We start from the raw sequence: 57,671 nt of genomic DNA on the forward strand, positions 1-57,671 counted from the left end.
TTTAGCGATGTCCTTCTCTCGTAGCACATTTTGTTTTCCAACTTTAATATAACTGCGAGAAGCATCAATGATTAAGACAGGTTCGCCGTTTTTTCGGTTCTTCTTCAGGATGATTATAACTACTGGAATACCTGTATTGGTAAATAAATTGTTTGGCAAGCCGATGATGGTATCAATGTAGTTTTTCTCAAGCAATCGTTCACGAATTTCTCCTTCAGATGAACCACGAAACAGAACTCCGTGAGGCAAGACAATCGCCATCGTGCCGTCTTGACCTAAGTGGAATAATCCATGTAAAAGGAAAGCAAAATCCCCTTTAGAGTCTGGTGGCAACACCCCAGCAACTTCAAACCGAGGGTCGCTGACTTTTAACCCTGCTTTGTTCCAATTCTTCGCAGAATAGGGTGGGTTCATAACCACCGCCTCAAATTGCACACCTTCATTTGGATGTTCTGGATCTTCTGGCCAGTCTTGAGAAAGTGTATCGCCGTTTTTAATGGTCATCTTTTCTGGACGAACACCATGAAGCAACAAATTCATACGAGTCAAGTTATAGGTTGCTGTATTCTTTTCTTGCCCATAATAGCTCAAATTCTTCTGAACATCTTCATTTAAATGCTTCTTAACCGTTAAAAGTAACGAACCAGAACCGACAGTCGGGTCATAGATTGACTTGATGCCTGGCGTTTTCGCTACAATTTGTGCCATGACTTCACTGACTTGTCGTGGTGTGTAGAACTCGCCTGCCTTCTTCCCTGACTCCATCGCAAACTGACCGATGAGGTACTCATACGCATCACCCAATACATCGCCTTTTTGCAATGCCACCATGTTCAAGTCTGCAAACAGCAAAATCAGCGCCTTAACACTTTTGCTACGTTCATTTAAGTTGCTACCTAAAGCAGTATCCGTTAAATCAAGCGTTGAACTTGAGAACAATCCCTTGAAGTCATCCGAATCACCAGACACGGCAATCGTTCGCTCGAAGTTATTTAAGCTATCCGTTACTTTTTCAACTGCAAAGTCTCCTGAATTGATGTCATTTAACCAAGTCTGATAGAGATACTCAGGCGAAACATAATAACCTAATGAAGCTTGAATCAATTTTTCAAGCTGTTCACCGTATTCTGCTTTTGCCTTTGTGTATTCCTCCACCAATTCGAATTCAGTTATTCTCCCTAAACCACTTGACACTTTGAATGCTTCCAGAGTCTTATCACTCAAAAACTTGTAGAACATCAGCCCAAGCATATAATCTTTGTAACGGCTGGCATCCATTGAACCACGCAATTCATTTGCCCCGTCCCATAATCTACGTTTAATTTCTTCTGATGTAATCACTTCGTACCCTCCATTGGTTTTTTTGTTTTTAAGCTCAGTAATACCACCTATATCAACATCGAGCACCAAACATTATCGCCAAATTAATTTGCCCTGAAAAATCGGCTCAAAACCGAAATTAGCGGTTGACGAATTCAAACGAGCATGAAATGAGAATGAAAATGGAAAAGCACCTGAAAATCCTGTATTGTTGTACGTTCTACCAAACAACAAGAGGATATGACAGATGCCACTTCAGTATATCAACGAAATGCTTGGATTACCAGAGCTACAACTTCATATTATCGTCTCTATATGGATGCCCGAGAAGTTTATCTAGAGGCATTGCCAGTAGCCTACAAACAACCTTGCCCTATCTGCCATTCCGAACAGGATGTGAAGGGTGACAGCCGCAACAAATGCGCAAAATTCAGCATCTGGGCATTTTTAGAAAAAGTAGCTATGTGCATGTTCCGGCCCTTCTTTTGGCGTGTACCCGTTGCGACATCTGCTTCGTTAGGACGGTATAACTTTGTAGGCCCCAAACAGCGGTACAGTCGGGTTTTGTGTGCCCAAACGGTAAAACAGCTCTGCACTTCCGCGCGGCACATAGCGCAAGAATACAAGAAGCACCTGCCACTACGGTGGAGTGGATGCATCAAGATTCCATTCCAGCAGAGGCCCATCGCTTTTCCAAGCAAGCTTGGAGCGAAGTGCAAGACACTTCTGGGGGATCGACGTTTTTTGCGATTAAAAAGCGACACACGTACAATACTGGCATCCATAATCTGCGGGGTGAACCCATGTTGGATCTACTGGTAGGCCGTAGGCTAGAAGACTTACGGATCGGTTCCATGTTCACGGCTATGTCATTAAAAGTGTGCGGGAGGTTCGCATGTCGGTTCAATCGACGCTCTCTCCCTGGGACAACATGCCTGAAAGGAGCAAAGCTCAGGTAGAAATCCTATTTGCCTTGTCTCCGTTGCTACGCAAAGTTTGAGGAATGGAAGGAAACTTTCTCTCAGTGTACGACTGTTCACTGAATGTCGATATCGTCGTCTGGGTTTTAGCTGGTTTCTAAAGCAAGGTGAGAACATCGGTCATGATGCCGTGCAAAGCACGTTAAAAACCATGAGTAATTGCCAGGAGGAGATCGTGAACTACCATCGTTGTGATGGAAGAACGCAAGCGTTGAAGGACGGCATAATTGCATCAATGCGTATCAACGCCTTCACTACTTCACACGTAATCGTCAGTGTTACAAAGCGGATATTTTGATTGAATGTAATCGACTACATTTACCCATTTAAAAATTCAAACGCTAATTTTTAGATTGAGCCATAAAATTCGCCCTACTTATGATACGGTTCCCCCCGATTAATCTTCACCGCCCGATAAATCTGTTCCACCAGCACCAATCGCATCAGCTGATGTGGCAAAGTCATCCTTCCGAAGCTCAGCTTTTGCTGGGCGCGGCGGAGGACTTCGTCAGAGAGGCCGTGGCTACCGCCAATGACGAAGACAACATGGCTTGTACCGTAGGTGCCTAGCTTATCCAATTCTTCTGCGAGTTCTTCCGAGCTCCACAGTTTGCCGTCGATGGCGAGTACAATCACATGTGCTTCACTTTTCACATGAGCAAGAATGCGCTCTCCCTCTCGCTCCTTGACCTGTCGAACCTCCGCCTCGCTCAGTGTATCAGGAGCCTTTTCATCGGCTACCTCAATCATTTGGAACTTGATGTATGGCCCTAGCCGTTTAGCGTATTCCTGAATGCCCATGACCAAATACTTCTCTTTTAACTTGCCAACACCTATAAGTTGAATAAACAAATTCCCTACCCCTATCTATGTCGAATGATAATGTAAAATCGCATTTAAGTGAAAAAATACCTTTAACATAGTTATTTTAGCACCTGAAACGTCTCTTACCTATCTATTTCCTCTCCGTTACGAGTCTATCCCCTGTTCAGGTTATAACGGATTATTCATTTACGCTCTGCACAATGAAATGCCTATCCGTTTCGTATTCATCAAGACACTGCATTAGCATCTGTCGATATTCGCTGATTTGTTCCGCTGTCGCTGACTCCCGTAATGATTCGAACAATGCTGTACATTTCTTAAATTGACCATCATTACCCGACTGATCTGCTAGTTGCATCGCCCGCACAGTAAGCCCCACTGCATCCTGTAATCTGCCACACTTCCGATAGTAGAAAGCCAAGTGATAGCAGTAGCTATAATAGTAAGATACGTTCTCTGCGTCTTCATAACTCCCAAATTCATCAATCTGCTCTGCAAACGTATGTAAAATATCTCCTACATCCAAATGATACATAAGCGCTGCCTGTAATATGGTATTCAGCCCCGGTAATATTTCCTCTAAATTATCCTGCAAAAAGGCTACGTAATCCTCGACAAGCTCTATATTTCCAGACAAAATATCTACTGCATATAAATTAGTTTTGGCTAAAAACCTGAACTCCTCGACAACCTGAATGTCTTCTTTCTTTAAATCCTCCATCCACCCCAGCTCAGCGTACTTATAGATGCACTCCCTTGCCTGCTCATATGCACCCTGGTTCTGGTGAGCCATTCCACACATCAGGTGACTGAACCCAAAATAATATACCAACGGACGTTCTAAATGGACATGCGGGATGGATAATTTCATCGCTTTATGATACTGCCGTTCTTCATAGATACGCTGTACACATTGGTACAAAATATCCGCCGTCTCCATCACCTTTTTCCAATTTTCAAAAGCCACAGCCATCTCTAACATTTCAACAATGATGTCCGGTTTGAGTGATTTCAGAATAGAAGTTCTCAAAACTAGTCCTCCTTATATTGCCATTTACAACCAATTGTATAGAAAGCAAAAAAGAAGGTCAATATAAAAAGTACTTAAAAGTACAGTTTTATGTGTGTTTATTTTGCATAAGATGGTCTGTAACGATATTCTCTCCTCTTCTAACCTTAAGTGGAGGTGATTACATGAGTTTACCAGAAAGCGTCGGAAACCGAATACGAGAACTAAGAAAAGCTAAAGGCTGGACACAGGAACAATTGGCAGAAGCAGCAGGACTCCATTACAGTTATATTGGCGGAGTAGAACGTGGAGATCGAAATATTTCTTTGGAGACGTTGGAAAAAATAATTCTAGCGTTAAAGGTTCCACCCTTTGAACTTTTTCAATTCGATGAAAATACGGATCGAAAACAAATCATAAATGAGCTTATGTTGCTCATAAATTCAAGAGAAACAACAGAACTCGAAATTCTTACTACTATAACTAAAAATATTGTTGGTTTAGTGGAGTTACAACAAAAAAAGAATTGAGCAATTCTCTCTACCTAACTTTTATACTGCATCTTCCATAAGCTTGTTATGAGGTGGTTATATGACAGAATTACGCAAGCAAATGGGTATAAGAATCCGGGCTATTCGAAATGCAAAGGGACTTACACAGCAAAAACTGGCTGACATCGCAAGCTTGGACTATAGATATATTGGTGCATTAGAGCGTGGCGAAAGAAACTTTTCGATTGATACCTTGGAGAAAGTGTTAACTGCCTTAAACGTGTCTATTAGTGAATTGATGTTTTCCAAAGAACATATGACTACAGACGAAACGATTCGGCAAGAGGCAATAGATGAATTTGTTGCGTTGACCAGCAGATTGAATGAGGAGCAAATCGGCATTCTCAGACGAGTTAGTAAAGAAGTTTCACGGGCGTTCAAGTAAGTCATTCCATTCTAAAAAGCCTTAAATAAAACCAAAAAAGAGCACCGCACAGGTGCCCTCCATAAATCTTCACAAACATACTCAAGCGTACAACATAAAAAAGCTCACTTCATGTCCCAGTTGCTTCAGATAATTATAAATCTGCGAACGATGATGGAACACATGGGTCACAGTCTCAATCTGCCATTGAACCTGCAAATGTCCATGCTCCATATAGAAAGCCTTCGTCGAACGGTTCAGATAATCGTCTTCGCTAAGCGAAAGAATGTAAGCCTTATAAGCCTCAAAATTCTGCCTGAAAGTCACAGCCAAGCGCTCGGGATCTTCCACCCCGGACAGGCTGCTTTCAATGCTTCCCACTTCACCCTCAGACTTCTCCTGCATGATCGCAAGATCCGAAGCTGGGATAAGTACAAAGTGATGTACTAACTCCAGCAGCGAGCGGAAATCTTCCTGTGGACGAAAGCTCCAATCCTCTGGACGTATTTTACGGATCAAGGCTTCCCCCGTCCGTACTCCCGTCTCCAGCTCATTCAGCAAATGATCTCGAACTTGCAGCGTTCCACTCATATTTTCATCTCTCCTTTGCCATTCTTGTTCATATTTTGAGTATAGCCGAAGCCTCTGGGCGTGTATTGTAAAAATCGGACAACCTCCGTAAATCCTTAGCTGCGGTAAGCGGGGAGTCTCCATAAAACCTGCGAAAATCGCGGATCAGATGCGCCTGATCGAAAAAGCTATGCTTCAATGCCATCTCCGTCCAATCCAGCCCCCCGCCGCTTTGGATACTGTGCAGAACGCTCTGGAAGCGGACGACTTCACTGAACTTTTTGGGGCTGATTCCGATCCATTGTCCAAACTTACGATTGATCTGCCTTTCACTGATCGCCTCACACTCCGCCAGCTCCTTAACCCCTACACTCCCGCCGCTTACGAAGATGCGATGCAGCAGGTTTTTCATCAGATCACAATCGTTCGTGCGTTGGCGCAGCAGAAGCTGGCTAAGATACTCATCCATGATGCGCACCCGTTCATTGAAATTCTGTGCTTCCATAATGCGCTCACCTATGATGGTGATGCTTTCGGGCCAGAGATCTTCCAAGCGATAATTACCGCCTGTAAACAAGTGAGTCGGCATCCCGTGAAAATAATGCGCACCACCCGGAAAAAACCGCACCGCAAAAATACGTGTCTCGGACCCTGCTTGTCTGGTAGACACGAACGGATTCGTAAACGTCCCGCAGTACGAGAGTTCCTGACGCTTATTCACCGGATCGTATTCTAATAGAATATCCGTACAGCCGTCAGGTAATACCCGCTCCATGGTTTCTTCCTGCGGCAGGCTTAACAAAGCGGTGTCTTCGTACGAAGCTGCTAGATTCCCCTCTACCACCCTATTAGCCGGACCGGACTCCCAATAACAGGCCACGTAAGCTTTCAGCGCGGCAGACGGCTTTTGTTCGATATAATACGTGGACAAATCACTTCCATTGACTTGAAGCGGACGAAATAACGAATGCAGTAAAGGGTCCATCCATCGTTCACTCCTGTCTCAGTACGTGGTAGGGATAAATATAGCTCTATGTATGGGTGTTTTTGCAATAAATCCTGGTATACAAAAAGGACGTTTCTGCCCGAAACGCCCGTGCTTGTTTTTTAGACGACCAAAAACTCGGCTTTGTTCTCACATTCCTTGCACTTCACTGGAGGGTCCCAATCCGAAAATTTCGTTTCCTTGAGATCGACGACATCCGGTGCATCCTCGTATTCATCGACGAACATATCAATTGCCAGTTCCACATGCTCTTTACATACCACGTACATTCCAGTTGCATCCCTTTCCGTTTGAAGCTCTTCCTGTTGTAAGTGTGTCAAAACTGCCTTCTTTTGTTCTACCACACTTGACGCGGAAAGGAAAGGGCTTGCCCACTATCCCTGACGTTTGGTCTTAAAAATGAGGAAATTACTGACGTTCAGGTCTTCACGGAAATGGGGATATTTCTCCAGCATGTCAGCAGACGGCTTCGGTTCGATCATCCCATCCAACAACAAGCCTGCCTCAACAATGGTCTGTACATAGCTGCCCAGCGTACGGTGAAAGTACAAAAGCTTTTCTTCCTGATCATAAGGAATCGCTTGCTCCAATGGGCCTTCATTGAAATATTGATCCACTTTCCAATACAGCTTTTTTCCTGTCTCATCCTTCACCCATCCACTCTGCGGCGTCAGAAAGCACGGATGCAGAATAGAAAAAATAAAGCTACCTCCTGGAACTAATAACCGCTGCATTTCGGCAATCGCCTGTTCATATTGAGCCAAGTCCTGTATGACCATATTGGACACGATCAGATCAAAACTCTGGTCCCCGAACATCTCCAGCTTTTCCAGATTGCCATGGTGATATGTAATTCCCAACGTTGACGGCGTTCGCTCTTTGGCTAGCCTCAGCATCTCTGTCGAGTAATCGACAGCCTCTACCAAAGCACCCGCCTTGGCCATTTTCCGGCTTAGATAACCTTCGCCACAGCCGGCATCCAGCACTTTTTTGCCCTCAAGGGGCCCCATACAGGCTTGCAATGCCGGATTCAGCAGGACTTCGCGAGATCGATCCCCTTCCTCAGTGTACTTGGCCGTAAAGTTTTCTGCATGCATATCCCAGCGTCGAATGGCCTCTTCCGTGTCCCACTTATTCATATTCATCTCCTTCTTTCTTTTGTATTTGAGGATTTTGTAGGGTCATAGATTCTACACTCATTTCTGTATTTTTTCAATAATAACGCTTACAAATTTAAAATATCTAATAAACACATGATTTTTACATGAATTATACAGGTATTCCATATTCAAATAGTATGGTAGTGTTTTATTAGAAAGCGCTTTCAAAAATAACTTTGTAAAGGGGCCTGTTATGTTAAAACGAAGACCCGTTTCATTACTGTCGTTGACGCTTGCCATCACCCTATTATTATCTACGTTCGCATCCGTTGCCGCTGCTGCCGAATCTGACGGACAAGCACCGCAAGCTGCGGCTGCGAGCAGCATGCAATCGTATGTGGAGGCCATGCAGCCTGGATGGAATTTGGGAAATTCCCTGGATGCTGTCGGGGCGGACGAGACCGCCTGGGGCAATCCGCGCATTACTCAGGCGTTGATTCAGCAAATTGCTGCCCAAGGGTACAAAAGTATTCGCATTCCCGTCACCTGGGATAAGCACATTGGAGCCGCACCAAACTATACGGTTGAGTCTGCCTACATGAACCGTGTGGAAGAGGTTGTTCGCTGGGCACTGGACGCCAATCTGTACGTCATGATCAATGTCCATCATGATTCATGGACGTGGGTAAGCAGTATGGAACCCAAACATGATGAGGTGCTGGCTCGCTATAACGCATTATGGACACAAATTGCCCCGCGCTTTAAAGACCAGCCTAACAAGCTGATGTTCGAAAGCATTAACGAACCCCGTTTCTCCGAAGGGGGGACTACGGATGAAGCGAAAATGAACCAGATGCTCCAGGAACTGAATATATCCTTCCACAAAATTGTCCGTGCTTCTGGCGGTAAAAATGCCACTCGTCCCCTTGTTCTGCCTGGTTTGGACACCGCACCTGCTCAGACCAAAATCAATGAGCTGTACAACACGATAACCAAGCTGAACGATCCCAACCTGATTGCCACCGTCCACTATTATGGTTATTGGCCTTTCAGTGTAAATATTGCAGGCCATACTACTTTTGATAAAGATACTAAAAACGATATCATCCAAACCTTTGATAACGTCTATAACACCTTTGTAGCCAAGGGGATTCCGGTCATTGTCGGTGAATATGGCCTGCTCGGCTTCGATAAACATACAGGCGTGATTGAACAGGGCGAAAAGCTAAAATTCTTCGAGTTCCTGACCTACTACATGAAGGAGAAGAAAATAACAGGCATACTCTGGGATAACGGCCAGCATTTTAATCGCACAACGTACAAATGGTCTGATCCCGAACTCTTTAATGTTATTAAAGCCAGCCTAAAAGGGCGTTCCTCCAATGCAGACCGTGACCTCATTCACTTGAAGAAAGGCACCTCTGCTCAGGACACCAAAGTCACCTTAAACCTGAACGGCAATCAGCTGAACACACTCAGTGCTAACAGCAAGCAACTGAAACAGGGCACCGACTATACGCTGAGCGGAGATACATTAACGTTCAAGGCCAGCTTGCTCACCAGCCTGACCACTTCCGGTAAATATGGGGAGAATGCCGCCATTACCGCTAAGTTTAACAAGGGGGCAGACTGGAATTTTAGAGTCGTCGTGTATGATACCCCAAAATTAAGTGCTGTCGAAGGGACTACTCAAGCCTTTACCATTCCAACAGACTTCCGTGGTAGCCAGCTTGCCACGATGGAAGCCGTGTATACGAATGGTGGTAATGCCGGTCCACAGGATTGGACACCTTATAAAGAATTTGGCAATACCTTTTCCCCTGCCTATGATGCCAATGGGATCAAGCTATTGCCTGAATTTTTTAATAGTGTAAAAGATGGTGAAGTCACGCTGAAGTTCCACTTCTGGAGCGGCGATGTGGTGACATACAAGATCACTAAGAGCGGAACCCGTGTAACGGGAACGACATCTTAATCTAAGGCGCAGCAGAAGATCGAAAAAGGCGTTCCCGGAACTAAGCCGGTGAACGCCCTTTTATAGTTAAGCCTATAAATTAAACCTTAGCCTTCCGGCTTATCTGTTAATTTTAACATCACCGATTCTTCCTTGCCTGCCCGGTAAAAAGTAACTTTCAGCTCATCGCCAATCTTCTTGTTATCGTACAAGTAGCGACGTAAATCCAGCGTAGAGTTAATCGGTTCGCTATCAAACGTTGTAATGACATCGTTCAGCTTCAAGCCAGCCTCTTTGGCAGGACCGTGGGCTTCCAGAACGACTGCTCCATTCTTCACGCTGTCCGGCAGCTTGAGCTCCTTGCGCTGAGTTTCATCCAGCGGCGCATATTCATTATTGAGGTCCACCGTGTATACCCCCAGATAAGGTCGGGTGATCTTGCCGTCCTCAACCAGTTCATTCACCGTTTTCATTACCTCATTGGCGGGAATGGCGAAACCAAGCCCCTCAACACCAGTATCAGCGATTTTCATCGTATTGATGCCAATCACACGTCCGTCCAGATCGACCAGCGCGCCGCCGCTGTTTCCCTCATTAATCGCCGCATCGGTCTGGATGACATGCTGCTCCCAGTCATATACCCCATCCTGATTAATGGAAATCGGAATGATGCGATTCGTATAGCTTACTATACCGGAGGTAAGCGTATCTCCCAAGCCAAGCGGGTTGCCAATAGCAATGACCGTTTCACCCAGACGAAGTTTGCTGGAGTCGCCGATATCCGCTACTGTGCTAATGCCTTTATCGTCAACTGCCAGTACCGCGATATCACTAATGCGATCCTTCCCGATCAGCTTTGCCTCTTTTCTGACACCGTCTACCGTTACAATATCCAGATCATCTGATCCTTCGACCACATGGTTATTCGTCATAATGAAGGCTTTGCCCGAACTCACTCGGAAAATGACACCCGATCCAAGCGCGGATTGTTCCGTACTTTTACCCTCTTCATCTTTCAGATTCACGATGCTAACGACGGCTGGGCGCACTTTGGCTGCCGCCTGCACAATCCGGTCATACGGGTCACCCGCTGCTTGCCGCAAGGGATAGTGACTGGCTCCGGTTACCGCTGTAGTGGAGGGCAGACCTGTAATAAAGCTGAACAGAAGCACGGCAATCACTGCACTGACTGCACCGCTAATGACAGCAGCTTGCACCGGACTTACTCCACGCTTCCTGTGTGGCCAACGTCCCCGTCCTCCACGGCGCGCCTTAAATGCCATTTTTTTAGCCGCACGTGTGGATACCTTCGTTGAATAAAAATCGTCCTCAAACAAGCCCATGCTAATCCTCTCCCCTTCGTTGTCATGCACCGACACTCACTAAAAAATTAGGGCTATTCGGGCTTGCGCCAACCTATGCTACAGAGAACCTGCTCCGTTGAACATCTCAAATGGATTGAATATCCCTTATCATCGGAATCCAGCAACCAATCGTTCCGGCCTACTTATTAATCACCACAAATGGTGCCTTCCTAAGCAACCGAATCTCATAAATTAGCATACACGCCGAATCTGACTCCGAATAGAGGAAAAAAGAGGAATGATTTCCAAACCAATGGACTACAATAGTAACAAGTCTTCTATTCTATTACAAAATGATCGTCTCATAGAGACGTTCTGGCCTGTTCCCGTCCGCTTAAAGCTGCCTATACTTTCGATGAGAGCCTTCCTTCAGAAAGCTTTCCGTTGTTAGCTTTATTGTATCACAGCACCCAGCAAAACCACAGGCAGAACCAAGCTCATTGCACGCCATTTCTAAAATATTTTTTAGGAGGAATATATGATGAATTCACATCGATCGGCTATGGATGAAGTTCGCATGGCTGCCAAGCTGGCGGATTTGAAAGACGAGCATTACCGCAATACACTGGCGCTAAGCACATTGATTGAACTACTGGTGGACAAAGGCGTAGTGACCCGTGAAGAGGTAGAACGCAAAGCCGCCGAGCTGGACAGCTTTATGGCTCACTTACCTTATCCCAAGGTGTAGGACGATCATAGTACGTATCGCACAATCGAAATTCACTGTCCTTGTAAAAACAGCCGCGGTCTTCCATTGCTCCACGTACAGTCAACTTCGCAAGTTCCATCATATTGTGGTCGCGGCTCAAATGTGCCAAATACGTTCGCTTCGTACGGCCTGTCAGCAGCTCGCTAAGAATCGCGCCCGCCATCTCATTGGATAAATGACCGATATCGCTGAGAATACGGCGCTTGATGTTCCACGGATAACGACCCATACGTAGCATTTCCACATCATGATTAGACTCCAGCACCAATACATCCGCATCTGATATCGCCTCTTTCACTTTGTCGCTGACATAGCCAAGATCGGTCGCTACACTCAGCTTCTCCGCCCCATCATAAAAGCTATATCCTACAGGCTCGGCCGCATCATGGGATATACCAAAAGACTCCACACGTAATGACTCAAATTCCCGCGTTGCGCCTGTCTCCAATATTCTGCGGTTATCCTCTGCAATTTGCCCAACAGCATTGCTGATGGCAAACCATGTCTTCTCGTTAGCATATATAGGTAAATTATATTTACGCGCCATGGCGCCTAGTCCTTTAACATGATCGGAATGCTCATGCGTGACCAAAATACCATCCAACTCTTCTCCGCTCAGATCGCGTTCTTTCAGCAATTCGTCAATACGCTTCGCACTGAGACCTGCATCGATGAGCAATGTCGTGTCTTCGTTCCGCACAACGGTAGCGTTGCCGGTCGAACCGCTCGACAGCACGGTAAATGAAATCCCCATATCTGTTCAAGACCCTTCTATATGTTCTGTCTTTGGACTAATGACATCTCCGTTCATCTGCACATAATACACACCTTTCCCGTTGTCCAGCATAAACCGCCACACGGGGGCAGCCACCTGACTATCGGAGTTAAAGGTCTGTCCGTAATAACCGAGTCGGATATCCTTCACAATCGTATCACGCGGCAAATAGCCATCGATCAGCCTTGCCAGTGCTTTGGACGCAGGCAGCATTTTCTTTGCCTCATCCGAAGGCTGGAGCTCAACCTTAATTTTGCGATACCCTGTAATTTTCTGATTGCTGTAAAACAGAGCCAACTTCACATTAAATAGCGGCCACTTGCCCTGAACCAGCGGATGAAGAACAAAAGCATCTGCTTGTCCGGATGCCAATTCCTCCTGAACATCCAGCGGATCGTACTGAAAGTTATCGATATCCTTGATTTGTGGCTCCAATGCCTCAACTAACGCATCATGAGTGAATACCAGTTTGCTGTCCACCGGCTTCACCAGCTGCACACGATCATCCTTTTCTCCACTATGAACGTATGTGTAAGAGAGTTTAGGCAGCTGCGGGGTATCGCCGGGAATCGGAGCCAGCACCTGAATGCTTTTCTCTTCCATTAAACGCTGCGTATTTTCATCCAATGAAGTAAAATCCAGACTCGGCCCTGCCGTTTCCTGCGCATCATGCCACAATTGGTAACCCAATACCACATTGAGCAGCAAAAATGTACAGATCAATACGTTCTTGGCGCGGCTCCAATCCATTCCCGTTCCCCCTTCCTGTCACCTCTTTGTCTCCCGGTCTGGCTTCGTTTGTGTTGTGTTGGATGCTGTCGTTACAGGAACAGCAAGAATTTCTGCAACAGAACCGTCACCGAACGTAACGCGCCATTCAGGAGCAAGCTTCAATCCATCATTGGTCAGCTCCGGTTGATATACGGGAGTCAGATCTCGAATCGTCTTCCCTTTGCCTACAGTCTCCAGTCGCTTCTTCAAGGGCTCGCCGCCCGGCAGCATAACCTTCTTCGAGGATTGCTCTCCTCCCTTGAGATACAGCAACGAACGTTCATAGACAGAAGCCGTTTCCTGCTGGATTTGCAGCGAAATCGTACCAAAGCGGAACGATGGTGTGTCGAGCACTGGATAAGCACCATAATACTGCTGAAACATCACAGATGTACGATTTTCATCACTGCTTCTCAATTTCAGCTGATACGAAGCATCCCAACCGCCATGCTGATTCACGAAATCAACTGCGGCCAGCACATCCCTAATCGGGCTGCTTCCACCCGCTCCTGGCGCACTCGGATCGGTATAGCTCATCCAACGTTGCTCCTGCTTGATTTGCAGACTACGTTTGCTATCCGTATAAATTTGGGAGCCGTCCTTCTCCTGAATATTACGCGTAATCCCCGGATCGAAAAACAAATTCCGCTGCATTTGCTCTGTCGTAAACAATCCAGCATACACTACAGGCTGCGTAGTTTCCAGATCATCCACGGGAATGTAGTACTGATTATTCACCAACTCGTACAACGGGGCATTTTTACCGAAATTCACATGCTGGCGGATGTCCTCTACCGTCATATCGAACTGGTTCGCCTCATACACCACATCGCCTCTGGCACTGAAAAAGAGCGCATGTGGATTGGCATTCTTTTCGTCTATATAGATCCAAATGCGGTTAATCGTCTCTCCCTGAAACACCGAATCCGGCGTCAGACGCATAACCCGCTCCAGTAATGAAACCGGGACTCCGCCTGAAAAGGATAATTCGATGCCTTCATTTTCGCTGCGAATCTGTGCCCAGTCCGCCGATTGAATACTTCGACGTTGAAAGTTGTTAAAGCTTCGGCTTTCTAGCCGTGTATAAATTAAATCGTAAAAAGTAACACCCGGATAAAAAACGGTATGTTTCTTCTCACCTTGGTGAATTAGCATTTTATCAGGAAACACGAGGTTCTCAATCTTTTCCTCCTGCCCCATGCTTTCGGTTTTGACATAGTTCGTTTCTGAAGTGAGTACAGAATCACTGCCTGGAAGGCGGTAAATCAAAAAATAAGTCTGTACCAGGCTGGAAGCAACCAGCAAAATAAGCGTCCAGGACTTCAAACGTTCCTTCACTGTGCTTCCCTCCCTTCACTCGACATGGGTAGCGTAAAGGTCGTGCAGGTTCCCTGACCGTATTCCGACTCCAGAAAAATCTGGCCCCCATGTGCCTTTACAATTTCCCGGGCAATCGACAATCCCAGTCCCGTGCCGCCCATATTGCGCGATCTCGCCTTGTCTACACGATAAAACCGTTCAAAAATCCGGTCCAAGTCTTTTTTGGGAATACCAATTCCGGTGTCTTGTACCGAAATGGACAGCATTCCTTCACTGTTGCAGCGAGCTTCGATACGAATACTTCCGCCATCTGGCGTATATTTCAGCGCATTGGACATCAGGTTGTCCAGCACCTGCTCAATTTGGTCCCGGTCGATCACGACTTTACCGATTCCCTGCTCTACGAACATCCCTGAGCGAATGTGTTTTTGCTTCATTTGAAAAGAAAACCGATCTGCGACTTCGTCCAGCATCTCCATCACATCGGCAGGTTGCATCCGCAAAGGCGCCTCATTGGAATCAAGCCGTGACAGATGCAGCAAATCCGTAACCAACCGGATCATACGCTCTGTCTCGTTGCGGATCACGCCCACAAAACGCTCTGCAAGCTGCGGTTCAGCCATCGCGCCGTCATCCAGCGCTTCAGCGTAGCTGCGGATGGTCGTCAACGGAGTGCGCAGCTCATGGGATACATTCGCTACGAATTCCCGCCGTGTCGTCTCCATCTCCTCCTGCTCCGTCACGTCCTGGAGCACGGCAATCGTCCCCGTAATGCCGATTTCCCGCCGATGAATCGGCGTGAATGTCACACGGATGACGATGGGTTCATCCTGACCAGCTGGCTCCAGCTGCAAGAGCGTGGAGGCCGAAGAACCGCTATACAGGGCCTCGGTTTCCTCCGGGTCGATCCCCAGCAGTACCGCGATATGCCTGCCGGTCATTTCGTTCTCGTTCACGCCCAGCATGGCGCTGGCCCGACGGTTGACCAGAATGACCCGGCCATTGTCATCAGTAGCGACCACACCGTCGCTCATATTGGTCAAGATGGAGGAGAGCTTCTCCTTCTCCTCTTCATTTTGGGACAGTGCCTCACGCAGACGGCCTGTCATATAGTTAAAGGCCACGCTGAGCCTACCGATCTCATCTTCACCAAATACAGGCATCTGCTGGTCGAATTTGCCCTCGGCAACCTCCGTTGCATGGCGTGTCATTACCTTGATCGGGTGCGTAATCGTATGGGCCAATACCACGCCCAGCACAGCCGTCAACGCGAGCGCAATGAGCATACCTGAGAGAAACACATTGTTAATGCGTTTCATCGTATCGTAGAGCTCGGTCATTGAAGCGGCGATGTATACCGCGCCGACAATCTTGCCTTGGCTGATAACGGGCTTGGCGACGACCTTCTTGCGGACATTATCTTCGTCCACCATGTATTCCTCGTTATCTCGGATTCCTTGGAGTGCGCGGCTGACTACTGTCTGCGTATTTTTGCGTCCGACATAATCGGCGTGTGAACCTTGGGAAGTAATTAATACTTTCCCGCTGGCATCCAGCACCTGAATTTCCGCGCCGCTGAAATCGAATAAATTATTCACGCGTGCACGTAGACTTTCCACGCTGTCCTCTTCCATTTTGCCGTCGCTGCCACTCAGATCCTGCTCCGCCAGCACGGACAGCATCTCCGCCCGTGCTTGCAAATCCTGCGTAAAATTACTCGTGAGGGAGTTCTTCATCGAGCTGACAAAATAAACCCCTATCAGCTGCATAGCCACCAAGATAAGTAGCACATAAATAATAATCAGCTTTGCATGAATGGTACGAAAGAAAGACAGCCATTTCATGCCCGCAGGCCACCTTTGCCCCCGCTCACGATATATCCAAGGCCACGGCGTGTCAGGATGGTCTCCGGCTTGCTCGGATTCTCCTCAATCTTCTCGCGCAACCTCCGAATGGTCACATCTACTGTACGCACATCCCCGTAGTATTCGAAGCCCCATACTGCCTGGAGCAAATGCTCCCGCGTCATGACTTTTCCAGCATTCTTCGCCATATAGTGCAATAGCTCATATTCGCGGTGCGTCAGGTCAAGCGGTGTTCCGTTTTTGTAAGCTGTATACATATCCGTATCAAAAAAGAGGTCGCCCACACGCAGCCCCTGCTTATCTTCCTGCGGTCGGCTTTCCGACGCGCCTGCCCCGCCGCGTTGCTGTCTGCGCATCTGTGCCTTCACTCGTGCCAGCAATTCCCGCGTGCTGAACGGCTTTGTTACATAATCGTCCGCGCCCAGCTCCAGCCCCAGCACTTTGTCGATTTCGCCGTCCTTAGCGGTCAGCATAATAATCGGCGTCTGGAGCTGATGTCCGCGCACCTCGCGGCATACGTCCATGCCGTCCATGCCCGGCAACATCAGGTCCAGCAGGATCAGATCAGGCTGCTGCTTGACCGCAATATCCACCGCGCTGATTCCATCGAAGGCGCAAATCACCTGATAGCCCTCTTTTTCTAAATTAAATTTCAAAATATCAGCGATGGGCTGCTCATCATCCACTACCAGAATCGTTCCTTGCATACAGCGTTCACCTCTTTTCACGGATCATCATCTATAATAACTTTCGTTTGTCAGTACCTATAAGATGCTTATTCTATTCTATCATACCCGTGCGTCATTCCATTACTTCTTCAACCCTTTTCTTTACGCAGAAAAAAACCATGCCTGCACCTACTGTTAAGCATGCAGAAAAACATGGCCTTTCTCATTGATCCTCATAAATCATGTAACTCTCGTTATAAACATCCAACCTATCTTAAATACGTCATTGGGTTGCGTGGCGTATTATCTTTACGAATTTCAAAATGCAGATGCGTCCCGGTCGAGCGCCCTGTGTTCCCCATGACCCCGATCGACTCGCCTTGCTGAACCACCTGTCCTACATGAACGCCAATGCTGCTCAAATGCCCGTACACGGTTTGGTAGCCGTTGCCATGATCGATCATAATGACATTGCCGTATCCATTCTGCTGACCTGCAAATGATACCACGCCTTCATCTGATGCGTGAATGTCAGCACTACCGACCAAGTCGACACCCTCATGCATACGTCCCCAACGTGCGCCAAAGCTACTCGACATCGATGCGCCGGACACCGGCCAAGCAAACTGTCCTGAGCCTTCTCCTACAACCTTCGTTCCTCTAAGAACCACCTCAGTAATAGACGGCTGCAGCACCTTTTGACCGAGCCATTCCTCTTGCACGACCTCACCGTTCTCCTTGGTCAAACGATAGTCCATCTCTTTAAGACCTGCTTGTCCCGGTCTGACCACTTTGGTAACTCCTGCCTTCAGTTCATCGCTCTGACGAATCTCAACCTCAGGCTCGATGGCAATCTGTTCGACGACCTTCTCTACTGTTCGCACCGTAACCGGAACCTTCGGAGCAGTAAGCTTCAATTCGTCCCCAATTTGCAAATACAGCTCACGCAAGCCGGGATTGTTCTGCTTAATCTCCCAAGCGGTCATATTAAATTTAGTTGCAATCGACGACAGAGAATCGCCTTCTTGCACTGTATACGTGATAGGAGCCTCACGCCCCTCAGTCAACACTTTGACTGCTTCTGCCTCCGTCAGCACCTTGTTCGGGTCTGCTTTCACAGGCTCGTACGCGATTTTCTCACGGATACTGGCAGACTCCAGCCATGCTTTGGGGGTTTTAGTACTAGCACTCGCATGGCTGCTGCCCACGGATGTTTTGCGAACCAGCCCCTTGATGCCTGAAGATGTACCCTCACCCACAGGTGTGTACTTCTTCTGCACTTGCTTTAAAGCCGCCTGTGCAGTCGCCTTGTCCTTTACAATGCCAACCGTCTGTCCGTTGACCTTCACTTCTACCCCTTTGGCATACGCTGTCAGCATACCATCCAGCTTCTTCAGCGTAGCTGCGCTGTCAATATCCGCTTTATATGCCTTCTCAATATCTGTCGTTACCGCGTTCGTATTGAGCACCATATCCACGCCGGGATACTTATCCTTATACTGTTTGCTCTTCGTTGCGTATAGCTGTTTAAGTTGTTGCTCATTCAAGATATTTCCGACCTCGACGCCCTTTACATACACTTTATAATAAGGAACTGTGTTAGCCCCGACATACTGATTACTTGCAAAAATAAGACTGCCTGCAATCACCACACCGCCTGCCGTCCAGCTCAGCCATTTTCTTCGACCGTTCCACCACTTTGCTAATTTCCCCGTTTCTACAGCAGACTTGTCTGCAACGTTGGAAGCTGCATTCCTGCTGTCTGGTGAATCCTGCTCCTTCAAAACCTTCATGACTCTCTCCTTTTCAGCATATCTTATCTCTATATAAATGCGTTCATTATTGGTCTTTCACACTATGAATCTAGCCTGTATTCACAAGCATCTATGATATTAGTCGCTATCTACCATTGCATAGTTGCGTAAAAGGTTTCAAAAATTTAACCTTTTCACAACACTGTTTACTTTAACATAGCCTTTACAAAGAATTCAACTACACCCCAATTACTTCCTGACACGCAAAAAAATCCGCGCATGGCGCGGATTCTACAGTCCTATTTTGAGCATAAGCATTGCCCATGAATTCATCTAGACAAACTAACCCATTTCGCTCTATATCTTGTTCATTGGAAGTCGCTTATTGGATTTTTGTAAAATACTTATTTAAGCAAAGCCATCAGCTTGTTATATTCCTCTTTGGTCAAATACTTCGCAAGCACCTGCTGAATATCCTGAAGCTCCTGCTCAGTGAGACCGCCTTCCATCGCGGCTGATATTTTCTGCATCTCCTCCGGCGGCAGCTTATTCATCAGAATTGCAAAAATTTCCTGTTTCTGTGCAGCCGGTAAGTTGTTCTTCTTCTCTGTCAAATGGTCGGGCGTAATCACTAAATCATGGCCTTCAATACTCGTTTCGGGTGTAGTTGTACCTTCTGCCTGCTTCCGTGACTCGTTGCCTGATGTTCCGGCCGACGCAGCCCCCTCCTGAGATACCTTGCCATTGGCTGCGCCACCTGCCTCACTTCCGCTTTCTTCTAAGCCCTGTCCCATGACAGGCAACGCATCATCAGGCGGTGTTACACTTCCCGAGCCACTTCCTGTCGTCTTGTTCTTCCCCGTGTCTGTGCTTGGGTCAGTGCCCGCGCTGCCTTTTAGCCAACCCAATCCCCATATGGGCTGTTGATCAAGCTGAATGTTAAACTGCCGTAGCAGCGATTGAACATAAGCATTAACGACTACACCTGTCACTGCCAGCGTTAGTGCGCTAACCAACACGACCGTCATTCCTTTTTTGAGCAGCCATCCAAGCCACCTCATATCCCGTTACCTCCTTATACGCATCCTGCCATGTGTGTATCATCATGAAGTGCATATAGATCAGTATTGACGAGATATGACGATTTTTAACCCATGAAATATGTAAAACTAGCACCATTCAATAGGAGATGCCACATTCTAATTGAATTAGCGTGTACGACGCACCCAGAAACGAAAAATGTCACTGCGGACATAATCGAGGGAATACAGCACCTGCCTGTTCATTTCATCATAGTGAAGCTGCTTCAATAGTAATACCGTAGCCTGCGGATGCTTCAGCAGACGTGTCATATGTGCGTCGTCATAGTTTGGAACGGTAAGCTCGGAATAGGCTCCAACAATTCGTACCCCCGCCTTGAACTCAAGACTCTGAAAAAGCGAGCCTGAAAAAGAGTCATCTTCCAAAATGGGAGCGGCTAATTTCTCTGGCATCCAGTTTATAGAGTGGGCTACAGCCTCTCCGTTGGCAGTACGTGTACGCTCTAGAGCAATCATGGGCTCATTCTCGGAAAATCTCATCTGTTCGGCAATATCAGGAGGACAAACCGAAATTCTCTGAATGGATTCCAGCTGCTCGTCTTCCCGTAGCCCTGCCGAACGAATCATGTCACCGATGCTGTACAGGCGGTCCAGCGAGCTTGGAATACTCGGCAGCGGGCAAGTCGCAAACGTGCCACTCCCGTGTTTTACTAGTAGCTTACCTTCCGATTCCAGTTGGCGAATAGCTCCCCGTAGCGTCGTACGCGAGACACGAAACGATTGGGAAAGTGCAGTTTCCGACGGCAGACGATCCCCCGGACCCATTTGATTAACCTTCATATATTCTTCTATACGCTGCTTGATGTTCTCTTGTTTTGTTGACACCGTCCGAAGCCCAGCCTTTCTATTGTGTTAAGCCATATAAATCGGATTCGTAAAAGCAATCATCATCACGCAGTCTTCCATGCAGCCGTAAAGCTCCGCTCGTATCCAGCCCTTTCCTAGCGGGTCTTGCAATGACAGCGTATATTCTCCTGTTTGGGCAGGGATCTGAATCTCCGAGCATATGCCTTGACTACTTGTCAGCAGAAGACGAAGATTCTGAGGCTTGAGATTATAATGGGCTGCTCTTCCTTCTACATCCAATTGAACCGTCACAGATAGTGGATCCTCTACAGTCAGCTCTATACATTCGCCGATGTGATAACGATGTTCTCTGCCCTTAATCTGCGCCCACATCGTCAGTAGCGGTCCCATCGTAACTGACACTGAACCGTGGCGAATCGCCTCAACTGCCCGGCCTTCTAAACCTTCTCGCTCTTCTGCTTCATCATGAACTCCCAGATATGTAACAGCCGGAAGTGAATCATCCGGTTTAGATACATGCCAGTCCCGACCGCTTACGGCAGTGATGCGATACCCCTGATTCAACAAATCGGTCCACATGGCAAACGCCCGCTGGCTATCCCGCTTAATAGATGGCATCAGCGTTGACCAGACCTCTATATAATCCACCTCGTGCCAATCCTGAATCGTGTACTCCCAAAAGCACCCCGTACAGATCGGACTTCCGATCCTGAACGGATGGGCAATCCCTGCAATGCCTCCCTGCTCATGCACCTGCCGAATCCCCTCATGAATGTCATCTGGCCCCAGCACACGCCAGTCGATAAAGCGGTCAACCCCAAGCGTCAGCATATGCCCGTAAAAGGTCGTCCACTCCATCCCTGAAATGATCGGGAGACCGAACTGCCGCTGAACCCCTTCCTGATCCGCAAGTGCCGATTGCGTGTTGTGATCCGTCATAGCGATGCATTCAAGTCCCAGATCCACTGCGCTTTGAACAAGCTCCTCCAGCGTGTGCTTGCCGTCGCTGTGAAGCGTATGGGTGTGAAGCTCAGCTGGAATCCATTTAAGCATATGCTGCTTCCTCCCCCAATACATGAATTTGGTAGGCAAGCGTCTCGGTCACAACGGCATGCAGACTGACCGTAATCCGCCACATGCCCGCCGGATGATCTCCTGCAAGGAACCCCGGCGAAGCCGCAGACGAACCGAGCCAATGCTCCTGCTGCATCTCGGGACGGTGCGCATTTCCCCGGTGACGGACAGGATCATCGACAGACAGCGTTAATAAATTTTGCAGCGGTATATACTTCTTCCATAGATCGGATGAATGCCCCGGCTCGTCGTATCCGTATTTGCACATGCTTTCCTCAATGATTCCTCGTGCTTGCTCTTGATCCTCCAATAACTTGGGCGTGTAAGAGAAGTGAATACGAATCGTTTCAGTCGGCTGCGGAATATGGAAGGAGTACGTAATATGGCTCTGGGTGCAGGTCCTGTCGACCGTTCCTTCCACATACAGTAGTCTGCTCATGACTGCCCATCCTTGCTGGACGGTTCATTTACAACTTGCTTCACCATATCATTCACAGGATGTCCTTCATCACCCGACACGTCTTTGTCGGCTGTCCATAAAACACCTACGGGTTGAAGCCGCGTCAGCTCAATCACCCGGTCTGTATGAATACCTGGAAACTGCGGGAGATTATCCTCGTTTAACGTAAAGGCACACAGTCCAGCCACTTCCATGCTATCCGCACCGCCTTCCAGCAATACGGCTCTAATTTCAGCTATATCCTCAAGCACAGCCTCTCCAGATAGCTTGACCGTGGTAGAAAAATGTGACTCTGCCCCCTCATAAGCGGCTCTAAACTCCCCGAGTCTCAGATCATGGTGGCATGATGAATCCCACTGCTCCGAGCCGTGAAGACGAAGCTGGATATCGACGCATGCATCTTCCTCGCGCCGATTGAAGCCCGGCCTGAATCCTGGAGACGATTCTCTGCCTGAATCCCGTAAGGGACGTTTGGAAGTCTGGATAAACACATAGCTACGCTGGTGTGCAAGTGCAATGGAAGACGCTTGTGACGGCATTTCCAGCTCCTGCTGACGTTCCATCTCCCACCCAGTGACCTGATAGGCAAAAGGAAAACGGCTCATGACCGCCTCACGCGGCTCTTCCTCTGGTTTCCACTGGAAAGCAGGCGGCAGCATAAAACGATAGTCCGATGAAATGTCATCCTTAAAGTTTCCATTGGTTGTTGCGGATTGGAGAACAGGATGGCCACCCAGATCATAACTGCCATTAAACGCAGTCGTAATATGATGTGCCCCCTGGAAAACAGCTTCCAGAACATTGCCCCCTGCATCTAGCTCGACGCGGTACATCCATTCGATATCGGTGGTTCTTCCCCATTTGCTCATAAGCAGCGGCGCGGGCGTTCCCTCATCTTCATGGCTGAACATCATCTGGTATTCGATGACCGTCTTCCCCTCGTTCACTTCTATGGAATAGAACAAAACAAGTGGTGTATCCGTAAAGCGATTCTCATAGGGATGTGACAGATTGCGGCCATATAAAAGCGGGGTATGGCGATAAATCAGTGATCTTGGAGAGGAATCAGCCACGCAGCGCAGTTCAACCCCGTCAATCCATGCTCGAGATACAAGCGGAGCCGATTCCAGTTCGCGGAATTCAGCATAGACCTCGTAATCGCCTTCTTTTAGGTATCCCAACAAACGGGTATACACTCCCTGACTGCTGCCATAGTACAAAATGACATCCTGATTATAGGCTTCATTTAGGTAGAGGCGTACGAAGGCAGATTCTCGATCTGTCGCAGCCCAGTCACTGTCTGATCTGGCGAACAGATCAAGCTCCGCGTATCCGTCTTCTGGCATGGAGAACCTAAACCGGAACCCGTTTCCCGGGCTGAGCTCAACCTCCGCTTTGTGTAAGGCAATCCGATAACCGCAATCCAGCAAATCCTTTTCCCACACTCGCCCACTAAACCCGGTAATTTGTACCTCTGCTTGGCTATTCATCCCTGTAACCTCCTTAGTGTATGACGGCAGTCTAGCTGGCATCCGCATCCTTCACCATTGTCCGAATATAAAAGTAGCCCATAAAAGAACACAGTAAAAACATAAATACTGCCATTGCGCTGGCCGTATGCGTCTCCTGATAGCTGGAAAACACCTGCTGCATCGCAACACCCAACACTTGTGGTGAGTTGGCATCGATCAGGAAGGGAGCCGTAAAGCTGCCCATGATTCCCATGAAAATGAAGGTCACCGCAACCCACATCGTTTTATAGGAAAGGGGTAAAATAAAGCGACCAAACAGCTGCATCGTGCTGGCTCCAGCATCTCTGGCACTTTCGACGACAGCGTTTGGAATGCTGGCAAGTGCCGAGCTGAGCAGCATGGTTGCGAACGGAATGTTGAACCACAAATTAGCCAGCACCAGACCCTTGTAGTCATAAATAATCCTCGGGATCGTTTCAATTCCAAGCGGCAGCAAAAGACGTGCAGCCCAACCGTGATTGCCATACATGGTAATGATCGCATACGTTGCAATTACACCGGGAACAAACATCGGAATAAAATACAACCGGCCTATCCACTTCACGACAACCCCTTTGCCGAATCTCAGATAAATCGCCAAAGCATAGCTGATGACCAGAGTAAGGGCCGTCGAGACTAGCGTGACACTAATGGTATACATGATATTTCTACGCATGGCAGGTTCCGTGAACAGCCGAATATAGTTGGCCAGCCCGTAGCCCGTTCCATATTGATCAATCAAGCTTTCCTTCACGGCATAAAGAATCGGAATAATAACGACGACCAGCAAAATGAGAAAAGACGGGATGACCAGGGCAAGCCCCAGCATCCCCCTTTTGGACAATGAACTCATGATCAACCGCCCGCTACTTCACTTTGCCAGCGTTTGTAAATTTCCTGCTGAAGCTCTCCGCTGTTAAAGCTGCGGTATCCAGAAGATACACTGTTGAATTTCTCCTGCAGCTCCGTTGGCATCAGATTCCACTTAATCCCCGGGTAGCCGTACATTTTATTAATAACCACCGTTTGCGCTTCAGGCGTCAGTATATAATTCAAGAATTCCTGAGTGGCTTCTTTTTTGGAGGAGAGCGAAGGAACCATCAGATAAGAGGGTCCCCCTGTAAAAGCAGGATCGATCTGTGTCAGCTTCACCGTGTCTGGAAGTAGCCCTTTAGCCAGCTGCTCGAGCGCCATATCAGACCAGGCTGGAACCATATCAACCTCTCCACTCGCCAAAATATCAAGCGTGCCTTGGTTCTTCTTAGGATAGACTCCTTTTTGGTACATTGAAGGGCCCAGCTCCTTAAGCAGTGAGAAGCCTTGATCCCATTTCTTCATATTTGCCGGATCATCACTGTTCATCGCCTCTGGCGGAAGGAAATTATAGATCACCGTGTTCACAAACGAGCTGCCTGACCCACCCGTAGACGGATCGTTATAAGCAAACTTGCCTGGATGCTGGCGAATCCACGTGTACAGCTCGTCGGCTGTTTTCGGAGGCGTCGCTACTTTTGCACTGTTATAGGCAAGGACAACCGAAGAGGCACGATATGGAATGGCCTGATTGTTGACTTGCTTGAGATATGTTTCATCAACATTCTTCAAATTTGGAACCTTGGCAGCGTCAACCGTTTCCCACAGTTTCTCGCCTACCCCCTTGGTGATGTCATCCAGACTGCCTTCGTACAGGTCGATATCTGTATCGGTTTGCCCGCTTTTCTTGGCTGCAATCAGGCGATCCAGTGTAGATGCGCCTCCGGTCCCTGCTGGCAAATACACCAGTTTGACCTTAACGTGATCATTTTTAGCTTCAAAGTCCTTGATTAACGTTTCCCACAGCTCTTTGACGTTCAGAGACCCTCCAGTGTACAAGGAAATTTCCGTCGTTCCCGTAGCGGCCCCCGCTTTTGTAGACTTGGCTTCCCCTGTAGCCGTGGCGGCATTACCGCCGTTACCACAACCAGCCAACAACGATAAACTAAGTACCCCTGCCAAAACCAGACCCATATTCTTTTTCCCAAACACGTTGTTGCCTCCTTTAGATAGTTGCACAAGTTCGCAGCATCATCAGATGATGCGTTCGTGACGGACATTGATGCGATATAGAGGTTGATCGTGAATCTTCACTGTGCTGCTGGAAAAGTAACTATTTTACTGAAGCTGAATCTGATGTGCTCTCCACTGCGCAGCTCGGCCGCTCGTTCACGCGGCACAAACATTTTCAGATGATGGGTACCGCTATCCAGCGAAACTTCCGCATAATGCCCTAGAATCATCACTTGTCTGATTGTTCCGGCTAGAGAACCATTTTCTTCCGTCGTCAGAACAATATCCTCTGGTCTTACACCAACCATGGATTCACCTGTGTATTCATGCTCTTGTGCAAACGGTATTCCGCTCACAGAGACACTGCGACCTGTGCTCACCCCCTTTAATAAATTGATACGGCCAATAAAACCCGCTACAAAAAGGGACTGTGGCTTGTCATAAATCTCCTGCGGCGAAGAAAGTTGCTCAATCCGGCCCGCATTCATAACGACGATTCGGTCGGAAATGGACAGCGCCTCCTCCTGATCATGGGTGACGAACACCATCGTCATTCCTGTCTGGGTCTGAATATCACGCAGCTCCTCTCTCATCTCCATGCGCAATTTGGCATCAAGCGCGGAAAAAGGCTCGTCCAGCAGCAATACATCAGGCTTTAGCAGCAAAGCCCGAGCGAGTGCTACCCGCTGCTGCTGACCTCCCGAGAGCTGTCCCGGCGTTTTACGCTCTGCGCTCTCTAGCCGAACCAGCGCTAGCGCTTCCTTCACCTGACGGTCAATTTCTGTCTTCTTCACCTTTCGAATCTTCAACCCGAAAGCCAGGTTGTCATACACGGTCATATGCGGCCACAAATTATAGCTTTGGAACACCATAGCCGTCGGACGTTTTTCGGGCGGCAGCTTGAGTACGCTTTTACCCTGAATCTGAATGTCGCCACTGTCCGGGTCCAAAAAACCGCCAATGGAGCGAAGCACAGTTGTTTTACCACAGCCGGAAGGTCCCAGCAGTGTCACCAGCTCTCCCTTCATCACGTCAAGTGAAATGCCTTTGACTCCGTCTCCTGTCTTGAAGCGCTTGGTTAACTCTTGAATGGATAATTGAATGGGCATTAGCTTAGGCTCCTTTTTCAGGATTTTGCAAACTCCTCTTTTGACCAATTACGTTATTTCACCTGAAATCCGCCTGCCAGTACATCGGCACTTACAAAACGCTTGGCTGCCCATATGAGAATGATCGTTGGCAGGGTTAGAATGACTGAGAAAACAGCACCTGTTGTGCTCGGATAATCAGCAATGATGGAATACATGATGACTGGCATTGTTTTATAGTCCGGCGTTCCGACAAGAAGTGTCCCCTGTGCTTCATCCAGTGAAGCAAGAAAGGTAAAGATGGAGGCAACCACAATGCCGGGCAGCGCCATAGGAAAGGTGATTTTCCAAAACACCCGAAAGGGTCCGGCTCCAGCATCCCGCGCCGACTCCTCCTGTGCACGATGTACGCTGCGGAAGGCAGAGGATGGAATCCAGGTCATATACATGAGTGTGTTTACCATATGGATGAGCACAATGCCTGCAAAAGTGTTCATCAAACCGAATTGGTAGAATAGCACGGCAATGGACACATACAAACCCATTTTCGGAAAAGCATGCGTAAGCAGGAATGAGAAAAGGAACCACTTACTGAGCGGGAAAGAAATTCGTGCAAAGGCATAAGCAGCAGGAATACATACGATAATGGAGCAGACCGTAACGGTAATCGCAATCAGGAAGGATAGGGAAATCGAGCTGACTACATCATCCTGGGTAAGTACAAACTTCCACCATTCCAGTGACAAGCTCTGCGGGAGCGGTGCAGGATACTGCCATTTTCCTGAAACCGCCAAGAGGAGGAGATTGGTCAGAGGCCCCAGGAAAAAGATGACGAAAATGATAAGCACGATGAATTCAACAATTTTGCGTGTGCCGAGTGAGCGAAGATACCAGTTCATAATTCATCCCTCTCAAGACGTCTAGACGTCCAAATCTCTTTTCTATTTGGATTATAGAGAGGGTTTGTTATCACAAATCGACAAGGAAGATAAGATTATGTAAAGGGAAAGATACCATTTAACACTTCACAGAATAAAAAAAGAGAGAGGCTGCTAACAGCCTCTCTCTTTGAACATGTATTAATAGCTATATCATTCTTGTCCTACAAATAAATCGGAAGCACCTGATTCGTTTGATCACGATTACGCCCAACCGAGAAAATAGCAATTGGGATACCTGTCAGATCAGACACGCGTTGTACGTAATTGCGTGTAGTCTCAGGCAGTTCCTCCAGCGTTTTCACGCCAGTGATGTCTTCGCTCCAACCTGGCATTTCTTCATATACCGCTTCGCACTCCGCCAGCATTTTCAGGCTAGCCGGATAATGCGTAATCACCTCACCGCGGTACTTGTAACCTGTGCAAATTTTCACCGTTTTCAGGCCAGTCAATACGTCCAGCGAGTTCAGGGAAAGACCCGTTAATCCACTGACACGACGGGCATGGCGCACAACGACGCTGTCAAACCAGCCTACACGACGAGCACGACCTGTAACCGTACCGTACTCATGACCTGTTTCACGAATGTAATCGCCGACTTCATCGTTCAGCTCAGTTGGGAAGGGTCCATCGCCAACACGAGTTGTATACGATTTAGCTACACCGATGACTTGTTGAATCTTGGATGGTCCCACACCGGAACCAATACATACGCCGCCAGCCGACGGGTTGGAGGACGTAACGTAAGGATACGTACCTTGGTCGATATCAAGCATAACGCCTTGCGCACCTTCAAACAGTACCTTTTGATTTGCGTCAATTGCATCATTCAACACGACAGATGTATCTCCTACATAAGGACGGATAAATTCAGCATATTCCAGATACTGTTTTAGTATTGCTTCTACATCCAATGGCTCGCCGCCATATACTTGTTCAATCACTTGATTTTTTTCTTTCGTTTGATGGCGCAGCTTCTTTTCGAATTCCTCTGCATCCAGCAAATCAGCAATACGAATACCGTTACGTGCAGCTTTATCCATATAAGCAGGGCCGATCCCTTTACGGGTAGTACCAATTTTGTTAGGACCCTTGCGGTCTTCTTCCAGCACATCCAGCGTCATATGGTACGGCATAATCACATGTGCACGGTCGCTAATAACCAGATTTTTTGTGGAAAAACCATTATCATGAATGTAAGTAATTTCTTCAATAAGAGCGGCTGGATTTACGACCATGCCGTTGCCAATAACACACTTTTTATCTTCATAAAAAACGCCGGATGGAATCAGGCTCAGCTTGTACTTTTTACCGTCAATGAGAATCGTATGACCAGCATTGTTTCCGCCTTGGTAACGGGCCACTACTTCAGCGCTTTCCGCCAGATAGTCCGTGATTTTACCTTTGCCTTCGTCTCCCCATTGTGTTCCCACAACGACTACAGTTGACATGTTTCATTCCTCCGTGGAGTGCCCACAGACACTCTGATTTTGAGCTGACACACTACGCATATCCGACTTCAACCGCCTGAGCGAGCAGATATGGAGCGCTCTCGGACAGCAGGAAAAAACGTCCGTCGCAGACATTCCGTAGGTTCGGAAAGCCCCGGGCGTAATGTTCTCCCCACTGCGTTGAAGCAGCACTATAAGTGTAACAGCACCATTTTTTAAAGTCAAATAAAAAGCGAACATTATATTACATGAAAATAGTATTGTTCGTAATTGAGAGTTTCATTCCTTATATGAAAATATGTGAATTCTATAAAAAAGGACCCCTTCGAGATCGCGAAATCCGCGTCGAAAGAGCCTTTTTTAATGATACTAATATGTTATCCGGCGAACGCATCCGAATGGGCACGCTCGTAATTAGCGAATTTATTATAATTTTTGAGAAAGACCAACTCTACCGTACCGACCGGGCCGTTACGCTGCTTGGCAATGATAATCTCAATAATATTCTTCTTTTCTGTTTCCTGATTATAGTAATCATCCCGGTACAGAAACGCCACGATATCAGCATCCTGCTCGATAGAACCCGATTCCCGCAAGTCACTCATCATCGGCCGCTTGTCTTGACGCTGCTCCACACCCCGGCTCAGCTGGGAGAGGGCAATTACAGGCACTTCAAGTTCACGAGCGATTTGCTTCAATGTCCGTGAGATTTCAGATACCTCCTGCTGCCGGTTCTCGCCTGCTTTGCCTCGTCCGTGAATAAGCTGCAAGTAGTCGATTACGATCATACCCAGTCCCTTTTCCGCCTTGAGACGGCGGCATTTGGCACGGATATCCGCCACAGTGATGCCGGGTGTATCATCGATATAGATTTCCGCCTCTGACAAGGCTGCAATGCCCATCGTCAGCTTCGCCCAATCGTCGTCGCCTTTAAACTCACCTGTCCGCATGACGTTCGCGTCCAGATTGGCCTCGGCACAAATCATCCGCTGCACGAGCTGAGCGGCCGACATCTCCAGACTGAAGATGGCTACTGTCTCCTTTGCCCGAACCGCAACGTTTTGCGCAATATTCAGAGCAAACGCTGTTTTACCTACGGATGGACGGGCGGCCACAATGATCAAGTCATTGCGCTGGAACCCCGCCGTCATCTTGTCCAAATCAACAAACCCGGACGGAATCCCAGTCGTATTGCCCTTGTTCTGATGCAGCAATTCAACGCGGTCAAACACTTCCATCACGACATCGCGGATGGCAATAAAACCACTACCTGAGCGCCCGTTGGATATCTCCATAATCTTGCGCTCAGCATCGCTCAGCATACCAGCGACATCCTCGCCACTGCTATAGCCTTCGCTCACAATCTGCGTAGCTGCACGAATCAAGCGACGAAGCATCGCTTTTTCTTCAATGATCTGGGCATAGTAATCTACGTTAGCCGCTGTTGGCACCCCGTGAGCCAGCTTCGCCAGATAACTGACACCACCGATATCCTCTAGCTGTCCCTTGTCCTGAATTTTCGAGGTCAGCGTAACCAAGTCAATCGGCTGTCCGGATTCACCCAGCTCAATCATTGCTTCGTAAATCATCTGATGAGCCTTATCATAAAAGTCCTCGGTCTGCACCCGCTCCATTGCGGTAATCAGTGCTTCAGACTGGAGCAAAATAGACCCGATAACCGCCTGTTCAGCCTCCAGATTTTGCGGAGGAATCCGATCAAAAAATTCGCCGCCCATAATTATTCTTCAATCACCTGTACTTTCAGCGTAGCTTTGACCTCAGGATGAAGCTTAACGGTCATTTGAGTCACGCCCAACGTACGAATCGGTTCTTCCAGTTCAATTTTGCGTTTGTCCAGCTTGATGCCGGTTTTAGCTACTGCCTCCGCAATTTGCTTGCTTGTAATCGCGCCGAACAGCCTTCCGCCTTCACCAGCCTTCGCCTTGAGCTGAACCTCTGTCTCCTCCAGCTTTTTGCCGAGCGCTTGCGCCTCTTCCTTTTCCTCTTGCTTGCGCTTTTCCTCAGCAGCATTCTGATTTTCCAGCGTCTTCATATTCCCTTCTGTCGCTGGACGGGCAACACCACGCGGCAACAGGAAATTCGCTGCATAACCGTCCGACACTTCCTTAATCTGCCCCTTCTTGCCTTGGCCCTTCATATCTTTAATGAATATCACTTTCATTCAAATAACCCCTCTTCCCCATCAATTTCGGCCAGCACGTCGACCACTCTGCGCTTGGCTTCCTCCAGCGGGCAATCCAGCTGAACCGCCGCATTCGTCAGATGTCCTCCGCCGCCTAGCCGTTCCATGACGACCTGTACGTTCATGCGTCCGAGTGAACGGGCGCTGATCCCCACCAGGCCGTCAGGACGTTCACTGACCACAAAGGAGGCCAGTACATCCGTCATATTGAGTAATGAATCCGCCACCTGAGCAATCAGGAGCTGCGGTATTTTCTGTCCGGGCTCTGTCACCGCAATTGCGATATGCCCATATATCATTTTAGCATGCTTAATAATTTCCGCCTTAGCAATATATTCATCCAGGTCCTCTTTTAACATGCGCTGGATCATAACAGTATCTGCTCCGCTACGCCGTAAAAAGCCGGCTGCCTCGAATGTGCGCGAGCCTGTATGCAGGGAAAAATGCTTGGTATCCACCGTAATCCCTGCCAGCAGTGATGTTGCCTCCAGCGGTGTCAGTTGGACCTTCTCATGAATATATTGGAGCAGCTCGGTCACCAGCTCACAGGCCGATGACGCGTATGGCTCCAAGTAGATCAGAACCGAATCGTTAATAAATTCCTCGCCCCGACGATGATGGTCGACAACCACCACCCGGCTGGCCGTTTGCACCAAACGCGGCTCAATTGTCATGGAGGCCTTGTGCGTGTCCACCACGACCAGCAGACTGTGCTCAGTCATCAGCTGGAGCGACTGCTCTGGCGTCATGAGCGCTTGCGATAACTTCTCATCCTTGTTTACCTGCTCCATCATTCGGTCGATAGACGGATTGGATTTATCCAGTACGATATGTGCCTCTACATTGTAGAGTGCCGCAGCCTTCCACACACCGATGGCCGCTCCCACTGCATCCATGTCCGGTATTTTGTGTCCCATGATCAGCACACGGTCGCTCTCCTGCATCAGATCACGCAACGCATGTGCAATGACTCGGGCACGTACTCTGGTACGCTTCTCGACAGCATTGGACTTGCCTCCGTAAAAGGACAGGCGTTGTCCCGCCTTCACTGCTGCCTGATCGCCCCCACGTCCGAGCGCCATATCTAGACTGGATTGGGCCAGCTCACCTAGCTCCTTGATGCTCTCTGCACCGAAGGACAAGCCAATACTTAGTGTCATCGGTACTTTCAAATCCGCCGTCATTTCCCTTACGGTATCCAGAATGACGAATCGACTTTGCTCCAGCTCCTGAAGCGCTTTATGATTTAGCATAATGAGATAACGCTCAGAAGATAATCGACGCAAATAAATATTGTACTGATTAGCCCAAGATGTAATCTCGCTTGATACCTTCGCAATAAGCGCGGTTCGTTGCTGATCGTCCATTCCCTGAGCAGCCTCGTCCATATTATCGAGCATGACGATACCGAGCGCCAATCGCTCGTTTTCATACTGCTTGCGTAGCACCGCCAACTCCGTTACTTCATACAAATATATCAGACGCTCATCGGGCACAATCAGAAACTGATAATGACGCTCATCATGCTGTAGCTCCACCTTCAGCTCACGAGCAGACTCCTTTGTTTCCTTTTTGGTGCTTAGGGCACCTGCGAGTTGAGGAAACAAATCTTGAAGAGACTCACCAATTAGCGATTGCTCCTCGAACATCTCCCCGGCAAACCGATTGTGCCATTCTACCGTTCGATTTTCACTGTATAAAATGATGCCGAACGGCAATGTACTAATCGCTTCCCCTTCCACCCGCTTGATCCGGAAGGAAAGACCGCTGATATATTGATTCAGTTCCCGACGAAAATCCAATTCCGTCTTCAGCATCAGCCCGCCGAGCAAGAATGACAGCAGCAGTCCCATCACACCCAGTTCCCAGTTGTACATGGAAATACATATGACAAGCACCAGCAGCAGTAAAAACGCCCAGACCGTCTGATAGCCGTGCCAGCGTTTTTGTAGAAATTTAGGCATGACTGTTCACCCTATTTCTTTGATCTTGTAATAGCTTCACGCAGCGGAAAGGCCAAATCAATAATACCTATAATGCGGAGCGGCTGGAACACCAGAACGACGAGCGACAGCAGCAACGCAATCACCGGGCTCATTTTACGGCTATGCGTCCAGAAGTATACAAAACCAATCGTCTGGATAATAAAACATGCATGAATCAGCGGCAGCATACTAATGGAGACCATTTGAATCCAGCTGCTATCGGAAGACCCTGCTATCCATTCAATTACAATTGCCAGCAGATAATACCAGATCAGCGCGCGCGGTAGCCTCCACTCACGGGCAGGCTTCATTTTGCGTACTGGTACATCGAGACTGCTCAATGCCGGACGTGCCAAAGCATGCGTAATCACTGCCAATATGAACGAGGTCATGATCAGCACATACGGAATTTTTCCAATCAGCATTGTGCCGAGTTTCTGCGTATCCTCTGCCGTCCAATTCATGTTTGAAAACATCGGATTAACACTCAAAACCTGCTGTACAATACTTGCCGATATCGCAGCCTGATCACGAAGATACTGCGAAAGATCAAACCCAAAGGAATACGTAGCGATAAACAGAACAACCAACAACTCAGCTAAAATAATGCCCATTCCGGTCATCAACGCCTGAAAAGCAGGTCCTCCCTTTTTATATATCCGTCCCATCATGATTGAAGGAATCAGAAAATAAATCGCAGGGAGCAGCGAATACACATCGAGTAGCGCTATAATGAACAGCACCGGTATGACGTGAACCAGAAATCCTTTGAAAGGCAGCGATGAAAACAATACAGCGCCAGGCACAATCAGCAAAAATACGGTAATGATTCTTAATGGTGTCAATAGAGTCAGCAGCAGAAGCAAATAAATGACGCTCCATGCTACAGTTGCCAAGCGGAATTTCAACGTTTTCACCTCTTACGCATATGTTCTTCCAGTGCGGAAATGTCCTGATACCAATCCTCCAGCTGGTGTCCTTCTTTTCTGTGCTTTCTTAGCTTGTCGATGAGTAGATCATCCAATTCACGGTAAGACACTCCAAGGCGCCTCCCCAAAATATAACTGCTCATCACTAAGCTCGCCAAGCAATCACCAATGCGGGCTGTACTGCCTTCCCACATTGCCTTAAACAAACGGGAGACTTGGTCCAGCACCTCTGTTTTAAGCCATTCAATAACCTTGGCTCGTTTAACTACATCCATTTCTTTAGGCATATGATGAAGAGTCACACCCCTCTGAAAAAGCTTTATTCTCCATTATAGCATATCCTATTCTGAAAATAACTGTTACCCCATAGGGTAAATTGTTATTTTCGGAGCAGCTTTGTTGCTTATTTTAGCTTGAAGTATTAAGCGATTCCCTGGATACAAATTTTTCACAATACTCAATAATCTGGCTCCGACGTACAATGCCAATAAACCGTTCCATATCATCTACAACGGGCACAAAGTTCTGTACCTTAGCCAAATTGATTAAATCCTCCATGTTAGCATCAATGGATACGGGCTTCATCGTAACCCGCAACGGAACGTCCTTAAGCATAAACTTAGAAGCGTTTTCAAAGGTGATTTTTCCCTCGGACTCTTTCATATGCCACAACAGATCACCTTCTGTAACCGTACCTGTATATCTACCTTCCTTATCTAAAATAGGAACCGCTGTAAAACGGTGATATTCCATCCGTTCCAACGTTTGCCGTAAAGTAGCATCCGCCGTTACACAAGCAACTTCCTGTTTGGGAAGCAAGAAAAAAGCGATATTCATGAGAAACGAATCCCCCTCAAAATCAAATATAAATCAATTGATTATTCACTGAATGTCCTGCTTGTCGGGAAGCCTCAGCGTCTGCGGGGTTGTATCGGAATCTAGCCAGTTGGCAATTATGAGTCTGGCATATTCAAGTTCCTGTTCATTAGCCCGGTCATAATACAGGCCCTTCTTCTTGAACCCTTCCCCCGTAATCGTAAAACTTGAAATTTGCGGATTCCCCTGTGAAATAGCCTGCTTGCCAAGCCCAGTAATAAAAGTAGGTTCCATGTCGGTTTTGAAATTGGCTCCCATAATATCGAGCAACTCTGGAATCTTGGTAATTCCGTTGATATTCAGCAGCTTATCCGCCATAGCGTTCAGGAAAATTTGCTGCCGTTTGGTACGGTTGAAGTCGCTATCTTCCCGATATCTAACATAATACATGGCTTCCTCACCATTATAAAGCGGCTTGCCCGCCTCAATACGGAACTTGATATGCAGCGGATTCTTATTCTCAATGGGCTTGTCGATTGGAAGCACAACTCCACCCACTGCATTCACCGCATCCTGAATACCCTGGAAATTAATCGTAGCATAATAATCGGCCTTATGCTCCATCAACTTCTCTACTGTAGCCATGGACATATCTTCGCCTCCGAACGCATAAGCATGCCCCAACTTATCAAAATCATCCTCGCCATCGCGATTCGGATCATGTCCGGCAATCTGTACGTACGTATCCCTTGGAATAGAAACCAGAAGCACACGCGATTCCGCGGGCCGTACTACCGCATACATAACCGTATCCGAGCGACCACGCGCCTTTTCATTGGGTCTTTGATCCGTACCCAATAACAGTACCGAAAAAGGTTCCTTACGGTAAGCTACTGTCTCTTGCTGCTGCTGTTCCCCGGATTGTCGGGGCTGATAGGATTTCTCCAGCTTGCTTTCCAACGTCGGTGATACAAACCAGTCAAAAGCCACCAGTGTCAGCTGTTTGCGGAACAGGTAGCCTCCCAATGCAATCAAAAATAAAACAATACATGAAATATATAGAGCGGTAAACCTCTTTTTCTTTTTGGTCTTTCCACGGGTCCTTCTCCTATGTCTTCTCTCCATAACCGGTACCTTCCTTCTTTCCGTCACAAATCCCATCTCTTCATTAAACCGAATTGATCCCTCATGAAGCGAAAACTTCCCCTCAAAGCATAAAAGGTCTGCTACCTTGTTGTCAAAAGTGTCATGGCGTGGTCAGCTCCTCGAATTCATACCAAAAAGGGCCTCGACCTCACGGTCAAAGCCCCAATTCATGTTTTTATTCGTATCCTATGTAGCTTTCAAAGTCATTTTTCCCTTAATGTGGAGCCAGTTTCGCCAAATTTTGTAGTCGCACCGGAAAAGAAGTCGACAGGGCAAAACCATAATCGAACAACCTCCGGGTCTGCTCAAAACGCTCTTCCTTGCTCGGAGCACCCAGCACCACAGCAACTAGCCGTCTTCCATGCTGCTCAGCGGTACCCGTGAAGCAGTATCCAGCATCGCTTGTGTACCCTGCTTTCAGTCCGTCTGTTCCTGCGTAAGAGTACGGTCCAGCCAAGGAAGGCAGCATCCAGTTCGTATTACTAATGTAGATGCCTTTATCCTTCAACTCCATCTGCGTACGACTGGACGTTCTCAAAATCTCCGGGTGTGACGTAATCAAATAGGAGGCCAACTTCGCCGTGTCGCTTGCTGTCATTTTCGTCTCTCCCTGAATATCCTCAGGGTGATTGGGCCCCAATTCACTCTGACCTGCCCCCGAGGCATTGCTGAAGCGACTATCGGATGACAACCCTATTTGGGCAGCTTTTCCATTCATACGCTTCACAAAAGCTGATTCATTCCCTGCTGAACGCTCGGCTAACGCGACAGCGGCATCATTCGCTGAATACACAACCATACTCTGGAACAACTCGGATACGGTCATCCTTTCACCATACCGAAGAGACAGATTTACACCACCCACCGTACTCGCGTAACGGCTAATTCGCACTTCATCATTCCAACCTAACCGTCCGGCCCGAATATCCTCCAGCACCAATAGCTCGGTCATGAGCTTGGACATATTTGCGGAAGGCATAGGTGTATCACCGTTCACATCCATCAGCAATTCCCCAGTATGCATGTCCATCAGCACCGCTGCCTCTGCATCCACATTCGGCTTTCCGATCAACAGGCGGGGTCCAAGTGTAATAAAAATCAATATAATAAGTAACGGGACGACAATAGCCCAACGTATCCAGTGTTTTTTCATCATCGTAATAACCTCCATACTCTATTAGACGATGAAAAATCCATTTTGTCTGCAATTTTTCGAAAAAAAGATACAATTTTTTTACCTTTTTTATTCCACGCCAAAATATCCGTCAATTCTGCTTCAGGATGACGGATATTTTGCTGTCCTAATTATTATATTTTAGGCAAAGTGACAGGCTACAAAATGCTGATCGCCCGCATCGCGGTATACCGGAATCTCTGTTTTACAACGTGCTTCTGCCATAGGACAACGTGTATGAAACTTGCATCCTGAAGGCGGATTGGCCGGAGATGGGATGTCTCCTTTCAACACAATCCGTTGTCTCTTAATCGTGGGATCGGGAATCGGTACTGCCGATAGCAGCGCCTTCGTGTACGGATGAAGTGGATTACTGAACAGTTCCTCCTTGGAGGAAAGCTCTACCATTGAACCCAGATACATCACACCAATCCGGCTACAAAGATGCTCGACTACACTTAGATCATGCGAGATGAACAGATAGGTCAATTGGCGTTCCTGCTGCAAATCACTTAACAAGTTAATGATCTGGGCCTGAATAGACACATCCAGAGCAGATACCGGCTCGTCAGCCACAATAAAATCAGGATTCAAAATCAAAGCCCGTGCAATCCCGATCCGCTGACGCTGACCGCCAGAGAACTCATGCGGATACCGATCATAATGATACGAGGACAGGCCGCAAATATTCAGCGTTTCATTGACCTTCTTCCGCAGCTCACTACGATCAATCAACCCGTGATCCAGCAACGCCTCTCCAATGGCTTCACCGACCTTAATTCTCGGATTCAGTGAGCTAAAAGGGTCCTGAAAGACGATTTGCAACTTCGGACGAAGCGCACGAATCTGCTCTTTGTTTAACGCATGCAAGTCTTCTCCTTTATATCGTACCGATCCCTCTGTCTTATCCATCAATCTGAGAATTGTTCGTCCAATCGTACTTTTGCCGCAACCCGATTCTCCTACCAGACCGAAGGATTCACCCTTATGAATGTTAAAGGATACATCATCGACTGCTTTCACATGTCCGACAGTACGCTGAAAAATCCCGCCTGTGATCGGGAAATACTTTTTCAGCCCTTCCACTTGAATCAAAGGCTCGCTCATATCCGTTGCCCTCCTTCTTTCTCATATAGCCAGCAGGCAACCTTATGACCATTCTCCTTTTCATTCAAGGGAGGAGCCTGATCCTTGCAAATTTGCATACAATGGGAGCACCGATCATGAAAATGACAATTTTCCCCCAACTCAATCGGGTTTGGAACCTGTCCTGGGATGGAATACAGTCGATCCATTTTCTGATTAATGACGGGCTTCGCCTTTAGTAAGCCTTGAGTATATGGATGCTGCGGATTTTTAAACAGCTCAATGACAGGCGCCTCTTCAATGACGTTTCCAGCATACATAACGACCACATAGTCAGCCATTTCTGCCACAACGCCTAAGTCGTGCGTGATGAGCATAATGGAGGTTTTAAGCTTATCCTTCAAATCCCGCATTAAATCCAGAATCTGCGCCTGAATCGTAACATCCAGTGCCGTTGTTGGTTCATCCGCAATCAATAGCTTCGGATTACAGCTTAATGCGATGGCAATCATGATCCGCTGGCGCATACCGCCACTCAATTCATGAGGATAGGAATGAAATATTTCTTCCGATCGTGAAATCCCCACCAGGTTAATCAGCTCAATTGCCCGAGCATGTGCTTCTTTTTTACTCATTAATGTATGCATCAGCAACGGCTCCGTGATCTGTTCCCCAATCGTAAGTACGGGATTCAGAGAAGACATGGGCTCCTGAAAAATAATCGAGATGTCATTACCGCGAATCTGCTGCATTTGACCTTTATTGAGTTTTAGGAGGTCCTTGCCCTCAAACCAGATTTGTCCGTCTGAGGTGTGGGGAGAATCAATCAACCGCATCATCGTCATCGCTGTTACACTCTTACCGCAGCCTGATTCTCCTACCACACAGAGCGTTTCACCCTCACGAATTTTAAAACTGACGTCATTGACCGCTTTGACAGTTCCGTTAGAGGTATGAAAGTGGGTTTTCAGGTTACGAAATTCAATCAAAGCATTTTTCATAAACGTTCGTCTCCTACTTCTTCATTTTAGGGTCCAGTGCGTCACGCAAACCGTCGCCAATCAGGTTAATCGCTACAACTGTAATGAGAATACACATTCCCGGTGGAACCCATATCCAAGGCCGTTTGCGGAAGTCAATTAGGTTATTCGCAGCCGATATCATATTCCCCCACGAAGGTGTGGGCGGCACAACACCGATTCCCAAGTAGCTGAGCGCAGATTCTGTAATAATCGCACCCGCTACTCCAAGCGTAGCCGTAACAATAATGGTAGGAATCGTGTTCGGCAGCAAATGCCGGAATATTTTGCGACGGTCTCTCAAGCCTAGCGCTTCCGTCGCCTGCATGAACTCCTGTTCACGCAGCGTAAGAATCTGCCCTCTGACCAGACGGGACAAGCTAGTCCAGCTCAGGACCCCGATAATGAGCATCAGAAAATAAATGCGATTCGACGGATCGACCTTCAAATCCGACAGAACAGCACCTAAAATAATAAGCAGCGGTAATGTAGGGAGTGCCATGAAAATATCGGCAATCCGCATAATAACCGTATCCACGCCTTTACGATAAAACCCTGCCAGCGCACCCAGCGTTGCGCCGATCATAACCGAAATAAACGTGGCGACCAGCCCTACCGTCAAGGAAATACGGCCAGCCAGCATTGTACGCAGCAAAATATCTCTACCAAACTTATCCGTACCGAGCCAGTACTTAGCATTAGGCGATAAATTTTTGTCAGCTAGCCTGTAATCATCTAAATGATAAGGTGAAATCATCGGTCCAAAACTACAAATGACAACCATCAGAATTAATATAACGAGACCAGCCAAAGCCAGACGGTTTTGGTTAAAACGGCGAACGGCGATTCTCCATGGAGACGCTTCAGGACGGATCGCCGCCTTTTGATTCGTTTCAATCGTGACTGTTTCTGCGGACAATAGTATCCCTCCTACTTCAAGCGAATTCTTGGATCTGCCATGCCATACAATACATCAGAGAGCAAATTACCGATAAGCGTAAGTAACGCTAAGAAAATCGTGAAGCCCAACATAAACGGATAATCCCGCATACTAATCGACTCCAGATAAACCTGACCCACACCTGGCCACACAAATACCTTCTCCAGAATCATCGCCCCGCCAAATAAGGCCGGAAGCTCGAAGCCGAGTAGTGTGATGGCTGGAATCAGTGCATTGCGCAGTGCGTGCTTGAAAATAACTGTCCGTTCCTTCAAGCCCTTGGCGCGTGCGGTACGAATATAATCCTGACGAATGACCTCCAACATGCCTGTACGGAAATACCGGGTCAGGCTTCCTGTGCTCAGCATCGTAAGTACGAGTGTCGGCAGGAACATATGCTTGAGAACATCCACCATATAAGCCCATGAGCCTGGCTCCATCCCTGCTGTGGTCATGCCCCCAACCGGGAGAATTCCCCACTCCAGGGCAAATATTTTGATGACCAATAGACCAATAAAAAATGAAGGCAGCGACATACATAAGAAAATAAATAATGTGACAAACTTATCGAATAACGAATATTGGAACTTGGCTGAAAATACCCCTGCAATAACCGCAATCAACCAGCTGAAAATAAGACTAAAAAAAGCGATAATAAATGAGTTCCATACATAATTGCCAATGACCTTCGTTACCGGCTGCTTATGCTGTAATGAATCCCCCATATTCCCCTTTAACATATTACCGGCCCATATAAAATAGCGTTGGTATTCCGGTTTATCCAGCCCGTAGATATGTCGTAGCTGCTGCGCCTTTTCGGCGGTCATATTTGGGTTCTGCTTGGCTGTAATATAATCACCCGGCACCATGGCTGAAATCGCAAATACGATAATGGATATGCCAATAAGTGTGGGGATGAGTTGCAGCAGTCTTCGAATAATGTACTGCTTCATATTCATTCCTCCAGACGAATAAAGTGATATGCCCAGCTCGTGAGAGCTGAGCATACGTTTGGCAACCCTTATTGAGCGATCTGAGCGTTATGCAGAGTGAACTCAAAATCTTTGTATGGTGTAATTTCCAAGCCGGTTACACGTCCATTAACTGGCCACATATCTCTGCGTTGGTACATAAAAATAGTTGGCAGATCTTTGTTCAACTCTTGATAGAGCTGTTTATAAATCTGTTTGCGTTTCTCTTGATCCAGCTCATGCTTACCAGCAAGCGTTAGTTCATCGACCTTCTTATTGGAATAGCCGATATCATTTTGTGCACCATTCGTAATAAAAGTCGTTGTATCCGGGTCTGGAGTTAAGCCCCAAGCCGCGAAGAACATATCGAACTTGCCCGTATCCTTTTTATCCATAATAGCGTTAAAATCTAGAGTTTCGGAAGTCAGCTTGATGCCTAGCTCCTTATAGTTATTGGACATGATTGGCAGCAAGGCCTCTACTACTGGATTATCAGCAGTCGCAGAGAAATTAATGGTCAGCTTTTCGCCATCCTTTTCGCGAATCCCGTCAGCACCAACCTTCCAGCCTGCCTCATCCAGCAAAGCCTTCGCCTTCGCTGTATCAAATTCATATTTGTTGATGCCTTCATCCGTATAAGACCAGGATTCTGTAGATTGTGGAATGTTAATGACATTCGCATATGGGCCATACACGCCCTGCACAATCTCTTTACGGTTTAAACCAATAGTTAAAGCCTGACGTACTTTAGGATCCTGGAATTTCTTTTCCTTGTGATTAAACGCAATATATCCATAGCCATTGGTCGGCATAATATTCACGTCCAAGAAGCCTAGAGCCTTTAATTCCTCTACATTGTCTTCCGTAACTGTGATGTTGTCCATGTCCGTTTCGCCTGTTTGCAGCATAGACAGGTTTGTTTCTTCTGTTGTCGTTTTGAAAATAACTGACTTCACCTTTGGTGCGCCCTTGAAGTAGTTTGGATTCGCTTCAAGAACGACTTGTTGACCCGGGGAGAAGCTCTTCAGTACATACTGACCAGAACCGATTGGCTTATTATTAAGCGCTTTGATGCTGTCCAGGTTACCCTTTTTGAACCCTTTTCCGTAATAAGCTTCCGGCATGAAGTATTGCTCACCCAGAAAATCCTTTGTATACGCTGTTGCTTCTGTAACGGTGACCTCTACTGTGTTATCATCAATGACTTTGATCCCCGAGATATCATTTGCTTTGCCATCGTGATATTCTTTACCGCCTTTAATCTTAAAAGACAATACATCGGTTTCTCCATCATAATTCGGATCATGCAGCACTTTGAGTACAAAAGCATAATCCTTCACGGTTACTGGGGTGCCGTCACTATACTTCACACCTGGTTTCAGATGGAATGTATATTTTAGACCATCCGGCGATACATCAACCTTGTCAGCCAAACTATTTTCATATGTACCATCTGCCTTCACCTGTAAGAAGGAGTCAAATACTGTTCTGACTACATATAGATCGTAAGTCGTTTGCCAGAATAGCGGATTAAATACCCCTTTAGGTGATGTCATACCTACTACAATGTTATCTTTCCGATTAGTCGCTCCTGGAGGATTTTGCGACAAATCCGTCGCTTTAATAACGCCCTCCGTAACAGGTGCACTTGCTTCATTTCCCTCTGTCTTATTGTCCGCATTGCCTTGCTGTGGCTGTGCCTCATTAGCACCTCCGCTACATCCTGCAAACAGAACACCAACGATCGTAAGCATCATAAGCAAAGAAACCCATTTTTTCGTCTGCATCATCCTGTTAATCCCCCTTAGTCGGTTCTTTATTTAACAGCCTGTCTCATTCCTGCGGTGATTCGTTAAAGCTTGAGGTTTGAAAATGAAGTTGCACATCCTCCTTACTGTCCTAATAACGTAAACGCGTGTTTTAGACCTCTGGTCAATTTTGTACACTAACAACCATTACATTTTTATTAAGGTTTATCTTAAGTGTAAAATAATATCACGTCAATATCTTTTTTTATGTAATATACAAATGCAAAACATCTATTTATGTAAAGTTTATGAATTTTACTTGTGGAAAATGACAAAAACCAGGATTTCATGTAATATAAAATAACATTTCAGAATGCCGAAATGTTTACTCTGGCGAGTTGAGGAGCTTGCAATTTCACAAGCCATTAAAAGGTATACTATCGTTATGGGTAAACATGGATTGTATTATTAGTAAGTTACAATAGATGGGACTTGTTGTCAATATAAAAAATCACAAAAAAAGACGCTCCCGGGATCGGGAACGTCTCTTTTTTCCACCCACTACTATTCAGTAGTGTAAGGAAGCAATGCGATTTGACGGGAACGTTTAACAGCGATTGTCAACATACGTTGATATTTCGCGCTTGTTCCAGTCACACGACGAGGAAGAATTTTTCCACGTTCGCTGATGAATTTTTTAAGCAGGTCTGTATCTTTATAGTCAATGTGAGTAATTTTGTTCACAGTGAAGAAACATACTTTACGACGTTTGTTGCGACCACCACGACGAGCTGGTCTTTTGTTATCGTCTCCGCCTTCTCTTTGTCTGAAGCCCATTCTTTGTCAGTCCTTTCCCAATTAAAATGGTAAATCATCATCCGAAATATCGATCGGTTTTCCGTCATCGGAAAAAGGATCCTGATTGTTTCGCGAGTTATTATTCCCGCGTCCACTATTGCTGTTACCGCCTCCGAAAGGAGACTCCTCACGCGCAGCTCCACCGCTATTGCCGCCACCGTTACCGCCATCGCGGTTAGATTCCAAGAAACGCACATTATCAGCTACAATTTCAGTCACGTATACACGTTTTCCTTCATTGTTCTCATAATTACGCACCTGAACACGGCCTTCAACAGCCGTTAAACGACCTTTGCGAAGATAGTTAGCGCATGTTTCAGCAAGCTGACGCCAGGTTACGATCGGCAAGAAATCCGCTTCCCGTTCGCCGCCTTGACTCGTAAACGGACGGTCTACAGCCAGGGTGAACTGGGTTACTGCTACACCAGACGGTGTATAGCGCAGCTCTGGATCTTTGGTCAAACGACCGATCAGAATGACACGGTTCAACAATCCAATCCCCTCCTTTGAGCGTTGTTCATTACATAATCACGTACAATAATTAAGCTACGTCGTTCGTAATGAGATAACGAATTACTTCGTCAGAAATTTTCATGATACGCTCAAGCTCAGTAACAACAGCAGGTTCTGCTGTGAAGTTTACCAGAACGAAAGAACCATCACGGAATTTCTTGATCTCATACGCAAGACGGCGTTTAGTTACATCGTGACTCGTAATTTCGCCACCGCCGTTAGAGATGATACCTTGGAATTTATCGACTGTCGCTTGAACAGCTTCTTGTTCAATGTCAGGACGAATAATATACATCGCTTCATATTTGCGCATTCTTTACACCTCCTTATGGACATAAGGCCCTCAATCTCAGTTGAGAGCAAGGAACGAGCCTAAACTCGCACTAAAACAGTTTACCAAATCCAACAACTGAATGCAACCTACAAATTCAATAAACAAGCCTAAAACGGCTAAAAACACTGCATATCATAAGCTTTATACAATTTTATAGCATATCAAAAATTTCGCATATATAAAGGAAATCATTTGATTCACTCAGTATCTGTATACCCGGTTTCGCATGTTTCTGTTCAAGACAGCGCACAATAACCGTTGCAGTCCAAATTCATTTATCTAAGGAGGCACCACCGTATGGGTGAAAAGACTGAGTTCGAACCAGGGGATAAGGTCCCAAACGACGGCGTATACATGGAGGTCGGAGAAAAGAGCTTCCATACTGAAATCCAAAACCCACAGCAAGTAACGCTGGAAAGAGGCGATTCTTTTCCCGAAACCGCCAACCATAATCGCAAATGGAAGAAAAAAACGAAAGCTCGTGTCCACTAATGTATATTTCCTCGGAATCCTGGCCATATTATGATTAGGCGATACAACAGAGAGGTGTGGTTCCGTTGGACGACGTAGCCGGACAAACTGTTAGGAGATCCATTCCGGGCATTAGAAGCGTTAGGTTTGTGTAAAAGGACACTGTCTTTTCGACACGGTATTGCTGGTCAGTACACCGAGTTTCATGATGTGATTGGACAGATCGTATCCTGTTAAAAATGTATCGCCTACGATGGAGGACCTTTGTGGTCCTCCTTTGTTGCATTATCGGACTTTTTGCATATCCTGGTAAAATGCAGATTAATTGAGCTCCTTCTGCTAGAATATATCCAAGTACAAAGACCTACTATCTACGGAGGTTTAAAGATGAGCTATTCTCGAATATTAAAGTGGATATCAGGTATATTCGAATTGGTGCTTGCCGTACCAATTGTGGGGGGAGCTATTGTCATGGGGACCGGCTACTCGGCTCTGGGATTTATGCTTATCCTGCATGCAGTAACACTTATCCTATCGTTACGCAATCAGGAGGCGATCTACGGCTCTGTATGGGGAGTACTCACTTCTTTGCTGGCCTGGATACCCTTTGTGGGCTGGGCTCTCCATTTGATTGCGGCGATCCTTCTGATGATCTCTGGCTCAAAAAAAACAAAACGCTATCATTACCCGCCTAACCAGCTATAACAAAAGAGTGCTCCTAACGGCAATAATTTCCCCGCTGTCAGGAGCATTTTTTTGTTATAACGCCTTATTCATCCCAATAGATTTGTAATCGTTTCTTCCTTTACCCTCATGGTTTATCTTAGTGCTTTTCACTTTATCACAATCTGTTGACCTTTTATTCCACAAACAAAAAATCCCCTACGTCACAGACGTAAGAGATTGGTTTATTTAATGAAGTTAGTGGCGGAAAGAGTGGGAGTCGAACCCACGCACGCCTTGCGACGCCTAACTGATTTCGAGTCAGCCCCCTTAGACCTCTTGGGTACCTTTCCGCAGCAAGGATAATTATATCATCATTGCAACTGTGACGCAAGCTGATTCTGGTTCATCGCCATTCATCTTTCTTGGCTCAATTTGCTTCTGTGTTTTGCTCGTCGGCGTTGGCCTTTGATCGCAGCACTTTCTTCATGTTTTTTTCGAACTTGGCACGCGGAATCAGCACACTATGCTGGCAACCGACACATTTGATTCGAATATCCATTCCCATGCGGATAATTTCCATTTCATTCGTTCCACACGGATGGGGCTTCTTCATCTGTACAATGTCCCCTAGTTCAAATGACTTACGCTCCACCCTTCTCTCCCCCTTTTCTTCCTTGTTCGTCTTCTTTTTCTAGGGTTACCGCCGTCTCCAATGCTGCCTGACGATGTTCCTCATCCTCCAGAGCCTTCTTGATGTTATTCTGAATATCACGCTCTACCACTGCCCCTGTATTCGGCATACATTCTGCCACAACACGCACAATATACTCTGAGGTGGTCATGGACTGAACCCCTAACACATCCGGTATATTAAGTATCTGTACATTGGATTCTTCAATGCCTTGGATTGCCTGTTTTACCAAGCCAACTGCTTCCTCCAGGCTACGCTCGGCCTTCATTGGCACATCCACTACCGCCAACGCGTTGGACATGGAGAAGTTTGTTACCGTTGTAATTGAGCCATTCGGTAAAATGTACACCTCACCTTTCCAGCTCACCAGTCTGGTTGTACGCAGCCCGATCATTTCCACTGTACCCTTGAAAGTACCTGTCTGAATGACGTCTCCTACGGCAAATTGATCCTCAAAAATAATGAAAAATCCGGTAATTACATCCTTAACCAAGCTCTGTGCCCCAAAACCAACGGCCAATCCAAGCACTCCAGCTCCAGCAATCAGCGGGCCGAGATTAATGCCCATTTGCGATAGCACCAGCATAATTAAAATGAAATTAAATACAATATTGGTTACGTTTTTCAGTAATTCCCCAACAGTTGTTAACCGCCTTGTGTTCAATCGAAACCTGCCGTTATCTCCCTTTTGTTGCATTGACTTATCTATAATTTTATTAATAACTCGAATAAAGATACGTGTGATGATAAAAATAATCGCGATTTTCAAAATTACAAACAAAAAGGTCGACCACATCGCACTATCGGTAAGCCATTTCCATACAGCATCCTTCCAGTGAATTGCACCTTTCACTACGTCACCCGTGTCTAAATTATCGGTCAACCAATGTATAAAGGTCATGCTGTACTCCTCCTTAAACAAGGGAACTACTCTTCCTGCTTCCCGAATTCTATTTCCTACTATTAGGATTTTGCAAAATCCTCACTATATAAGCTTATCTACCGACTTCAAACATATGGCTATGAATATTCTACTTCCTGTGAGTATAAAAGCATAAGTTTATCCATATACTAGCTACTATCCTGAGCATAAATGTTACCCGCAGGCTAATTGTTATCTCAAGGTACTGCGAGCGTAACCTTCACACTCCACTACAGAGCGAAAGGAAGATTCCATGACTCATCCATCTGACTTCATTCCGGGGCAAGAACCCCTAAGTTTAAAAATACCACACACAGATCCCGGGATCCAATCAGCCATCATCCATCGTCTACTGTTCCATCTCCATCAGGCACCGAGTCTGCAAAATATCGTCATTATTTGCATCGGCACTGACCGTTCTACTGGAGATTGTCTGGGTCCGCTCGTAGGTACGCATTTATCACGCTACAAAAGCCCTCTGTTTAACCTATACGGTACATTAGAAGAGCCTGTACATGCCATGAACCTGCAAACGACACTGAACGGCATACAAGCCCGATATGAACAGCCTTATATCATTGGTATAGATGCATGTCTTGGACAAACCTCCAGCGTTGGATGCATTCAGGTTTCAGATGGTCCTCTCAAGCCTGGAGCAGGTGTAAATAAAGAATTACCGCCGGTCGGCGATATCCATTTGACTGGTATCGTTAACGTCGGCGGCTTCATGGAATACTTCGTGCTGCAAAATACAAGACTAAATTTGGTAATGAAATTATCAGATATCATTGCTGGCAGCCTATACTCCGCGATTAAGGAGTGGCACTACCGTTCTGTCCTGCTTGCTGCGCAAGAGTGACGGCTTCTTTTTCTTCAGGTGATAAGGAATAGGTGGATTGTCCCGCTTCTAGAGGCTTGGCATACACATATGAGCCATCTCGGTTATAAATGCCGGTTAATACCATACCATCCTGATTGTCGTCTACAATAGCCAGAGAGAAGCTTAAATCGCTTCCTCTCTCACCAAAGGCATTATAGCGTTTGATGCCTATATGTCCCTTCAAGCCTGTCAGTTTACTACGTAGTGATTTCATACTTGCACGATGGGTTTCCTGCTCATCCTCAATCGTATCCATCTGTACCTTCAAATCAATCAACAGTGTTTCCAAATTCTCGACACCACTGCCTGCCATCATGGTTTCATACTTTCGCCGCATCTTCTTTAGCTTTGCACCCTGCACAATAATAACAATCAACAGGATGAGCAAAATAAGCACGATCCCTGCAACGATTCCGGCAAGCTGTTCCATGATTAGTCCATTCAATTCAGCCATATGCTTGCTTCTACTCCTCTACCCCAAAAATCATATTACTGCATACTTATATTTTATACGTTTGAGAACAGCGAAACAAATAACACAAGGCTATTAGTTTATCCATCAAAACCATTCTAATTCCTGCAATTCCAGACAAAGCAAAGACATATCTCACTTTCCATTTTGCTCAAGGAGACATGTCCATATTTCAACAAACTACTGTAATAGCTCCAGTAATCTTTCCAAATCCTGCTGACTGTAATAATTCAATTCAATTTTGCCTTTATCTTTATTGTGCTTGATCTTCACAGTTGTTTTAAAGCGTTCACGCAAGGACTCTTCCATATGGTCAATATAGGGGTCCTTTTTTCGTACCTTTGCTTTGGCTTTCGCCTCACCAGGCTTATGATCCAACTGCTGTACGGCTTCCTCCAGCTCGCGAACACTCCACTGCTGTTCAATACATTGTTGTGCTAACTGTTTCACCATGTCTGGATCTTTGAGGCCAACAATAGCTCTAGCATGTCCCATAGACAATGTTCCACGTGAAACATGATCTTTAACTTCTTCAGGTAATGCGAGCAAGCGAAGGAAATTGGCAATATGAGAGCGTGATTTCCCCACTTTCATGGACAACTCTTCCTGAGTTAAAGAAAACTGATCCATTAATCCCTGATAAGCTACTGCTACTTCCATAGCATTCAAATTCTCACGCTGCAAATTCTCAATCAGAGCAATCTCCATCACCTGCTGATCCGTAAAATTACGAACAACCACAGGTATCGTCGGATTCCCACAAAATTGAGATGCCCGAAATCGTCTTTCCCCGGCTATGATTTCATATCCTCGCAATACACTACGTGCAATAATAGGTTGGATAACACCGTGCTGACGAATGGACTCGGCTAATTCCTTAATGGACTCTTCATCAAACGTTTTGCGAGGCTGGTACGGGTTCGCACGCAACTGGCTTAGCGGAATGTCAACAACCTTATCCTCTTCATTGACCGTAAGGGAGGGAATGAGTGCATCAAGTCCTTTTCCCAACCGTTTACTCATAAGATACCACTTCCTTTGCCAACTCAATATATACCTCTGCCCCACGGGAACGGGGATCATACGTAATAATGGACTGGCCATGTGAAGGTGCTTCGCTGAGTCTCACATTGCGTGGAATAATCGTCTGATAAACCTTGCTTTGAAAATATTTTTTCACTTCTTCAATCACCTGTATACCCAAGTTCGTGCGAGCATCAAACATGGTTAACAACACACCTTCAATTTGCAATGAGGTGTTCAGATGTTTTTGCACTAATCGCACGGTATTCAACAATTGACTTAATCCTTCCAATGCGTAATATTCACACTGGATTGGGATAATGACTGAATCGGAAGCCGTCAATGAATTGAGCGTCAAAATACCCAGCGATGGTGGGCAATCAATTAGTATATAATCATAATTATGCTTAACGAGTTGAAGCGATCTTTTTAATCTCAACTCACGGGAAATAGTCGGCACCAGTTCAATTTCCGCGCCTGCTAACTGAATGGTTGCCGGAATTATATCTAATCCCTCAACCTGTGTACTGACAATAGCTTCGCTAGGATCAACCTCGTTAATGAGTACATCATAAATACAATTTGCCACATCCGCCTTATTGATACCCACACCGCTGGTTGTATTACCTTGCGGGTCGATATCCACGAGCAATACCCTTTTGCCGAGGGAAGCAAGTCCGGCGCCCAAATTAACGGAAGTAGTTGTTTTGCCTACTCCGCCCTTTTGATTGGCTACGGCTATTATTTTTGACACTTCATTCACCTCATAATTTAATCGGAATCCTGCTACACTCCATACCTGCAAAACGCTCTATGGAGACGTTACTTAGTCCTTATCTTAGGGATAACGGCAATTTCAGAATAGAATTGAGTATGCTGCGGTTTTATTCGGCGTTAGACAGAAAAAGCGGCAATTGCTGCCGCCTGTACGCTTCATCCCTTACTTACGTTTGGGAATTTGAATGACAATCTCATAGTGATCCTCATGATCAGATTCCTTGGTCTTGATATCCAAGCCTGAGCCAGACACCATATCAATGGATTGACGAATTGTATTCAGCGCAAGCCGGACATCCTTGGTAAAGGAAATCCGCTTCGATTTCTTATTAGTAGATACTTGTTTATAAAAGGCAACTCGTGCCTCTGTCTGCTTCACATTGAGTTCCTTGGCAATGACTTCATCTAAAACCTTGTACTGTAGTTCTTCAGTCTCTAATGACAATAATGCACGAGCATGACGCTCGGATACCTTCCGTTCCATTAGAGCCTCTTTCACTCTCTCCGGTAGATGAAGCAGCCGTATCTTGTTAGCAATAGTGGATTGGCTTTTGCCAAGTCGTTGAGCGAGGCTTTCCTGGGTGAGCTGATGTAGATCAATCAGCTTTTGGTAAGCTACAGCCTCTTCAATCGCAGTTAACCCTTCCCGTTGAAGATTTTCAATCAACGCGATGGATGCAGCTTGTGAATCATTAAACTCACGAACAATAGCTGGAATAGATTCCATACCCAGCTTGGTGACAGCTCTCCAACGACGTTCCCCTGCTATAATCTCATATTGCCCATTACGGAAACGAACGACAATCGGTTGAATTACACCATGCGTCTTAATGGTCTGGCATAGCTCATCAATCTTCTCGTCGTCAAATATGGTACGGGGCTGATAAGGACTGCTGACAATATCCCGAACTGGAATTTGTTTTATTTCGTCCCCAGTAGATCGCTCCGTCAAACCAAATAGCTTGGAAAATTGTTCTTTCATTCCGTATAATACCACCTAATTTCATAATAGCACCATACTAACAGCGCTTCGTGAAAAACAGTTCCTTACGCGGATCGTAGACCCTTCTATATGAAACAGCGCCGTAAGCGGGTACACTCCACGTACTCACCCGACATTTGTTGTCCCACTCCCCTATATGTATATCTGAATTCATGGGTATAGGAGCAGTCAACTTACATTAAAACGATTATCTCTATTCTATCACTTTTCCAGCCATAATCCTATCGTCTCTACCAGCTTTTCGGAAGGATCAGAGAATAAATTATGCATCCTCTTTGATCCCCAAATGTAAACAAGAACGCATGTTAGCAAAGAGGCTTTTATGTAAAGAGTCTATCAGCCATAAAAAAAGTGAATGTTTCACGTGAAACATTCACTTTCTTTCAAACATTTACACTAACGGCGCCTTCAAAGGAGTACCCGGCTTACGCGGATATTTCCGTGGTGTCGCCGCTCTTTTCTCAATAAAAATCATATGTCTGGCTGCATCTTCAACAGGTAACTGGAAGGCCTGAACATGTTTGATTTTTCCCTTTAGCTCTTTCAAACTGTAAGAAGCTTCCTTGATTTCCTCGGTAGGATCATTGCCCTTCATCGCCGCAAAGTGCCCTCCTTCACGGACAAACGGCAAACAAAATTCATTCAATACGGCGAGACGAGCAACCGCTCTGGCTGTCACTAGATCATAGCTATCGCGGTATCCTGGTTTACGCCCCAATTCCTCTGCCCTGCTGTGAACCAGTTCAACATTTTCCAAACCCAACTGCTCTACTACATGGGCCAAGAACTGTATACGTTTGTTCAACGAATCTACAATAGTCAACTGAATCTGCGGAAAGCATATTTTCAAAGGAATACCTGGAAAACCTGCACCTGACCCAATATCGGCCAGACTTTCCACATCTTTTAACGGAACATAAAAAGCCAGGGAAAGAGAATCATAAAAATGCTTGGTGTACACTGCATCGCGCTCAGTAATACCCGTCAGGTTCATTTTTTCATTCCATTCAACCAGCACACGGTAATATGCTTCAAACTGCTCTAACTGACTGTCATTAATCACAATACTATGCTCTGCCAGCCGCTGCTTAAATTGCTGTTGTATCGCGTCCATTATGATCCCCTTGCTGCTGTTACGCGGTTATAATGCTCCAGATAAACCAGCAAAATGGAAATATCCGCAGGGGTTACACCCGAAATACGGGATGCCTGACCAATCGACATCGGACGGATCTTTTCAAGTTTCTGCTTGGCTTCAATGGCCAGTCCTTGAACTTCATTGTATACAATATCCTCTGGAAGCTTCTTCTTCTCCATCTTTTGCAGACGCTCCACATGCATCAATTGCTTTTCAATGTAGCCCGCATACTTAATTTGGATTTCCACCTGCTCCTGTTCTTCCTCAGTAAGAGCTATAGGTGAAGGTGAGATTTGTGCTACTTGCGCATAACTGATCTCTGGTCGACGTAGCACCGTTAACAAATTACTGCCATCCTGTATCGGTGCAGATCCGCCTTGCTCCAGCATCTCATTGATATCAACTGGACGAACCTTCGCCAAGCGCAAGCGTTCAATCTCTTGATCTACCTTTTGCTTTTTATCCAAAAAGCGCTCGTATCGTTCATCCGTAATTAGGCCAATATCATGCCCAATCGGAGTCAATCGCAGATCAGCGTTATCATGACGCAACAACAGACGATATTCTGCACGTGACGTCAGCAAGCGATATGGCTCATTCGTCCCCTTCGTCACCAGATCGTCAATCAGGACCCCGATGTAGCCTTGCGAACGGTCCAATACGACAGGCTCTTTGCCCTGCACCTTACGAGCTGCGTTAATCCCTGCCATAATTCCTTGACCCGCAGCTTCTTCGTAACCGGAAGTACCGTTAATCTGACCTGCTGTGAACAAGCCTGGGACTTTCTTCGTTTCCAAAGTAGGCCATAACTGCGTAGGTACCATTGCATCATATTCAATAGCATAGCCGTTACGCATCATCTCTACCTTTTCCATCCCCGGAATCGAACGCAGTACAGCTAATTGTACATCCTCTGGCAAGCTGGTCGACAAGCCCTGAACATAGTATTCAGATGTGTTTTTACCTTCAGGCTCCAAAAAGATTTGGTGCTTAGGCTTATCACTGAAGCGTACCACTTTATCTTCAATAGATGGGCAATATCGTGGTCCCGTTCCTTCAATCAGACCAGAGAACATAGGCGCACGGTGCAAATTATCATTAATAATCTGATGTGTTTCTACTGAAGTATATGTCAGCCAGCAAGGAAGCTGTTCATTATCCGAAGACTTCGTTTCATAGGAAAAGAACTTCGGTTGATCATCACCTGGTTGTATTTCGGTTTTGCTAAAATCAATCGTGTCCTTATGCACACGTGGTGGCGTTCCTGTCTTAAATCGAACCAGATCAAAACCCAGCTCTCTCAAATGCTCAGACAATCTCAACGAAGGCTGTTGATTGTTCGGACCACTCTCATACATTAGCTCGCCCATAATGATTTTCCCGCGCAGATAAGTGCCTGTGGTCAGGACAACTGCTTTACTTCGATACTCTGTGCCCGTCTTCGTGATTACACCTACGCAATGACCATCTTCCATAATCAGTTCTTCAACCATACCTTGGCGTAAGGTCAAATTCGGTTCCTTTTCCATCGTTTCCTTCATCGCATGCTGATAAGAGAACTTGTCTGCTTGTGCACGCAATGCATGAACCGCCGGACCTTTACCAGTATTTAACATTCTCATTTGGATAAATGTCTTGTCTATATTCCGACCCATTTCGCCGCCCAGTGCATCAATTTCTCGCACCACATGCCCTTTTGCAGGACCGCCAATAGACGGGTTGCAGGGCATGAACGCGACCATATCCAGGTTAATTGTGATCATCAACGTGCGACAGCCCATCCGTGCTGCTGCCAAGGCCGATTCTACACCTGCATGGCCCGCGCCTACGACAATCACGTCATAGTCGCCTCCTTGGTAACCCATACCTTTCTTACCTCCTTATACATTTCGGTCTTCACGCCGAATATGCTCTTGTATATCTATAACGATAGCAGGCTTATATCAGCCATGCTTAAATGTTCTATTTGCCTAGACAAAATTGTGAAAATATTTGGTCTATTAGCGCATCATGCGCAGTATCGCCTACAATCTCACCCAAATGCTCCCATGCCAGCCTTACATCAATCTGGATCATGTCGATCGGAACAAATTGATCAGCAGCTTCATAGGCATCTACCAGCGATTGGCACGCCTTCTTCAACAAAGCAATATGCCGTACGTTGCTGACATATGTCATATCCGCTGATTCCAGCTTGCCGCTAAAGAATAACTTGGATATAGCCTGCTCCAGTCGGTCCGCTCCCTCATTTTCCTTCACAGACATCGGTACGATAAGCTCTTCAGGAACATAACGCAGCAACAAATCCCGGTCTACTTGGGCCGGTAAGTCCATTTTATTCATAATGACAATCGCTTGTCTACCGCGGATTTGTTCCATTAATGCCATTTCATCCTCATGCAGTGGTTCGTTGGCGTTAATGACGATGAGTAGCAGATCTGCTTCACTAACCGCCGTTCTCGAACGTTCTACTCCAATCCGTTCCACAACATCCATCGTTTCACGAATCCCAGCTGTATCCAGCAACTTGAGTGGAATATTATTAATCGTCACATATTCCTCAATAACGTCACGGGTTGTGCCCGGAATATCGGTCACAATGGCCCGCTCACCCTGAGCCAATGTGTTCAGCAGTGATGATTTCCCCACATTTGGTCTTCCAACAATCGCTGTGGTCAACCCTTCACGCAAAATCTTTCCCTGCTCCGCCATATGCAGCAGCCGATCAATTTCCATCATGACCTGACTGCTTTTATCCTTGATTAAATCAGATGTAAAAGATTCAACATCATGCTCAGGATAATCAATGTTCACTTCAATATGAGCAAGTGTCTCCACCAAAACATGACGCAAGCGACGAATATTCTGGGACAGCTGTCCATCTACCTGCTTCAAAGCCACTGAAAAAGCTTTATCTGATTTGGAGCGAATTAAGTCAATGACACCCTCCGCCTGACTTAGGTCAATACGACCATTCAGAAAAGCACGTTTCGTAAATTCCCCTGGCTCAGCCAGACGTATATTTTGCAGCAATAGTAAATCCATCACCCGTTTGACGGCTACGACCCCGCCATGAGTGCTGATTTCTACGACATCTTCTGTCGTAAAAGAGCGTGGCGCCCGCATTACTGTAACTAAAACTTCCTCCACCTTTTCCTGGCTTTGGGGATCTATAATATGTCCATAATGTACCGTGTGAGTTGGAGCTTTGCTTAGAGGCGTTTTACTACGAAACAAAGCCTCCACTTCCGTGACCGCATCTGGCCCGCTGACCCGTACAACCGCAATACCGCCCTCGCCGACAGCCGTTGCAATGGCAGCTATAGTATCGCTCAACATAAAGTTTCTACCTCCTATCAAGTAGAAACGACATTGCCGTCCTTCATCAAGGACGGCAGCCGTTTCAGCGAGAAATATAAGAAAAAAAGCAATGGCTTCTGCATCTTGCAGAGAGCCATTGCGTCGGATTATTTTTTAGCAATGACGACGCGCCGATTGGGCTCGTCCCCCTTGCTGTATGTTCTAACCAGCGCATGCTGTTGGAGCTTGGCGTGAATCAGCTTCCGCTCCTGTGACGGCATTGGCTCCAGCACCACTTCCTTGCCATAACGAATAGCCTGGTTCGCCAACCGATCTGCCAAATCCTCCAGCGTTTTTTGCCGACGTGCACGAAATTGCTCGGCATCCAGCACAATTCGGATGAATTTGTCAGAATGACGGTTGGCAACGATATTCGTCAGGTACTGCAATGCATCCAATGTCTGTCCTCTGCGGCCGATCAACATACCGAGCGACGGACCGGAGATATCCAGTGTACTTTCATCCTTGCGGTGGCGGACATCAACTTTAACGTCCAATCCCATTCCTGTTGCTGTTTCACGGATGAAACGCACCGCCTCTTCATAAGGATCTACATGTCCCGAAGGTGCTTCTGTGTTCATCTGTGCTTCCTGTGCAACAGGCCCAGTTTCTTCTGATAAAGCCTGTCCCACGCTAGAAGGTGCTTGAGCCGATACATGAAATTCAGCCGCGTGTGTGGTTTCAGGAGACGGCTCAGAGAGCAGCGTAAGCTCCACCTTCGCCTTCTTGACCCCGAGCCACCCCAGGAATCCTTTTGACGGCTGTTCCAACACGCTTACGGTTACCCGTTCACGGCTTACTCCCAGTTGGGAGAGTCCTTGTCTTACAGCATCTTCAACGGTTTTTCCTGATGTCACGACTTTGGTCATCTCGACTTTTTAGCCCCCTTCGTGTTTTTGCCGCCTTTTTTCTTACTATTGGAGGAACCCGTTTTCGCGAGACTGGCTGTTTTCACATTTGCCAGTGCTGCTTCTTTATCCTTATTCCGATAAAGGAAATAGTTTTGAATGATCGTGTAAATATTACTGTAGAACCAGTATAACGGCAAAGCGGATGGGAAGTTGTACGACATGAACAGAATCAGCACCGGATAGACGTACAGCAAAAATTGCATCGGTCCTTGCTGCGGCGTCGGATTCATTTTCATCATCATCCAAGTTTGGACA

58 protein-coding genes and 1 tRNA gene (2 of these 59 running past the window's edge) are annotated in these 57,671 nt (G+C 46.7%); 7 read left to right on the forward strand and 52 right to left on the reverse strand.

Annotation, left to right across the window (positions count from 1 at the left end; all coding sequences use genetic code 11):
* The 3 genes from ACYCS5_RS14470 to ACYCS5_RS14480 all read right to left on the reverse strand — a co-directional run.
* A protein-coding gene (locus ACYCS5_RS14470; protein WP_459761317.1) for a type I restriction-modification system subunit M crosses the window boundary here: on the reverse strand, nucleotides 1–1,341 show its 5' portion. Its footprint begins 1,221 nt before the window's first position; only the first 1,341 of its 2,562 coding nucleotides appear in the window; its start codon is at nucleotides 1,339–1,341; the stop codon falls past the left edge of the window.
* 1,331 nt (nucleotides 1,342–2,672) lie between these two features.
* Entirely contained in the window at nucleotides 2,673–3,152 is a 480-nt protein-coding gene (gene rlmH / locus ACYCS5_RS14475) for a 23S rRNA (pseudouridine(1915)-N(3))-methyltransferase RlmH (RefSeq protein ID WP_013312768.1), read from the reverse strand.
* Nucleotides 3,153–3,303: 151 nt separating this feature from the next.
* Nucleotides 3,304–4,155 carry a DNA-binding protein gene (locus tag ACYCS5_RS14480; protein WP_459761263.1) on the reverse strand — a complete coding sequence of 284 codons (852 nt, stop codon included), beginning with the start codon at nucleotides 4,153–4,155 and terminating at the stop codon, nucleotides 3,304–3,306.
* Nucleotides 4,156–4,319: 164 nt separating this feature from the next.
* Between ACYCS5_RS14480 and ACYCS5_RS14485 the strand changes: the two genes are divergently transcribed.
* Together ACYCS5_RS14485 and ACYCS5_RS14490 are read left to right on the forward strand one after the other, a co-directional pair.
* Nucleotides 4,320–4,664 carry a helix-turn-helix domain-containing protein gene (locus ACYCS5_RS14485; protein WP_069012356.1) on the forward strand — a complete coding sequence of 115 codons (345 nt, stop codon included), beginning with the start codon at nucleotides 4,320–4,322 and terminating at the stop codon, nucleotides 4,662–4,664.
* Between the two features lie 61 nt (nucleotides 4,665–4,725).
* Entirely contained in the window at nucleotides 4,726–5,070 is a 345-nt protein-coding gene (locus tag ACYCS5_RS14490; protein ID WP_459761264.1) for a helix-turn-helix domain-containing protein, read from the forward strand.
* An 81-nt stretch (nucleotides 5,071–5,151) separates the two neighbouring features.
* Here ACYCS5_RS14490 and ACYCS5_RS14495 read toward each other — a convergent pair whose 3' ends face one another.
* The 4 genes from ACYCS5_RS14495 to ACYCS5_RS14510 form a co-directional block, all read right to left on the reverse strand.
* Nucleotides 5,152–5,640, reverse strand: coding sequence for a DinB family protein (locus ACYCS5_RS14495; protein ID WP_459761265.1), 489 nt, complete (start codon nucleotides 5,638–5,640; stop codon nucleotides 5,152–5,154).
* 28 nt (nucleotides 5,641–5,668) lie between these two features.
* The gene (locus ACYCS5_RS14500; RefSeq protein ID WP_209950119.1) at nucleotides 5,669–6,604 is read right to left on the reverse strand and encodes an AraC family transcriptional regulator; all 936 of its coding nucleotides are present in this window, start codon (nucleotides 6,602–6,604) and stop codon (nucleotides 5,669–5,671) included.
* Between the two features lie 122 nt (nucleotides 6,605–6,726).
* Nucleotides 6,727–6,894: a CxxH/CxxC protein gene (locus ACYCS5_RS14505; RefSeq protein ID WP_007433184.1), complete on the reverse strand. Its 168-nt coding sequence runs from the start codon at nucleotides 6,892–6,894 to the stop codon at nucleotides 6,727–6,729.
* Nucleotides 6,895–6,999: 105 nt separating this feature from the next.
* A complete protein-coding gene (locus tag ACYCS5_RS14510; protein WP_459761266.1) occupies nucleotides 7,000–7,764 on the reverse strand; it encodes a class I SAM-dependent methyltransferase in 765 nt (254 codons plus the stop codon).
* Between the two features lie 214 nt (nucleotides 7,765–7,978).
* On the opposite strand from ACYCS5_RS14510, the gene ACYCS5_RS14515 reads away from it, so the two are divergent.
* Nucleotides 7,979–9,700: a cellulase family glycosylhydrolase gene (locus tag ACYCS5_RS14515; RefSeq protein WP_459761267.1), complete on the forward strand. Its 1,722-nt coding sequence runs from the start codon at nucleotides 7,979–7,981 to the stop codon at nucleotides 9,698–9,700.
* An 86-nt stretch (nucleotides 9,701–9,786) separates the two neighbouring features.
* On the opposite strand, the gene ACYCS5_RS14520 is transcribed toward ACYCS5_RS14515, so the two are convergent.
* On the reverse strand, nucleotides 9,787–11,022 hold the full coding sequence (locus ACYCS5_RS14520) for a S1C family serine protease (RefSeq protein WP_459761268.1): 1,236 nt from the start codon (nucleotides 11,020–11,022) through the stop codon (nucleotides 9,787–9,789).
* A gap of 502 nt (nucleotides 11,023–11,524) precedes the next feature.
* Here ACYCS5_RS14520 and ACYCS5_RS14525 point away from each other — a divergent pair.
* Nucleotides 11,525–11,731, forward strand: coding sequence for a hypothetical protein (locus ACYCS5_RS14525; RefSeq protein ID WP_025723164.1), 207 nt, complete (start codon nucleotides 11,525–11,527; stop codon nucleotides 11,729–11,731).
* On the opposite strand, the gene ACYCS5_RS14530 is transcribed toward ACYCS5_RS14525, so the two are convergent.
* The 32 genes from ACYCS5_RS14530 to rpsF form a co-directional block, all read right to left on the reverse strand.
* Nucleotides 11,700–12,506: an MBL fold metallo-hydrolase gene (locus ACYCS5_RS14530; protein WP_459761269.1), complete on the reverse strand. Its 807-nt coding sequence runs from the start codon at nucleotides 12,504–12,506 to the stop codon at nucleotides 11,700–11,702. The two genes, ACYCS5_RS14525 and ACYCS5_RS14530, sit on opposite strands and share 32 nt — an antisense overlap.
* Nucleotides 12,507–12,512: 6 nt before the next feature.
* Complete coding sequence (yycI, locus tag ACYCS5_RS14535; protein ID WP_165145452.1) at nucleotides 12,513–13,277, reverse strand: two-component system regulatory protein YycI; 765 nt, start codon at nucleotides 13,275–13,277, stop codon at nucleotides 12,513–12,515.
* An 18-nt stretch (nucleotides 13,278–13,295) separates the two neighbouring features.
* Entirely contained in the window at nucleotides 13,296–14,636 is a 1,341-nt protein-coding gene (locus ACYCS5_RS14540; protein ID WP_459761270.1) for a YycH family regulatory protein, read from the reverse strand.
* The gene (walK, locus tag ACYCS5_RS14545) at nucleotides 14,633–16,462 is read right to left on the reverse strand and encodes a cell wall metabolism sensor histidine kinase WalK (protein ID WP_459761271.1); all 1,830 of its coding nucleotides are present in this window, start codon (nucleotides 16,460–16,462) and stop codon (nucleotides 14,633–14,635) included. Before walK ends, ACYCS5_RS14540 begins: the two co-directional genes overlap by 4 nt.
* A complete protein-coding gene (gene yycF / locus ACYCS5_RS14550) occupies nucleotides 16,459–17,190 on the reverse strand; it encodes a response regulator YycF (RefSeq protein WP_025723159.1) in 732 nt (243 codons plus the stop codon). Before yycF ends, walK begins: the two co-directional genes overlap by 4 nt.
* A gap of 230 nt (nucleotides 17,191–17,420) precedes the next feature.
* Complete coding sequence (locus ACYCS5_RS14555) at nucleotides 17,421–18,944, reverse strand: M23 family metallopeptidase (protein ID WP_318627806.1); 1,524 nt, start codon at nucleotides 18,942–18,944, stop codon at nucleotides 17,421–17,423.
* 365 nt (nucleotides 18,945–19,309) lie between these two features.
* On the reverse strand, nucleotides 19,310–19,966 hold the full coding sequence (locus ACYCS5_RS14560; protein ID WP_165145447.1) for a hypothetical protein: 657 nt from the start codon (nucleotides 19,964–19,966) through the stop codon (nucleotides 19,310–19,312).
* 147 nt (nucleotides 19,967–20,113) lie between these two features.
* Entirely contained in the window at nucleotides 20,114–20,830 is a 717-nt protein-coding gene (locus tag ACYCS5_RS14565) for a GntR family transcriptional regulator (RefSeq protein ID WP_165145446.1), read from the reverse strand.
* 27 nt (nucleotides 20,831–20,857) lie between these two features.
* The gene (locus ACYCS5_RS14570) at nucleotides 20,858–21,865 is read right to left on the reverse strand and encodes a CehA/McbA family metallohydrolase (RefSeq protein ID WP_165145445.1); all 1,008 of its coding nucleotides are present in this window, start codon (nucleotides 21,863–21,865) and stop codon (nucleotides 20,858–20,860) included.
* Complete coding sequence (locus ACYCS5_RS14575) at nucleotides 21,858–22,325, reverse strand: hypothetical protein (protein ID WP_029518940.1); 468 nt, start codon at nucleotides 22,323–22,325, stop codon at nucleotides 21,858–21,860. The genes ACYCS5_RS14570 and ACYCS5_RS14575 overlap by 8 nt, the downstream gene beginning before the upstream one ends.
* Nucleotides 22,322–23,836: a hypothetical protein gene (locus ACYCS5_RS14580; protein ID WP_165145444.1), complete on the reverse strand. Its 1,515-nt coding sequence runs from the start codon at nucleotides 23,834–23,836 to the stop codon at nucleotides 22,322–22,324. Before ACYCS5_RS14580 ends, ACYCS5_RS14575 begins: the two co-directional genes overlap by 4 nt.
* Before the next feature lie 31 nt (nucleotides 23,837–23,867).
* On the reverse strand, nucleotides 23,868–24,710 hold the full coding sequence (locus tag ACYCS5_RS14585; protein ID WP_165145443.1) for an ABC transporter permease: 843 nt from the start codon (nucleotides 24,708–24,710) through the stop codon (nucleotides 23,868–23,870).
* Between the two features lie 2 nt (nucleotides 24,711–24,712).
* Nucleotides 24,713–25,882: an extracellular solute-binding protein gene (locus tag ACYCS5_RS14590; protein WP_025723151.1), complete on the reverse strand. Its 1,170-nt coding sequence runs from the start codon at nucleotides 25,880–25,882 to the stop codon at nucleotides 24,713–24,715.
* 98 nt (nucleotides 25,883–25,980) lie between these two features.
* Nucleotides 25,981–27,012 (reverse strand): ABC transporter ATP-binding protein, encoded by a 1,032-nt coding sequence (locus ACYCS5_RS14595; RefSeq protein WP_029518944.1) that lies wholly within the window; start codon nucleotides 27,010–27,012, stop codon nucleotides 25,981–25,983.
* A 53-nt stretch (nucleotides 27,013–27,065) separates the two neighbouring features.
* Nucleotides 27,066–27,890, reverse strand: coding sequence for an ABC transporter permease (locus ACYCS5_RS14600; protein WP_459761272.1), 825 nt, complete (start codon nucleotides 27,888–27,890; stop codon nucleotides 27,066–27,068).
* Nucleotides 27,891–28,093: 203 nt separating this feature from the next.
* Complete coding sequence (locus tag ACYCS5_RS14605; RefSeq protein WP_029518946.1) at nucleotides 28,094–29,380, reverse strand: adenylosuccinate synthase; 1,287 nt, start codon at nucleotides 29,378–29,380, stop codon at nucleotides 28,094–28,096.
* 377 nt (nucleotides 29,381–29,757) lie between these two features.
* Nucleotides 29,758–31,116: a replicative DNA helicase gene (gene dnaB / locus ACYCS5_RS14610; RefSeq protein WP_013373892.1), complete on the reverse strand. Its 1,359-nt coding sequence runs from the start codon at nucleotides 31,114–31,116 to the stop codon at nucleotides 29,758–29,760.
* Nucleotides 31,117–31,118: 2 nt separating this feature from the next.
* On the reverse strand, nucleotides 31,119–31,562 hold the full coding sequence (gene rplI, locus ACYCS5_RS14615) for a 50S ribosomal protein L9 (RefSeq protein WP_165145442.1): 444 nt from the start codon (nucleotides 31,560–31,562) through the stop codon (nucleotides 31,119–31,121).
* Nucleotides 31,559–33,547: a DHH family phosphoesterase gene (locus ACYCS5_RS14620; RefSeq protein ID WP_165145441.1), complete on the reverse strand. Its 1,989-nt coding sequence runs from the start codon at nucleotides 33,545–33,547 to the stop codon at nucleotides 31,559–31,561. Before ACYCS5_RS14620 ends, rplI begins: the two co-directional genes overlap by 4 nt.
* A gap of 11 nt (nucleotides 33,548–33,558) precedes the next feature.
* Nucleotides 33,559–34,476, reverse strand: coding sequence for a DUF2232 domain-containing protein (locus ACYCS5_RS14625; protein ID WP_165145440.1), 918 nt, complete (start codon nucleotides 34,474–34,476; stop codon nucleotides 33,559–33,561).
* 5 nt (nucleotides 34,477–34,481) lie between these two features.
* Nucleotides 34,482–34,784 (reverse strand): MazG-like family protein, encoded by a 303-nt coding sequence (locus tag ACYCS5_RS14630; RefSeq protein WP_013312791.1) that lies wholly within the window; start codon nucleotides 34,782–34,784, stop codon nucleotides 34,482–34,484.
* 121 nt (nucleotides 34,785–34,905) lie between these two features.
* On the reverse strand, nucleotides 34,906–35,334 hold the full coding sequence (locus ACYCS5_RS14635; RefSeq protein ID WP_013312792.1) for a CBS domain-containing protein: 429 nt from the start codon (nucleotides 35,332–35,334) through the stop codon (nucleotides 34,906–34,908).
* A gap of 45 nt (nucleotides 35,335–35,379) precedes the next feature.
* On the reverse strand, nucleotides 35,380–36,438 hold the full coding sequence (locus ACYCS5_RS14640) for an LCP family protein (protein WP_340933804.1): 1,059 nt from the start codon (nucleotides 36,436–36,438) through the stop codon (nucleotides 35,380–35,382).
* Between the two features lie 235 nt (nucleotides 36,439–36,673).
* The gene (locus ACYCS5_RS14645) at nucleotides 36,674–37,615 is read right to left on the reverse strand and encodes a D-alanyl-D-alanine carboxypeptidase family protein (RefSeq protein WP_069012452.1); all 942 of its coding nucleotides are present in this window, start codon (nucleotides 37,613–37,615) and stop codon (nucleotides 36,674–36,676) included.
* Between the two features lie 159 nt (nucleotides 37,616–37,774).
* The gene (locus ACYCS5_RS14650; protein ID WP_013312795.1) at nucleotides 37,775–38,740 is read right to left on the reverse strand and encodes an ABC transporter ATP-binding protein; all 966 of its coding nucleotides are present in this window, start codon (nucleotides 38,738–38,740) and stop codon (nucleotides 37,775–37,777) included.
* A complete protein-coding gene (locus tag ACYCS5_RS14655; RefSeq protein WP_459761273.1) occupies nucleotides 38,737–39,720 on the reverse strand; it encodes an ABC transporter ATP-binding protein in 984 nt (327 codons plus the stop codon). Before ACYCS5_RS14655 ends, ACYCS5_RS14650 begins: the two co-directional genes overlap by 4 nt.
* Before the next feature lie 13 nt (nucleotides 39,721–39,733).
* On the reverse strand, nucleotides 39,734–40,657 hold the full coding sequence (opp4C, locus tag ACYCS5_RS14660) for an oligopeptide ABC transporter permease (protein ID WP_029518954.1): 924 nt from the start codon (nucleotides 40,655–40,657) through the stop codon (nucleotides 39,734–39,736).
* Between the two features lie 11 nt (nucleotides 40,658–40,668).
* Nucleotides 40,669–41,631 (reverse strand): ABC transporter permease, encoded by a 963-nt coding sequence (locus tag ACYCS5_RS14665; RefSeq protein WP_023991143.1) that lies wholly within the window; start codon nucleotides 41,629–41,631, stop codon nucleotides 40,669–40,671.
* Nucleotides 41,632–41,699: 68 nt separating this feature from the next.
* Nucleotides 41,700–43,439: an ABC transporter substrate-binding protein gene (locus ACYCS5_RS14670; RefSeq protein ID WP_459761274.1), complete on the reverse strand. Its 1,740-nt coding sequence runs from the start codon at nucleotides 43,437–43,439 to the stop codon at nucleotides 41,700–41,702.
* Between the two features lie 522 nt (nucleotides 43,440–43,961).
* Entirely contained in the window at nucleotides 43,962–44,234 is a 273-nt protein-coding gene (gene rpsR, locus ACYCS5_RS14675; RefSeq protein ID WP_013312800.1) for a 30S ribosomal protein S18, read from the reverse strand.
* A 21-nt stretch (nucleotides 44,235–44,255) separates the two neighbouring features.
* Entirely contained in the window at nucleotides 44,256–44,747 is a 492-nt protein-coding gene (gene ssb / locus ACYCS5_RS14680) for a single-stranded DNA-binding protein (RefSeq protein ID WP_013312801.1), read from the reverse strand.
* A gap of 49 nt (nucleotides 44,748–44,796) precedes the next feature.
* Complete coding sequence (gene rpsF, locus ACYCS5_RS14685) at nucleotides 44,797–45,081, reverse strand: 30S ribosomal protein S6 (RefSeq protein WP_013312802.1); 285 nt, start codon at nucleotides 45,079–45,081, stop codon at nucleotides 44,797–44,799.
* A gap of 318 nt (nucleotides 45,082–45,399) precedes the next feature.
* On the opposite strand from rpsF, the gene ACYCS5_RS14690 reads away from it, so the two are divergent.
* Together ACYCS5_RS14690 and ACYCS5_RS14695 are read left to right on the forward strand one after the other, a co-directional pair.
* A complete protein-coding gene (locus ACYCS5_RS14690) occupies nucleotides 45,400–45,594 on the forward strand; it encodes a YjzC family protein (protein ID WP_013312803.1) in 195 nt (64 codons plus the stop codon).
* 366 nt (nucleotides 45,595–45,960) lie between these two features.
* Nucleotides 45,961–46,278 carry a hypothetical protein gene (locus ACYCS5_RS14695; protein ID WP_029518959.1) on the forward strand — a complete coding sequence of 106 codons (318 nt, stop codon included), beginning with the start codon at nucleotides 45,961–45,963 and terminating at the stop codon, nucleotides 46,276–46,278.
* A 220-nt stretch (nucleotides 46,279–46,498) separates the two neighbouring features.
* On the opposite strand, the gene ACYCS5_RS14700 is transcribed toward ACYCS5_RS14695, so the two are convergent.
* The 3 genes from ACYCS5_RS14700 to ACYCS5_RS14710 all read right to left on the reverse strand — a co-directional run bounded on the left by ACYCS5_RS14700 (nucleotide 46,499) and on the right by ACYCS5_RS14710 (nucleotide 47,831).
* Nucleotides 46,499–46,589 (reverse strand) — tRNA-Ser (locus ACYCS5_RS14700).
* A gap of 77 nt (nucleotides 46,590–46,666) precedes the next feature.
* Nucleotides 46,667–46,891 (reverse strand): DUF951 domain-containing protein, encoded by a 225-nt coding sequence (locus ACYCS5_RS14705; protein WP_025723137.1) that lies wholly within the window; start codon nucleotides 46,889–46,891, stop codon nucleotides 46,667–46,669.
* Nucleotides 46,881–47,831, reverse strand: coding sequence for a mechanosensitive ion channel family protein (locus ACYCS5_RS14710; protein ID WP_165145434.1), 951 nt, complete (start codon nucleotides 47,829–47,831; stop codon nucleotides 46,881–46,883). The genes ACYCS5_RS14705 and ACYCS5_RS14710 overlap by 11 nt, the downstream gene beginning before the upstream one ends.
* 274 nt (nucleotides 47,832–48,105) lie before the next feature.
* Here ACYCS5_RS14710 and yyaC point away from each other — a divergent pair, with 274 nt between their 5' ends.
* A complete protein-coding gene (yyaC, locus tag ACYCS5_RS14715) occupies nucleotides 48,106–48,711 on the forward strand; it encodes a spore protease YyaC (RefSeq protein ID WP_165145432.1) in 606 nt (201 codons plus the stop codon).
* Here the strand turns inward: yyaC and ACYCS5_RS14720 are convergent.
* The 9 genes from ACYCS5_RS14720 to ACYCS5_RS14760 form a co-directional block, all read right to left on the reverse strand.
* Entirely contained in the window at nucleotides 48,665–49,186 is a 522-nt protein-coding gene (locus ACYCS5_RS14720; RefSeq protein ID WP_165145430.1) for a DUF4446 family protein, read from the reverse strand. The genes yyaC and ACYCS5_RS14720 overlap by 47 nt on opposite strands.
* A 198-nt stretch (nucleotides 49,187–49,384) precedes the next feature.
* On the reverse strand, nucleotides 49,385–50,227 hold the full coding sequence (locus ACYCS5_RS14725; RefSeq protein ID WP_029518964.1) for a ParB/RepB/Spo0J family partition protein: 843 nt from the start codon (nucleotides 50,225–50,227) through the stop codon (nucleotides 49,385–49,387).
* A complete protein-coding gene (locus ACYCS5_RS14730; protein ID WP_023991152.1) occupies nucleotides 50,220–50,981 on the reverse strand; it encodes a ParA family protein in 762 nt (253 codons plus the stop codon). Before ACYCS5_RS14730 ends, ACYCS5_RS14725 begins: the two co-directional genes overlap by 8 nt.
* 186 nt (nucleotides 50,982–51,167) lie before the next feature.
* Entirely contained in the window at nucleotides 51,168–51,986 is an 819-nt protein-coding gene (gene noc, locus ACYCS5_RS14735; RefSeq protein ID WP_029518966.1) for a nucleoid occlusion protein, read from the reverse strand.
* Between the two features lie 412 nt (nucleotides 51,987–52,398).
* Nucleotides 52,399–53,121, reverse strand: a complete 723-nt coding sequence (gene rsmG / locus ACYCS5_RS14740) for a 16S rRNA (guanine(527)-N(7))-methyltransferase RsmG (RefSeq protein ID WP_459761275.1) — start codon at nucleotides 53,119–53,121, stop codon at nucleotides 52,399–52,401.
* Nucleotides 53,121–55,010, reverse strand: a complete 1,890-nt coding sequence (gene mnmG / locus ACYCS5_RS14745) for a tRNA uridine-5-carboxymethylaminomethyl(34) synthesis enzyme MnmG (protein WP_029518968.1) — start codon at nucleotides 55,008–55,010, stop codon at nucleotides 53,121–53,123. The genes rsmG and mnmG overlap by 1 nt, the downstream gene beginning before the upstream one ends.
* Before the next feature lie 97 nt (nucleotides 55,011–55,107).
* Nucleotides 55,108–56,484, reverse strand: a complete 1,377-nt coding sequence (mnmE, locus tag ACYCS5_RS14750; RefSeq protein ID WP_459761276.1) for a tRNA uridine-5-carboxymethylaminomethyl(34) synthesis GTPase MnmE — start codon at nucleotides 56,482–56,484, stop codon at nucleotides 55,108–55,110.
* A gap of 128 nt (nucleotides 56,485–56,612) precedes the next feature.
* Nucleotides 56,613–57,374 (reverse strand): RNA-binding cell elongation regulator Jag/EloR, encoded by a 762-nt coding sequence (jag, locus tag ACYCS5_RS14755; protein WP_459761277.1) that lies wholly within the window; start codon nucleotides 57,372–57,374, stop codon nucleotides 56,613–56,615.
* Nucleotides 57,371–57,671 carry the 3' portion of a YidC/Oxa1 family membrane protein insertase gene (locus ACYCS5_RS14760; RefSeq protein ID WP_029518972.1) on the reverse strand. 566 nt of this gene lie beyond the right edge of the window, so 301 of the gene's 867 nt are visible here — the last part of the coding sequence; its start codon lies beyond the right edge, outside the window — the gene reads right to left on this strand; the stop codon is at nucleotides 57,371–57,373. Before ACYCS5_RS14760 ends, jag begins: the two co-directional genes overlap by 4 nt.

The sequence above is a fragment of the Paenibacillus sp. SEL3 genome (genome assembly GCF_054602585.1).

Excerpts from the sequence above, each read along its gene's own strand:
- yycF (WP_025723159.1), bottom strand. The coding sequence starts at position 17,190 with ATGCAAGGAACGATTCTGGTAGTGGATGATGAGCAGCCCATCGCTGAT.
- ACYCS5_RS14595 (WP_029518944.1), bottom strand. The coding sequence starts at position 27,012 with ATGCCCATTCAATTATCCATTCAAGAGTTAACCAAGCGCTTCAAGACA.
- yycI (WP_165145452.1), bottom strand. The coding sequence starts at position 13,277 with ATGGATTGGAGCCGCGCCAAGAACGTATTGATCTGTACATTTTTGCTG.
- ACYCS5_RS14695 (WP_029518959.1), top strand. The coding sequence starts at position 45,961 with ATGAGCTATTCTCGAATATTAAAGTGGATATCAGGTATATTCGAATTG.
- rpsF (WP_013312802.1), bottom strand. The coding sequence starts at position 45,081 with ATGCGCAAATATGAAGCGATGTATATTATTCGTCCTGACATTGAACAA.
- walK (WP_459761271.1), bottom strand. The coding sequence starts at position 16,462 with ATGAAATGGCTGTCTTTCTTTCGTACCATTCATGCAAAGCTGATTATT.
- ACYCS5_RS14530 (WP_459761269.1), bottom strand. The coding sequence starts at position 12,506 with ATGGGGATTTCATTTACCGTGCTGTCGAGCGGTTCGACCGGCAACGCT.
- rsmG (WP_459761275.1), bottom strand. The coding sequence starts at position 53,121 with ATGGACGCGATACAACAGCAATTTAAGCAGCGGCTGGCAGAGCATAGT.
- ACYCS5_RS14690 (WP_013312803.1), top strand. The coding sequence starts at position 45,400 with ATGGGTGAAAAGACTGAGTTCGAACCAGGGGATAAGGTCCCAAACGAC.
- ACYCS5_RS14655 (WP_459761273.1), bottom strand. The coding sequence starts at position 39,720 with ATGAAAAATGCTTTGATTGAATTTCGTAACCTGAAAACCCACTTTCAT.
- ACYCS5_RS14635 (WP_013312792.1), bottom strand. The coding sequence starts at position 35,334 with ATGAATATCGCTTTTTTCTTGCTTCCCAAACAGGAAGTTGCTTGTGTA.
- ACYCS5_RS14520 (WP_459761268.1), bottom strand. The coding sequence starts at position 11,022 with ATGGGCTTGTTTGAGGACGATTTTTATTCAACGAAGGTATCCACACGT.
- ACYCS5_RS14485 (WP_069012356.1), top strand. The coding sequence starts at position 4,320 with ATGAGTTTACCAGAAAGCGTCGGAAACCGAATACGAGAACTAAGAAAA.
- noc (WP_029518966.1), bottom strand. The coding sequence starts at position 51,986 with ATGAAAGAACAATTTTCCAAGCTATTTGGTTTGACGGAGCGATCTACT.
- ACYCS5_RS14670 (WP_459761274.1), bottom strand. The coding sequence starts at position 43,439 with ATGATGCAGACGAAAAAATGGGTTTCTTTGCTTATGATGCTTACGATC.
- ACYCS5_RS14605 (WP_029518946.1), bottom strand. The coding sequence starts at position 29,380 with ATGTCAACTGTAGTCGTTGTGGGAACACAATGGGGAGACGAAGGCAAA.
- ACYCS5_RS14560 (WP_165145447.1), bottom strand. The coding sequence starts at position 19,966 with ATGAGGTGGCTTGGATGGCTGCTCAAAAAAGGAATGACGGTCGTGTTG.
- ACYCS5_RS14570 (WP_165145445.1), bottom strand. The coding sequence starts at position 21,865 with ATGCTTAAATGGATTCCAGCTGAGCTTCACACCCATACGCTTCACAGC.
- ACYCS5_RS14555 (WP_318627806.1), bottom strand. The coding sequence starts at position 18,944 with ATGAAGGTTTTGAAGGAGCAGGATTCACCAGACAGCAGGAATGCAGCT.
- mnmG (WP_029518968.1), bottom strand. The coding sequence starts at position 55,010 with ATGGGTTACCAAGGAGGCGACTATGACGTGATTGTCGTAGGCGCGGGC.
- ACYCS5_RS14580 (WP_165145444.1), bottom strand. The coding sequence starts at position 23,836 with ATGAATAGCCAAGCAGAGGTACAAATTACCGGGTTTAGTGGGCGAGTG.
- mnmE (WP_459761276.1), bottom strand. The coding sequence starts at position 56,484 with ATGTTGAGCGATACTATAGCTGCCATTGCAACGGCTGTCGGCGAGGGC.
- rplI (WP_165145442.1), bottom strand. The coding sequence starts at position 31,562 with ATGAAAGTGATATTCATTAAAGATATGAAGGGCCAAGGCAAGAAGGGG.
- ACYCS5_RS14600 (WP_459761272.1), bottom strand. The coding sequence starts at position 27,890 with ATGAACTGGTATCTTCGCTCACTCGGCACACGCAAAATTGTTGAATTC.
- ACYCS5_RS14500 (WP_209950119.1), bottom strand. The coding sequence starts at position 6,604 with ATGGACCCTTTACTGCATTCGTTATTTCGTCCGCTTCAAGTCAATGGA.
- ACYCS5_RS14515 (WP_459761267.1), top strand. The coding sequence starts at position 7,979 with ATGTTAAAACGAAGACCCGTTTCATTACTGTCGTTGACGCTTGCCATC.
- yyaC (WP_165145432.1), top strand. The coding sequence starts at position 48,106 with ATGACTCATCCATCTGACTTCATTCCGGGGCAAGAACCCCTAAGTTTA.
- ACYCS5_RS14645 (WP_069012452.1), bottom strand. The coding sequence starts at position 37,615 with ATGATGAAAAAACACTGGATACGTTGGGCTATTGTCGTCCCGTTACTT.
- ACYCS5_RS14620 (WP_165145441.1), bottom strand. The coding sequence starts at position 33,547 with ATGCCTAAATTTCTACAAAAACGCTGGCACGGCTATCAGACGGTCTGG.
- ACYCS5_RS14510 (WP_459761266.1), bottom strand. The coding sequence starts at position 7,764 with ATGAATAAGTGGGACACGGAAGAGGCCATTCGACGCTGGGATATGCAT.
- ACYCS5_RS14650 (WP_013312795.1), bottom strand. The coding sequence starts at position 38,740 with ATGAGCGAGCCTTTGATTCAAGTGGAAGGGCTGAAAAAGTATTTCCCG.
- dnaB (WP_013373892.1), bottom strand. The coding sequence starts at position 31,116 with ATGGGCGGCGAATTTTTTGATCGGATTCCTCCGCAAAATCTGGAGGCT.
- ACYCS5_RS14725 (WP_029518964.1), bottom strand. The coding sequence starts at position 50,227 with ATGAGTAAACGGTTGGGAAAAGGACTTGATGCACTCATTCCCTCCCTT.
- ACYCS5_RS14585 (WP_165145443.1), bottom strand. The coding sequence starts at position 24,710 with ATGAGTTCATTGTCCAAAAGGGGGATGCTGGGGCTTGCCCTGGTCATC.
- ACYCS5_RS14630 (WP_013312791.1), bottom strand. The coding sequence starts at position 34,784 with ATGCCTAAAGAAATGGATGTAGTTAAACGAGCCAAGGTTATTGAATGG.
- ACYCS5_RS14525 (WP_025723164.1), top strand. The coding sequence starts at position 11,525 with ATGAATTCACATCGATCGGCTATGGATGAAGTTCGCATGGCTGCCAAG.
- rpsR (WP_013312800.1), bottom strand. The coding sequence starts at position 44,234 with ATGGGCTTCAGACAAAGAGAAGGCGGAGACGATAACAAAAGACCAGCT.
- ACYCS5_RS14640 (WP_340933804.1), bottom strand. The coding sequence starts at position 36,438 with ATGGAGAGAAGACATAGGAGAAGGACCCGTGGAAAGACCAAAAAGAAA.
- jag (WP_459761277.1), bottom strand. The coding sequence starts at position 57,374 with ATGACCAAAGTCGTGACATCAGGAAAAACCGTTGAAGATGCTGTAAGA.
- ACYCS5_RS14495 (WP_459761265.1), bottom strand. The coding sequence starts at position 5,640 with ATGAGTGGAACGCTGCAAGTTCGAGATCATTTGCTGAATGAGCTGGAG.
- ACYCS5_RS14505 (WP_007433184.1), bottom strand. The coding sequence starts at position 6,894 with ATGTACGTGGTATGTAAAGAGCATGTGGAACTGGCAATTGATATGTTC.
- ACYCS5_RS14710 (WP_165145434.1), bottom strand. The coding sequence starts at position 47,831 with ATGACCTTTATACATTGGTTGACCGATAATTTAGACACGGGTGACGTA.
- ACYCS5_RS14720 (WP_165145430.1), bottom strand. The coding sequence starts at position 49,186 with ATGGCTGAATTGAATGGACTAATCATGGAACAGCTTGCCGGAATCGTT.
- ACYCS5_RS14575 (WP_029518940.1), bottom strand. The coding sequence starts at position 22,325 with ATGAGCAGACTACTGTATGTGGAAGGAACGGTCGACAGGACCTGCACC.
- ACYCS5_RS14665 (WP_023991143.1), bottom strand. The coding sequence starts at position 41,631 with ATGAAGCAGTACATTATTCGAAGACTGCTGCAACTCATCCCCACACTT.
- ACYCS5_RS14490 (WP_459761264.1), top strand. The coding sequence starts at position 4,726 with ATGACAGAATTACGCAAGCAAATGGGTATAAGAATCCGGGCTATTCGA.